Origin of the sequence: Balneola sp. (genome assembly GCA_002694685.1) — a bacterium.
Classification (GTDB): Bacteria; Bacteroidota; Rhodothermia; order Balneolales; family Balneolaceae; genus Gracilimonas.
In genome coordinates this window covers 173015-230685 of the sequence record NZMW01000004.1, presented here as the reverse complement: position 1 = coordinate 230685, position 57671 = coordinate 173015, and the positions used below count along the sequence as shown (strand labels likewise).

The window sequence follows — 57671 nt, the reverse complement described above, 5'->3', positions numbered from 1 at the left end:
AAAATTGTTGTCTCAACATCAATGTCTAAACTTCGACCTCCGCCAAGCAACAATTGGTTATCCCCAACACCACGAAAATAATAGTAACCCCGATCATAATGATAGGTGCCCTTCCATTTGAAATCGGGAATTGGCTTAGTAACAAATACGAAACCACGTCCGGGCTTTATTTCTACCTCATCCAATAATTCAGCCGTAAATGAATTGGTAGCAACTGCAAGCTGATCGCCCTTAAACTCAATCTGATTTTCAAGCCTAACAATGCCTTCTTCAGCATGAATTGACTCTACTTTTGATTGCCACCTGAACTCAATTCCCAACTTCAGATTTTGTTCATATAAAGTTTTCATCATTTTGCCGGGGTGAAGACATCCTTCTCCTTTAATACTGATTGCTGAGAAATCATTTACTTCTGTAGCCTGATAAACATCCTCTAAACCTGATGCTTCTTTAAGCCAGCGGTTACACATGTCCAGATGATCTAAAGCTTTTTCATAAACCTCTGAATCAGTAAAAACCTCATACGCTCCCGGTTCCTGATAACCTATAGAGCTGTCTCCCAATGTTTCCCGAAGCAGCTTCAATCCGGTCCACCTTCTGCGAATGCGATCGACAATATTCGATTCCTCTTCAATTTCCATATCAGAGATATGCTCAGTTACAGATCCGAAACAAGCGAAGCCAGCATTTCGGGTACTGGCACCAATCGGGAAAAACCCGCGATCCAAGACAAGCACTTTTTTCTGAGGGTGAGTTTTTTTGTAGAAATGAGCAATCGACTGGCCCGTAAGTCCGGCCCCAACTACAATCAGGTTATACTTCTGATAATATAATTCAGCTTCCCAAAAAGATCGCTCAGTATTTATCATTTGTGATCAAAAACCAATGAAACCATTAAAGGAGTAGCCACTTCAAAAAACCGGTCATCCACATTGTATTTAGGATGATGCCAGGGGTATTTCGAATCGGAATCTTCACTCCCACTTCCTACAAAAAAGAAAGCGCCTGCAAAATGTTGCTGGTAGAATGAGAAATCCTCTCCTGCCATAATTGGTCTTCTCATTTCTATAGCCGAGTCCTCCCCAAATAGCTTCTTCATAGAACCAAGTACGGTTTCCGCTTCAGTCTCCGTATTAATTACTGCCGGATATCCTTTGTTGAAATTGAACGTGTAGCTCCCACCGGCTGACTCGGTAATTCCTTTGGCTAAGGCTTCCAGTCGCTCCTCAACCAACTCAGCAGTTTCAGGGGTTAATGTTCTGGCAGTTCCCCACAGCTTCACTTTTTCCGGGATGATGTTATACGCCGTACCTCCTTCAATTCGGCCAACAGTAACAACTACCGGTTCGGTAGGATCCACACTTCTGCTGGCTACTGTTTGAATAGCATTTATATATTGAGCAGATAACACAACCGGGTCAACGGCCTCATGAGCTCTTGCTGCATGTCCTCCTTTGCCTATAATCTCGACTTCAAATTCATCAGGTGCGGCCATTAAAGGCCCCACTTTTGTGGCAATAGTACCCGGTTTATGCATTGGTGAAGTGTGCAGCCCATAAATTGCCTGAACTCCTTGTTCTTGCAAAAATCCGGTCTCGCTAAGTAATCGCCCCCCACCTGGCAGTTTTTCCTCACCAGGCTGAAAGACTAACAACACCTTACCTTCAATTTCACCCTGAAGCTCTTTAAGTATTTTTGCAGCCGTCAAAAGGTTTGAGGTATGCGCATCATGTCCGCAACAATGAGCAACACCGTCGTTTTTTGACATGAAGGCTTGCTTAGCTTCACCCTCCTCTGTAATTGGAAGAGCATCAATGTCGGCACGAAGTGCAATAACACGATCAGACTTTTTCCCACCTTCCAAAATCCCAACACAACCGGTTTCAAGAGGGCTTTCATAGGGTATTCCGAGTTTGTCGAGTTCAGACTTGATAAACTTGGTGGTTTCAAATTCTTTGTAACTGACTTCAGGATGCTGATGTAAATATCTGCGTGTTTCCACAGCTTCCTGAAAGTGTTGTTTAGCAAGTTCTTTAATTTTGGAATGCATACTTTTTCTTTGAATTAAGTCTTTGCCTGATGATAAGGATATTATAGGATTCAACGTAACCTTTCGCATAGGAAACCGTAGTCGTTTTGCACAGAGAAAAAGAAGGACATATGAAGACTACATCTTGGGAAATTATTTTGGCTGGTTTCTTTTTTGTTGGGATCGCCATTTATCTGGTAGAAAACCACTCCAATAACCAGCAACACACTGAAGCAAAAGCCATTACTATTGATTTAGATAAGAGTTTCAGTACAGATCAATTGAAAGGCCTCGAACTCGAGCACCTAAAGGAACTTGAAAACCTAGAAAATCTATCTGAGCTTGAAGATCTGGAAAAGCTAAAGAGTCTTAAAAGCTTATCGACATTTTTACCAGCAGAAATACAGGCAGATTTTGAAGCTGAAATCAATGAAGTCATTGAAGACCTCAAGAAAGAGCATATTAAAGTGAATTTCAGTGCCGACAAAGAATCTGCAATGGTTAGCAAAGGTGATAAAGATTCACCCGGCAAATGGACTGCTGCCTCTCCCGGTGTGTACACATTTTATCAAGAACTTAGTGCCTCTGCATTTAACGAGGCAGATATAGAACTACCTTTTGGTTCCATAGAAATTATTGGGAGCTCTAACAATGAAGCTACTTTTACTATTCAAGCTTCCGGGCAAGTTTCAACAAAAGCTGATCTCGAATCTAAAATCAGAACCGTTGCAAAAGTTCAAGATGGAGTCGGTGTATTTTCCGTAACACCTGTCGAAAATTCATCAAAAGATCAGAACATACATTTGCAAGCAACCCTATCCATTCCATCCAAAATGATGCTTACTTCTCTTACCAAAGCAGGTCATATAACTTCAAGTAATATGAATGGAGAGCAGACTTATCATACCTTAGGAGGCCATATAAAGCTGAATAACGTAAAAGGCCGGGTACAAGCAAAAACCAATGGCGGACATATAACCGCTGCAGGAGCTGAAGGTGATTTCGAATTGAATTCCCTTGGCGGTCATATCCTGGTCAAAGATTCTAAAGGAGTGATAGCGATGAAAACCTCCGGTGGTAATTTACAAGCTATTGATGTCTCAGGTTCTGTACAGGCCTCAACAAATGGGGGAAACATTGAACTGAAATTTCTGGATATTCAACACTCTTCAAATGCAACAACTGGTGCCGGTACTATTTCTATTTGGGTGCCAACTAATACAAATTCAACTTTCAATCTATCAGGAAGCACTGTAGAAGTTGGTAATGAGCTTAATTTCGTTGGAAACAAATCTTCGGGAAATGCAAAAGGGAGCATTGGAAGTCCTGAAAATAGCGCTTCAGTACATGCAAAAACTAATTATGGTAAAGTTGTTCTAAAGAGTAAGAACTGATTTATTAATCGCTACTTTTCTAAGAGTTTCAATACCACCAAGGATGCTTTATCTTTGTGTATGTCTACTTCAATTCATAAAACAAAAGACGGCTCTTCAACCCTTTATTCAGATACATTTGAACAGTTTTACCATAACCCAAATGGTGCCGCTACTGAAAGCCTATATGTATTTTTTGAAAAATCGGGCTTAATCAATTACTTAAAAACAGCAGACTCTTTAACTATACTGGAAATCGGTTTTGGCACCGGATTAAACTTTCTTCTGTTACTGGATATTCTGAAACAGCACAACATTCAAATCCCGGTTGAGTTCTGGACCATTGAGGCCTTTCCCGTTGACGCTGAAACAGCTGAGGAATTTGATTTCAGAGACCATTTAGTTCATCCTGACTTAAATGATTTACTGCCTTCTTTTTTTTCGGATTTGAATCCGGGACTAAACACCATCAAGCCTTCAGAAGAGCTAAATGTTACTCTGAATATCTATTTCGGGAAGTTTGAAGATTTTACTGTGGAAACACTTCGAGCTGATTTTATTTTTCATGACCCTTTCTCACCGGAAGTCAATGAGGAATTATGGACAGATAAAACATTTAAAAAGCTTGCTCAACTCTCAAGTCCGGGATCAGTGTTAGCTACCTATTGTGCCGCTTCTAAAGCAAGAGGAGCTATGTGCGCAGCTGACTGGAAAGTGGCTCGTACTCGAGGTGCTTTAGGTAAACGGGAAATGACTATTGCTTCCCTTTCTGAAGAAAAGTTAACAGATTTTAAAAGGGTAAATGAAAGCCGATTAGCTAAAAGATATATGACCGGTGATTTTGACTAAAGAATTAGCTCAATAAAACTTCAGAAACCTCTTTTGCTGCAGCCTCTAATCCACTCGGGTGCTGAAGCATGCTGGCTCCCAACAGAAAAACCGTATCGTTGCCATATTCACTTATCCAGTGAGGCAGTGTCTCCCTTTTCATACCGCCACCGGGCATAGGAAGGACTGGTTTAAATGGTGAATTACTATTTCTTGCAGCCTTATTTAATTCTTTACATTCCTCTGGAGTGAATGAAAACCGCCCGCCGGTATTTGGGTAAATCGTAAAATCAGCTCCAAATGCCCGATATAGTTCTCCGTACAAAAAAGCAGGTGTGAATCCATGTTCCGGATCCGTTACAAAAGTTCCTGAAAAAGATGGATGCGCGATAATTGCTAAATCAAGCTTATGCTGAGCAAGTTCATGCATACTTTCATATCCACATAAATCTGGGAGAACCATCACTCCGTCAGCCCCCAGATCAGCAGCAAGTTCGTAATTCTCAATCAGTTTTGATCCGCTTGCGGTGATATTCGGGAAGTAGCGGGTCAGCACTCCGGACTCCTTCATTGCTAATTGTAATGCCTGAGCAACTTTTGAAACCCGTTCTTGAAACGGAGCATATTCTTGATTAGCTAGCCCGTGATCATCTTTAATCATATCAATACCGCCTAAAGCAAATTGGCGAGCCTGACTAGCCATTTCATCTGCGGAGAGCCCCATTGGCTTTAAGACCCCACATGCCATCGGTCGTTCTTTGATCCCAAATTCTTCTCTTATACCTTCTATCCCAAACATTGGGCCTTGAAATAAGTCAGTAAGATTTTCCCAATCGACAGAAGTGACCTTAATTCCCCTTTTCAGTGAAATGTTGCCAAATAGTATATTAAGAAACTGGGTTTGATCGGCTCCAGCATTTTCAATCGGCCAACTGATAGAGGCTTGATAACTATTTTTGCCTAATGGTTTAACATCCAGAACCTGCCCGGCTACTTTATCAAGAATTGCTTGAGATACGACCTCTTCGGGTAATTCAACACCCTGTTCAAGGCATATCCAGCGAAGCTTTTCATCAATGTTTTCGCCATCGTAACAGGTAATCCTATAAAATACGGTGAATCGATTCACGAGCTTCTATGAAAAGTGATTGGTAAGTCTTTTCAACCCTCAGTTTTAGAATGAGTAACAAACTCGGTGATTAGTTCTTTAATTTCAGGAACTCCTTCCCGGGTATCTGAGGAATAGGGAAGTATAGGAATTTCAATATTCATTTCCTTTAGAACTCGCCGGACTTTAGCCTTTGACTGATTTACTTTATTTCTGGAAATCTTATCTGATTTTGACAACACCACCGAAAATGGCTTCTCATTCATTGCCATCCAATAGAAAAAATCTTCGTCAAGCTGACTTGGATCATGGCGACAATCAACCACGTGCAAAATTAAGCTTAGTGATTCCCGGTCCAGTAAATATTCCCGGATATTCTTACCCCAGCGTTCGCGTTCCTTTTTAGGGACTTTGGCATATCCATAGCCTGGCAAATCGACCAAGAAAAACTCACTGCCTACTTGGTAATAGTTCATCTGCTGGGTTTTACCAGGTACATTCGATGTTCGTGCAATGTTTTTCTTATTCAGAAGGGCATTAATCAGCGAAGATTTCCCCACATTTGAACGACCTGCAAAACAGACTTCCGGCAGCGTAGCAGGTGGACATTCTTCGAGCTGAGTGGCACTTGTAATAAATTTTGGCTGAGCGTTAAACATCAAACAAGCTCATTTGCTTCTTTCTCGACACCAAAATTCACCGGAACCGGATAATCGCCGGTAAAGCAAGCGGTGCAATAATCATGGCCCGATGGGTTTGCTTCTTTAACAGCGCTGACGAGTCCTTCAGCTGATAAATACCTAAGGCTATCAACCCCAATTTCTTTTGCCATTCTATCAATGTCTCGATCAAATTTATTAGCGATTAGTTCTTCCGGACTAGGGAAATCCATACCGTAGTAGCATGGACTAATTATAGGCGGTGAGCTAACAATGAAATGAATCTCTGCAGGATTACACTCGCGAATCATATCTACTAGATAGCGGGATGTGGTTCCCCTCACAATGGAATCATCAACAATAATGACAACCCGATCTTCTATAACTCCCCGAACAGGATTAAACTTTGTTCGAACTTTCTGTTCGCGGGACTTTTGCCCCGGAGAGATAAAAGTTCTTCCTACATAATGGTTACGAATCAAGCCAATATCGTATTTACAACGCTGACCTAATTTCTGGCTTTCACTGGCATATCCAAGAGCTGCTGTATTACTGGAATCAGGGACAGAAATAACCACCGGCTTCTTGCCAGTCTTATTGTTCTTTACAATATCATCTATTGGATGCTCTTTGGCGAGTTGCTTACCAAGGTTACGCCTGATTTTGTCCACCATTTCCCCAAAAATCTTACTATCCGGACGAGAAAAGTACACATATTCAAAAATACATTGACTGGTTCCCGTTCCTTCCTTAGGCGGTATAGAGTAGGACTTGGGCTCATTATTCTCATCTGCTTCTCTATCAATAACCACTACTTCACCGGGCTGTACATCCCGAATATATTCAGCATTGTTAATGTCGAAAGCACAGGTTTCACTTGAAACGCAGTATGCGCCGTCAACTTTTCCAAGTGCCAAAGGTCTAAAACCATTGGGGTCCCGAACAGCTATCAATTTGTCATCGGTAAGAATAACCAGACAATATGCCCCTTCAATTTGGTTCAGGGCATCCATAATTTGCTCCATCTGATCTTCTTTATCGCTGTGTGAAATCAGATGAAGGATCAGTTCGGTATCGGATGTACTTTGGAAAAGAACCCCTTCCTTCCTAAACCGGTCACGTATTTGTTTAGCATTCGACAAATTTCCGTTATGCCCGATAGCCAGATTTCCGTTTCTGTAATGGACCCTGAAAGGCTGAATGTTTGCCGGGTTTTTGGAAGAACCGGAGGTTGAATAGCGGTTATGCCCGATGGCATTATTACCCTTCAATATCTTTTTGAAGATTTTAGATTTGCTAAACACATTCAATACCAACCCAAAATCTTTATAAGCGGGCATGGCGTAACGCTCTTTATCATCGTCAAAATAAGATGTTACAATACCTGCTGACTCTTGTCCCCTATGCTGAAGTGCATGCAATCCATAGTAGGTATGAATGGCTGCATCGGGATGATTATAGATACCGTAAATTCCACAATACTCGCGAGGTTTGTCGCTCATATCTAAAGCTCCACAAAATGAGTGATTAATGAACAATTAAAGATAACAAATGATTAGGGCTTTCGGGAATTAGAACTACGAGAAGTTATCTACAGGTTATAAACAGTTTTTCTAAAGTATTCTGAAAAATATTTATGATTTTGGCAGTTCAATATAAAAGGTTGAACCCTCCCCGTCTTCACTCTCAAACCAAATAGTACCGCCCATCCGCTCAACAAACTCCTTACTAAGGCTAAGACCGAAGCCACTTCCTTTCTCATTATTTGTACCATGGCGAGTCCACGACTTGCTGTCAAAGATTTTGTCCGCCGCTTCTTTTGGGATACCAATTCCCGTGTCTTTAATAATTATCTGCGTGGTGTGAGCATTTGGTTTAACTATAACCTCGATTTCGTCACCCTGATTGGTAAACTTGATACTGTTTGAAATCAGATTTCGAACCACCAACTGAAGGGCATTAGTGTCAGCCATTATTATTTCATCTTTTGGAATATCCTGCTTAACAGCTACCCCTTTTCTTTTGGCAATGAATAATTGGCTTGATACAATTTCATCTATGATTTCATGAACATTGACCGGTTTTACATCCATTTTTACACCAGAAAGTTGCTCTTTCGCCCAGTGCAGTAGGTCATCCATGACGTTTACATTTTTCTGAACTGATAATTCTAACTCCGGTATCAAATCTTTAATATCCTCGTTCGAAATCACATTATTTTTTATAAGGTGAAGAACCCCCTGCATAGATGTTAGTGGGGACCGTAAATCGTGTGCTACAATCGCAAAGAGCTTATCTTTTGTTTTATTTACTTCCTCAAGCTCACGCTTTTGTTGCTGAAGCTGAACATTGATTTCCTCTCTTTCTCTTGCAGTTTTTCGCATTATAAATAATAAAATCACCACTAAGATAACGACCACAGTTGCAGCGATGATTAAAAAGAGTTGAAACTGAAGCTGTTGCTCTTGTTGAATCTGCTTTTCTTCTAACAGCCTGTTGAATTCACTTTGCCGGTTCAGTTCCATTCTGCTTTCCAACTCGGCTAACTCTTTCTCCTTTACAATATCAGTAAGACTGTCCGAATAAGTTTTGTATTCGTTAAGAGCTTCATAAGCTTTTTTAAAACGATTCGCCTGAGCAAAAGATTTATGTAAAGCATCTCGAGATGCCTGAGCCTGTTGCATGTTCCCAATTTCCTGAGCTGCATCTACGGCTTTTTCCAGATGAAAAATGGCGTCTTCGCTACGCTCTAGATCAAAATACATGTTGCCCAAAATATGATGATTAAAATAGATCCCTTCTAGAATTCCCATTGCATTTGTCATTCTGAGCGACTCCAGTAACAGCTCCTCTGCTTCTGTATATCTTTTCATGAGGGCCAGCGTAGCGCCCCGGTTATGCAAAATTATTGCAGGAGGAACATTTGGCCTAAGCTCGGTAAATAACTCACCAGCTATTTCATATAAACTTAAAGCCTCATCATAACGATTCATGTTACTCAGAGTATTAGCCATATTTAAACTGGCTCGATATATGTCGATTTGGGAGTTTTTAGCTTTAGCATACTCTAAAGCCTTCTCCAAATAAAAGAGCGATTTTTCAAAGTCTTCAGAACTATTATATGCCTGGCCAATATTGTTATAAGCAATCGTTAAAAACATAGTGTCTTTAGCAGCTTCAGCATATTGAATGGCTGCCAGATAATTTTTAAAGGCTTTTACCCTTTCTCCTTTATTCTGATAAATGGTAGCTATGTTCTGCAGAATTCCGGCATGCAATCTTTCTCTTTCTTCGACTGGAAGCAGTTCAATAAATTGTAAAGCTTTTTCAAAATTTTCTATTGCCTTGTCTGGTTCTAAATTTCCATAATAAGACGAAGCTAAGGTATTGTAGAAATGGGCCTTAAATGTACTTTCGGGGAATTCTTCAATCGCACGCTTCATTAACTCAATAGCCTTTTCATACTGAGCTTTATTATCAAAAACATCAGCCAGATTAAGAGCAGCTTGTTCTTTCCCCCAGTCATAATCAATTGAATACGAAAGGCTGTCAGCTTTTCTTAACAACCGTTCTGCCTTACCTAACTCTCCGACTATATTTGCCTGTTTTCCCTCTTCTATTAAAGACCGAACTTCAACGGTATCACTTTCTATCTGAGCTTGAGGAGCAGAATAGGCAAAAATATTTGACACAGTACAAACTGAAATAATTATAACTAACTGTGCAAATTTCATGCTTAATTTTGCTGCTTTAAGATTTAAACCGCGCGTCTGTTTTCATAAAAACCATAATAATAAAAAAGCTTCCTGAAATTCAGGAAGCTTTCTAAATTTTATAAACTATAATATATATCAGGAGAGACTTGCATCGAGTTGTATATCAACTCCTGCCAGTGCTTTTGATACGGGGCAACCTTTCTTAGCGGCTTCCGCAATTTCCTGGAATTTATCTTCATCAATGTTGGGTACATCACCTTTCGCAGTCAACTTTATCGTTGTAATAGCTCCGGCTTCAGGGTCAAGAGTTACATCAGCTTGTACGTCCATAGAGTTTGGTGTGAATCCAGCTGAGTCAAGCTCATTAGAAAAAGCCATTGCATAACATCCCGCATGGGCAGCACCAATAAGTTCTTCTGGATTTGTACCTTTTCCGTTTTCGAACCGGGAAGCAAAAGTGTAAGACCCTTCAAAGGCTCCACTTCCAAATTTCATTGTTCCCATTCCGGATTTTAAATCTCCGCTCCAAACTGCTTCTGCTTTCTTAGTAGGCATAATTTCTTTTATTTTGAGTTTTAAGTCTATGTCTTTAACAGCTTAAGGCTGAATTACATTCCTGCTATAGTATAGGCAAATAAGATATCTCAGCTGCCTTTATTTCCAATAACTTAAATTTATTATCCCCAAGATTTTTTCAGCCTACTCAGTTGCTAAAATACTGGGAAACTAAAAAAGGGCAGCTAAGTTTAACTTAACTGCCCTTTTGAGCGGGAAACGAGATTTCCCGAAAGTCGGGACGACCTTCTCGTTGGCAACGAGATGCTCTGCCACCGAGCTATTCCTGCTTATATTCATTCTCTTCAGTATTAATTAAGGCCTCAATAAAACTTCTACTTTTCTGACGTTTGATATGGTTCTCTCATTTTAGCGCCTCACTTTTAATTTCAAAACCTTTGATATATACAATCTGCCAGGGAATTCCTGATTTTGTGGAGCGTGACCAACCTGCATTGTGTCGTTCAATACGCTTTACAACCCCAACTGATGTTGACCCCGTATAGTACTGATCCTTAGTTTTACTATAAATTATGTATGTGAAATGCATGATTATCCAAAATAAAAAAGGGTAGTTAAGATTCCTTAACTACCCTTTTGAGCGGGAAACGAGATTCGAACTCGCGACCTTCTCGTTGGCAACGAGATGCTCTACCACTGAGCTATTCCCGCTTAATCAATAAATTCCCTTTTTGAAAGGGCATCAAATATACGAGTGTTCGCAACTACAATTCAAGCTTTTTTTAAATTCATCTTTTTAATTTTTCTTTTACTTCAGGATTCCTGACTTCTGATGCTATGTAATCATCGTCAGGTAAGGTCGGCTTATCCCGATATCGATCTACAATGCATATAAAACCCAGATTCTCTTCCTTATCGGCATGAAATTGATGAAGTGTTTCCGGAGAGATAAATACTACATCGTGTATATTTAGCTCATAAATCTCATCCCCTAAAACCATTGAACCGGAGCCTCTTATAATCACCACTGTGTGTGGATGCCGATGATACTCGAGTGAAGTATAACCTCCTGCATTGACTTCAAAGTATCGGGTTTGAAAATTGAGTTCCTGCTCGTGCTCACCTTCTCCCAAAATTGAATATCTATGTACCCCTTGATAACAAGAGGTATCAGACTTATAGTCTTTCCTTTCTACTCCCTGCCATTCAAAATTTTCACACTTAATAACTTTAGACATGGTGGTTACATTAAATTGATATTTCTTTAACGGACTTCAATAAACGCCCCAAAAACTTATTGCCATATACTTTTTGAACATGCTGCATGTCAGCAATTATCACTAACAGCTCTTTGCTTCTTGAGAAAGCTACATTCAACAGACGCGGTACGCTGAGTCCATTTTTAGTTTCATCAAAGGGACGAACCGAATAGTGTCTCATACTTCCATTTTGCCACTCGCCACTCATAACGGTATCAAAAATAATGACAGATTTTTCACGTCCTTGAAAAGTATGAATAGTCCCTACTTCAATATCTTTAAACCCTAGCTCCCAGAGATGATTCCTGACTTTATACACGCTATTTCTAAATGGAACAATTATTCCAATATTCTCTGGTGCATGATTTCGAGTAAGTCTTTTTAGACTTTCTTCTATCAATTTATGGTGAACTTCATTTATGGGTTTGAATCCCCGTTCGCCAGACTCCTGCTCCAAATACGGGCCATACTTCGCTGTGTCTACCAGTGCTACAGATCCGGCAGACTCGAGACCATTAACCTGATCAGATTTACTTGCTTCAGATTTTAGCCTTCCTTCATAAAAAACCGCGCTGATCACTCTGGCTAAGTCATCTTTCAGACGATATTGAACATCAAAAAAGCAGGTAAACTCAGGGTTCTCATCATGCCAGTTGAATAGTGCTTCTGTAGTATCTGATTTTGAAACGTAGGTGAAGATATCCTGTTCCAAAAACTCACGGGCTTCCTTATCGTTTGTGATTGCAATGGGAGGAAGCTGCATCGGGTCACCGGCGATAATTAAATGCTCTTTACTTTTTGCGGCCATCAACAATAAATAGGGAATTCCAGCCATTGAACCTTCATCAACTACAACAGCATCATAACTGATATTATAGAACAGCTCTGAAGTACAAACTTTAGCCATGGTGGTGGCTACAAGCTGCTTCTTCTTCAGCTCATAGCGCTCGTTCAAATTCATCAGGCGATCAATTTTATCTTCGAGCTGCTCTACTCCGCCATGCTCGTCAACCTTATTGCCTACAAGCTGACATTCCAGGTCCAGCGCTTCAGGGACTTCCTCCCCATTGCGCATCATATCATCAACCTTCTCCTGAAGAGACTCATATTTACTTAGCATATTGCTTAGCTCAACAGCATCAGCTTTGCGGCTATCTATTCTTGTCTTAACCTGATGTTCGAACAGGATATCCTCTAATCTAGGATCATCCAGGGCGGCTTCCCCAAAACGGGTTGTATTTTGAAGGCTAAAACCGGGATCTATTTCATATAAAGCATCTATAGCACTCAATAAACCAACATCCACAGCCCGATTCGTGTTTGATACAAAAAGCACACGTTTACCTTCTTTCAAAAGGTTGGCAATAATAAATCCAAGTGTGGCAGTTTTACCTGTTCCCGGAGGACCCCACACATACAGGATATTATTTTTAAGGGATTTTTCTATCGCTTCTTTTTGTGAAGGATTTCGAAGATCATCAAAAACTGGGTCTATCGAATCTGTATTTGCCTTGAAGTTCTTTTCTGGTTTAAGCAAGGCTTTTAGCTGGGGTACTTTTCCCGACTTTTCCTGAAGAGTGAATAAATGCTCCTGCATTTTTTTGAGCACATAATCATTCTCCCACTCCAGATACACTTCATCAATTTTAGAGCCCTTGTTTTCGGGAAATTCTAAGCGAACTTTTTTGTCCTTAAACTCAACAGCTTGAACTTTAAAATCTTTGCCGTCCATCTTCGCACGGATTTCCTCAGCAAACTTAAGTCCCTGGTTGTGCGAGTCGAAAGTGTAGATATATTCGCCTGATATTTTTTCGAGTTCACCATTCATCAACACATCCGTTGACGGAGTTTCCCGAACGGCTTCAATCTCTTGTGCAATAGCTTCAAGCGCCTGTGTAATGACTTTTTTTATCAAGTAATGTTTAGTTTAAAATGTTGATTTTTAAGCTTAGCACGCTTTAAAAAGCAACATTTCGAAGTTCAAAATTCAATGTTTCTTGTTTGATATTCTACTGATCCCAAAGTTCTGCCCGAATCATTTCAGAACTTTTCTCAGAAAGTAAATATTCCAGTCTGAGTCGGCTTCTCTCGGGTACTTTTTGTTCTACCAACCGGGCGCTTTCAGGAGTGTATAAGATAAGATCTGAGTCCCGAACAAAAAGCGGTAATGATTTTCCATACGTTGTCCCTGCCACAAAAGAACCTTCAAAATTAATAGAACGCTTTAGTTCATTTATAAGCTTCGGAATCGTTTCTTCATTTCCGGCTACTAAACCTATAGTCGCAATTGCTGCTCTTTCCACCATTGAGAGTAAAATATCCGGATCGTAATCATACACAATCGGAATGATTAGCAAACTTTCCCGAAGGCTTCGAAAATTGCTCATCAGGTGGATTGGGACAAAAAGGGCATCGTACTTAGCGGCACTTTCATATTCATCAGCTTCAATAACCTGACTTTTTACCCCAACTTGTTTTTTGATGGCATCCGCAAGCATTTGTCCCAATTCACGGTTCTCGCCAACACTGGCGCAAGTTTGTATCCGGTCGGGCCATTCCATAAAACCCAATTGTTCCTGAAAAAGGAGTTCAATTTCAGACTCATCCAAACCGTAACCAATAAGCTCTTCAACCAGTGCCTGAACTTTCTCACCTCCGACCTCTAATCGGGCAGATTTATCCAAAAGCGGAGTCTGGGTTTTTACCGTGAAGCCTCTCCCTTGTTCACCTAAGATTAACCCTTCATCCTCTAAAATATGATACGCTTTTCGGACCGTATGAAAACTAGCTTCCAGCTGCTGACCCAGTTCACGGGTTGATGGCAACATCTCACCCACCTGAAACTGCTTAGTCGCAATCATCAGTCGAATACGATCAGAGATATGTTTTGCCGAGGTTTTCAAACTGTAGAATTACACCATTTATTTTGATCAGGCATAATCCTCCATAATTTCCATATAGGCTTTAACTGTTTTTTCGAGACCCCAATAAATCGATTTACTTACAAGGGCGTGTCCAATACTAATTTCATTTAAATGAGGAACAGTTTCTAACAAATCAGGCAGGTTTTCAAGGTTCAATCCATGTCCTGCGTTTACTTTCATGCCTAAATCATTGGCAAGGCTTGCAGCTTTTCTCAATCGGGTAAGTTCATGTTGCTGCTTTCTTGAATCAGCATTTGCAAAGGTACCGGTATGAAGTTCAATAGCATCGGCGCCAAGTTCATGTGCCAACTCTATGTCTTCAGTATTGGGATCTAAAAATAAGCTGATCTCAATATTGGTCTTTCTCAAGGCAGGGAACACACGAGTTCTATAGTCATCCATCACTGTAGACATTTTCAGTCCACCTTCTGTAGTTAACTCTTCCCTTCCTTCAGGTACTAATGTGCATAAGTGTGGGTCAACCTCTGTGCAGATTTCAAGCATCTCATCTGAAGCCGCCATTTCAAAATCCAGTGTTCCACGTACTGACTCCTTTAACCTGTAAACATCTTCATCCCTGATATGCCGCCGATCTCCGCGAAGGTGAAATACAATTCCGGCCGCTCCTACTCTTTCACAAACCTCAGCAGCTTCAATCGGGTCTGGGTAACCTTCACCTCTTGCATTTCTTAGCGTTGCTATATGATCGATGTTGACAAGTAAATTCATAGGATTTCAGTGATTTTTTAAAATCTTATCTCAGTGTTTAAAAGTAAGCATATCCCATTATATTTACAGGTGAGAATAAAAATCGTTTGGCTATGAAAAAGGGTGCTATTTTAATTTTGATATTATTCATTACTGCAAGCTGCGGTGTCGCTAAAAGAGGCACTGTTCCGTGGGATAAATCTGCTCCTGAATCCAAAACTGCATTAACTGAGGATGATGAGAAGAATGAAGAGAAGGAAATAGGTTCTTTTGTCGAAAACTCTCAGCCTCCTGCCATTCAGGAAATGCAACAATTTTTACAGCTTGCCTATCAGGATTGGAAAGGAACCCCGTACTTATTAGGCGGTTCCGGTTATAGTGGTATTGATTGTTCGGCTTTTATGCAGGTAGTTTTCGAAGATTATTTTTCCATTCAAATTCCTCGAACAACCAGGGAACAGCTCCTAATTGGAAGAGAAGTTGAAAAAGCTCAAATACAAACAGGTGACTTGGTCTTTTTCAAAACCGGCAGAACAACATTCCATGTGGGGGTAATGATTAACCGAGGTGAGTTTTTACATGCATCCACAAGCAATGGGGTCAAAATTTCAGAGCTCTCTTTTCCGTATTGGAGTGAGAATTATCTCTCCACTAAACGGATCTTTTAACCCTTACGATTTATCTACTTGTTGAAATATGCTGCATCATATTTTTGTAAGCATCTGAAAGATCAACTGTTCTTCTCTTCATCATGGCATGCATTGCTTCGACAGCTTTATCAAACTGATATTCTCCATACTCCTCAGCTCCAACCCACGAAAATGATGGAATATATTTCGGCGGAAATCCAGACATAAAGATATTGGAACTGACCCCACAAATAGTTCCAGTATTCAACATGGTATTAATAGCGGTTTTGGAGTGATCACCCATAATAGTTCCAAGGAACTGGGCTCCTGTCTCTATTTCCTTTTTAGTTTCCCAATCAAAAATGCGTACTGAACTGTAGTTATTCTTCAGGTTTGAGGTATTTGTGTCGGCCCCAAGATTTACCCATTGTCCGAAAATGGAATTCCCAACAAATCCATCATGCCCTTTATTAGAATACGAATGGAAAATACAGTTCGATATTTCACCTCCAACTTTACAAACCGGACCAATAGTTGTCCCTCCATATACCCGGGCGGCCATTTTTATAGTAGCATCTTCACCAACAACAACCGGTCCTTTAACTATGCTACCTGCTTCAATAGTTGCTCCATCCATAATAACAACCGGGCCATCTTTAGCTATTACTATAGCGCCAGGCTCAATACTCACACCCTTTCCAAGAAACGTATTCTCAGGATTGTAAATATTATTTTGAATATCACCATCTTTCTCAGACTCGGTTTTTAAACCAGTTAAAGGAATGTCTTTTTCGATTTCGAAGGCATTTAAGGTCAGCAGGTCCCATAAATTTTCTAGAATAATGGCTTCGCTTATATCAACGGGCTCCAAATCAGATCCAGTGAAAGTTCTTTTTTTAAATAGGAGAATAGATTTTTCTCCATCTATTCTGGCAGCCAGGCACTGGCCTTTGTAGTCTATTTTTTGCCCAGCATTGAGTCCCTCTATTTTGGCTACCATTTTTTCAGAAGGCAGCAACCGGGGATTAATCCATAGAACATCTTCCTTCTCATTCATTTCACCTGATGAAAAGACACCCTCCAAATACACAGGTAATAGCCTGCAGATAAATGTAGCCCCTAATACTCGTCGCCATTTATCTCTTATGCTATAGATCCCCACTCTTAAATCGTCCATTGGGCGAGTCAATGTAAGAGGCTGAAAACTGGAAGCTTTCTCATCATTAAAGAAGCAGATATTCATATTGAAGTGAAGCTTTATATGTAAATTGTAATCGTTATTCTATTTAAACTACATTATATTTAAGGATTATCAGTGCAAAAAGAAATTTATAAAATACCTTTAGGATAGTATGTGTGGAATTGTAGGTTATGTAGGCGATAAACAGGCCAGTCAAATTATCATCAATGGTCTCAAAAGACTAGAATATCGGGGATATGATTCTGCAGGATTAGCCATAGTAAATGGTAAGCTCAGCATAAAAAAGAAGAAAGGAAAAGTGGCCGCACTAGAGGCAATGATTTCTTCATCTGAAAAAGGCACCATTGGAATTGGGCATACAAGGTGGGCAACACATGGAGAACCTAACGATGTAAACTCTCATCCCCATACAAGCCAGAATGAGAAGCTTGCCTTAGTCCATAATGGTATTATTGAAAATTATAATACCCTAAAAAAGAAACTTACTGAGCAGGGTTATTCTTTTTATTCTGAAACCGATACTGAAGTCCTTACTAAACTCATTGAGAGTTTCTTAGAAAAAGACCCTTCAAACCTAAAAAAGGCAATTCAATTGGCTTTGCATCAGGTTAATGGGACTTACGGTATTGCAGTGGTACATTCTGATTTTCCAGACCAAATTATTGTAGCCCGGAAAGGCTCACCCCTTCTCCTTGGTGTTGGTGAAGGCGAAATGCTAATTGCATCAGACGCCTCCGCAGTTGCCGAGTATACAGATAAGGTTGTGTACTTAGATGATGGAGAACTTGCCGTAATTACTAAAAATGATTACACCGTTGAATCTTCAGATCAAATTGAGTTATCGAAAGAAATCCACGAGCTTGCACTGAGTCTTGATGAGATTGAGAAAGGCGGATATGATCATTTTATGCTTAAAGAAATTTTTGAGCAACCAAAAGCAATATCTGATTGCCTTAGAGGGCGCCTAAATGTCGAAGACGGAACTATCACCTTGGGAGGTATTGAAGGCGTCATGGATCAGCTGGTTAATGCCAAAAGGATAATAATTGCGGCATGTGGAACAAGCTGGCACTCAGGTTTAGTCGGTGAATATCTATTCGAATATCTTGCAAAAGTACCTGTTGAAGTTGAATACGCATCTGAATTCCGTTATAAAGAGCCGTTAATTGGCGAAGGAGATGTGATGATTGTTATCTCTCAAAGTGGTGAAACAGCTGATACCCTGGCTGCACTCAGAGAAGCAAAATCACGTGGCGCACTAGTCTTAGGTGTTGTCAACGTAGTTGGTTCTACCATTGCCCGTGAAACTGATGCGGGAGTTTATATTCATGCCGGTCCAGAAATCGGCGTGGCTTCAACAAAAGCATTTACAGCTCAGGTAACTGTGCTTACACTCATGGCTATACGTCTTGCTCAGCAAAAGAATACCATTGACGATAAGGAAGCGAAGAAACTTATTACAGAGCTTGCTCAAATTCCTTCCAAAATAGAAAGTATTCTAGAGGAAACAGATCAGATAAAGCACATATCAAACTTGTTTTCATATGCTCCAAACTTTCTTTACCTGGGAAGATCTTACAGTTTTCCAGTAGCACTTGAAGGTGCCCTAAAACTTAAGGAGATCTCCTATATTCATGCCGAGGGATACCCTGCTGCGGAAATGAAGCATGGACCTATTGCACTTATCGATGAGATGATGCCCGTTGTGGTTATTGCAGCTACCCAGCATACTAATGATAAAATGATTAGTAATATTGAGGAAGTAAGAGCACGAAAAGGAAGAATCATTGCCATTACCACTCCAAATAATGATGAGGTCGGAGAATTGGCTGAATTTAGCTCCATTGTTCCCGAAACCTTAGATGTGTTTTCACCATTACTGACTGTGATACCACTTCAATTGTTATCCTACTATGTGGCTGTTAACAGAGGCTGTAATGTAGACCAGCCCCGTAACCTTGCAAAAAGCGTTACTGTTGAATAAAACATACTGTGGATAACATCCTTTACAAAAAAATTTACCAATAAAAATATGGCTATTTTAGTCATTCACGCACATTTTCTGCAAAGAAGATTTTTTAAAAATGTGGATAACTTGATTTTTATCTAATAATTCCTTTCACTCAGATTCCTCTTGGTTAGTAAAAACAGATTAATGAGAAACTGGAAGGCATTCATTTTTAAAATTGTACTATTGGTGTTGGTTGGTATCGTAATTTTTACGGGCTGATTTAGTCAGACATCTACATCACTTTTCAACTCGGCTCTTTTGGGCGTGACGTTTTTGTGTTTTGGCTCCTGTATTATTTCTAATGTTAACTTCCATCAAATGCCTGTTTTTTCTAATTAATCATAGCTAAATTCTCTTCAACAAATTACGGACAAAGTTGGGTTATGGGTACAATAGATCTTAGTTACTTAGAGAATATCACCGGCGGGGAAAGTGACATAATGATAGAAATGCTTGACTTGATGCTTAACGAAACACCTAAGCATCTTGCCAACCTAAATAAGGCTCTTGAAAAAAAAGACTGGAGGGGACTTGGGGCAGAAGCTCATAAACTCAAACCTATGTTTCTTTACATTGGGCTTACAGAACTAAACGAGGTTACTCAAAAACTGGAATTCTTCGGAAAGAAAGAGCAGAATCTTGAAGAAATACCGAAATTGATTAGAGATCTAGAAGTTGGATTTAGTGAAGTCATCAATGAACTCAAAGAGAGAAAACAAAAGTTAAGTTAGGTCAGGGTCATTTGAATATGATCGATCCCATCTACAACGTAAACTTCTCCTTCTTCAGTAAAACCCAGTTCATTATAATACTTTGTTAAGGCAGCCTGAGCTTCAATCCGTATTGGTTCTCCCTCACTTAACTGTATTCCCTTTTTGATTAGAACAGGGCCTAAACCAATTCCTCTGAACTCCGGATCTACAACTATTCTTCCTAAACTGATTTCGTCATCAAGCTTAGATCCTTTCGGAAACAACCTTAGATAAGCAGCGAGTTTATTCCCTTCATAGAAAAGCAGATGATTGGCCTTTTCGTCAAAGCCGTCGATATCTTCATAAAAGCAGTTCTGCTCAATTATAAAAACATTCTGTCGAAGCCTGAGTACATCTTCCAGCTCTGAAGAACTCAGCTCAGAAAAAGGCTTATAAATTATTTCCATAAAATTCTTTTAAAAGAAATGTAACCATTTTTATTTCTTAATCGTACATAAAGACCACTTCCAACTAAATTCTACCATTATGATCTGGGCCTGGTTACTAAATAGCGTTTCCGTTTACGCAACTTCTTCACTACTGAAAGGTGTAGAAATCAAAAATTTTTGGAGCGCTGTGTTTGTTGCTGCACTTCTTGCAATCGTTAATGTTTTTGTGAAACCTATCCTGGTAATTTTAAGTCTACCCATAACGATTCTGACTTTTGGACTATTTGTTTGGGTAATTAACGCCGGCTTGATCATGTTGGTTGACGCTATGGTTGAGGGATTCAAAGTTAAAAGCTTTGGGTGGGCACTGGCTTTTGGGCTGGTGATGTCAGTAATAAGTTGGGTGCTTTTTAACATTTTTGGATGATTCTCTACAATCTTCCACCCAATAAAAAAGGCTGCATAAAGCAGCCTTTTCTGTTTAACTGAATAAATTTATCACTAAATATTGTCGCAAACTGCTTGCGTAAATGTTGAAGTCGTTCCCTCACCACCTATATCAGGGGTGCAGTAAACTTTTTTCTCAACAAGAGTTTTATAAATAGCCTTTCGAATATTTTCAGCTACCTGTTTTTGGTCGATATGCTCTAACATCATTAGTGAAGAGAAAAGCAGTCCCATTGGGTTTGCAATATTCTTACCAACAATATCTGGGGCAGAACCATGAACAGCTTCAAACATTGCAGCATCATCACCAATATTAGCGGCTCCAGTAACGCCTAAACCACCGACTAATCCTGATGCCAGATCAGATAAAATATCTCCAAAAAGATTCGTCGTCACAACAACATCAAATTGTTGGGGACGCATTACCATTTGCATCGCCATGTTGTCAACAATCAAATCCTGAAATTCAATGTCCTTATATTCTTTAGCGACTCGTTTACCGACTTCAAGAAATAGACCGGTAGTAAGTTTCAGAATATTTGCTTTATGAACTAGTGTCACCTTTTTTCGGTCGTTATGTACTGCATATTCAAATGCAGCTCGTACAATCTTTTCACTGGCTTCTTCAGTGACAACAGCAATTGCTTCAGCATGTCTTTTATTGTCTGCTTCTTCAACCCACTCTTCCTTTCCAATATAAAGTCCCTGAGTATTTTCACGAAACAGCACCATATCTACTCCACGAAATGGACTATCAATGCTGGGGAGTGTTCGGGCCGGACGGATGTTGCTATATAGGTTAAACTTTTGTCTCAGCGCAACATTTACAGACTTGAAACCAGAACCGACAGGTGTTGTCAAAGGTCCTTTCAGAGCAATGCGGTGCTCATCTATAGCTTCAATTGTATCTTCTGGAAGTGGATTACCGTTTTCTTCATGGGCCTTTAACCCGGCAGACTTTTCAATCCAGTCTATTTTTGCACCGGCTTCATCTAGTATAGTAGTGACAGAATTGGTGATCTCTGCCCCGATTCCATCACCGGGGATTAAAACAACATTTTTCATTAACAGTGGGATTTATTCTTCAAAATTCTAGTCTCTTAATATATTGAAATTAACGCCCAATTGTGAGTAATGGTTCGTGTCGAATTCCTATCCTTCGTAGGTAAGTCGGTAAATTTTATTCCCATGATCATCTGAGATTAAAACGGAACCATCCTTAAGCTGTAATAATGCTACGGGTCGTCCCCTCACATCTTCTTCTCCTTGCAACCAGCCAGTCACAAAAGGTTCGTATGAAATTGGGTTACCATTATCATCAAACTTAACCATGGTAATCCGATATCCAATTTTTTCGCTGCGGTTCCAACTCCCGTGTTCGGCTATAAGCGCCTGGTTTTTATATGATTCAGGAAACATCTTTCCTGTGTAAAACATCACTCCCAATCCTGCTACATGAGGCCCTAATTCACGAACCGGGGTTTTAAATTCCTTATCCATGGCTTTTCCAGCTTCACCAAATTCGGGATCCCAAACGTCGTTAGCATGTAAAAAAGGAAAACCAAAATGCTGCCCCTCCTCAGTGAGTTCATTCAATTCTCCGGGAGGTAAATCATCTCCCATCCAGTCTCTGTTGTTATCAGTAAACCAGACATTCCCTGTTTCCGGGTGCCAGGTAAAGCCGACAGTATTTCGAATACCATGCGCAATGATTTCCCTATTTGATCCGTCAGCATTTATTCTGGTGAGCGAGGCAAAAATTGGGTTCTCATCCTCTCTATTGCACACATTACAGGGAGCACCTACGGGAACATACAGCTTATCATCCGGGCCAAAGGCAATATACTTCCAACCATGATGCCCTTCGGTAGGATAATCATCCGTAACTAAAACTGGCTCGGGCGGACTTTGAAGGTTTTCATCAATATTATCAAAACGCCAGATCTTACTCACCTCTGCAACGTATAGGCTTCCATCTTTATAAGCCACTCCATTCGGTAATCTTAAGTCTGAAGCAATGGTGAAAATGGTGTCCGCTTTAAAGTCATTATCCCTATCTACTACTGCATGTACGCGCCCATCTCTACGGGTTCCCACATACAGTATGCCATCCTTACCCATGGCCATTTGCCGGGCATTTGGGACGTTTTCAGCATACACTTCTACTGAGAATCCAGCAGGCGCTTCTAAATATCCTAACGAAATTGCTGTTCCGGATTTATCGCCCTTGGGTTTTTCCGAAGTACATGATGTGAATAAAACCAGACAGCTTAATACTATTGCTAATCTCATAATTTTGAATTGTTTGAATTTTCCTAAAGGAATCATAACTGCTTTATAAACACAACTAGTTTTTGGTAGTGAAGATACTTTTTACAAAGCACATTCGGAATGAAAGCTCCCTCTTTCAGCTTTTACTCTACAAAAAGGTACTATGAAACGATCTCTAACCTGGTTTAGAAATGATCTCAGGATTCACGATAACGAGGCATTAGCTAAAGCTTCCCAAGCTGATGAGATCTTGCCAATCTATATTTTTGATCCCCGACATTTTAGAACTACTTCTTTTGGGTTCCCAAAAACTGATTCATTCAGAGCAAACTTTTTATTGGAGTCTATTCAGAATCTTAAGAACAATCTAAAGTCTGCAGGACTTGATCTAATTATTAGAATGGGGAAACCCGAAAACATTATTCCTGAATTAGTAAAAACCTACGACATTGACTTAGCTTTTACTCATAAAGAAATAACCCGGGAAGAAACTGATGTAGAAGATGCCATCAAAAAGAAGATTAATGGTAAATTGAATTTTGTATGGGGAAGCACACTTTTTCACATTAACGATATTCCATTTTCAAAAGATGAGATCCCTGATGTTTTTACTCAATACCGGAAGAAGACAGAAAAGCAGTCTGAAGTTCGTCAAGAATTGAGTTTCAGAAAAGGAGTCTCACCTATACCTGATGTAGAGAGCAAAAAAATTCCCAGCTTATCTGATTTAGGAATTGCAGAGAAAAAGATCGATGATCGCTCAGTCCTTCATTTCAAAGGAGGTGAAGATGAAGCTTTAAAACGTCTTCAAGATTATATCTGGGATGGTGATCACCTCAAGAATTATAAGTTTACACGCAATGGGTTGCTAGGAGCCGACTATTCCTCCAAATTCTCTCCATGGCTCGCAAATGGCACACTTTCACCCCGAAGAATTTATTGGGAAGTAAAAAAATTCGAGGATGAAAGGAAGAAAAACGTATCAACATATTGGATGATTTTTGAACTTATCTGGCGAGACTATTTTCGATTCTCAGCCTGGAAGCATGGCGACAAAATCTTCTGGCCTTCCGGAATTCAAGGTAAAAAAAGGGCTTGGCGACACGATGAAGAAGAATTTAAAAAATGGGCTGAAGGTAACACTGGAATTCCTTTTATTGATGCTAACATGTGTGAGTTAAACGCCACAGGCTACATGAGTAATAGAGGCCGGCAAAATGTTGCCAGTTTTTTAGCTCAGAACCTGAATATTGATTGGCGCATGGGCGCCGAGTATTTTGAATCGCTACTGCTCGACTATGACCCTTGCAGTAACTATGGTAACTGGGCTTACAATACTACCGTGGGGCACGATCCCCGAAACCGGTATTTTAATATTGTCGGCCAGGCCCAGAAGTATGACACAAAAGGCGAATATGTTCGTCATTGGATACCGGAATTGAAACATGTGCCTCAGGAATTTATTCATGAGCCGCACAAAATGAATCCCGAACAACAAGCGTTATACTCCGTAGAGATTGGAAATACTTATCCAGAGCCGATGATAAACCTTGAGGAAAGTTATGAAGAAATCAAAGCAAGAGATTAAAAATCGTATCCTTTCAATGTCCAAAAAGAGAGGCACTGATAGGCCCATTTCAACCACTGAGGTTACTAAGGACTTATTTTCAAATGTCTGGAAAGAACATGTTGATGAAGTGAGGACGATGGCCGGGAAGCTACAGAGTGAAAAACTTTTCAGTGTTACTCATAAAAGAAAATCCGGTCCTATAGGTCAAAGTAAAAACCCTGTTCGGTTATCCCTTTTTGGAAGTGATGAGTAAAATGCGAAAAAAGTCAGACTTGCCAGAGAAAATCTGTCCGGTTTGTAATCGCCCATTCAAGTGGCGGAAAAAGTGGGAAGACGATTGGGAAAATGTGAAGTATTGCAGCGAGCGATGCCGCAGAAACAAATGACTTTCTTAAAGCCGATCCCAAACCCATTCAGGAACAGCCTTAGCAACCCAAGCTAGTAACTGCCATCTTTTAGTCACATATACATAATTTTTCTTCTTCTCCATGCCACGCACCATTTGCCGAACAGCTTTTTCGACCGGTGCTACCCAAAACATACCTTTTGCGCGTTCTGTCATTTCTGTCCAGACATATCCGGGTCGTACTTCAGTTATCGTGATATCCGAATCCACGCGCTTGGCTTTTTGCCGGAAGCCGGTCATATAATTCGAAATAAAATGCTTTGATGCGGTATAAGAAGTAGCTCTGTGGTGTGCCAATAAAGAAGCCATGGAAGACATCCCCACAATGTGTCCGCTTTTTTGTTTCATGAAATATTGAAAAGCAAAATGACATCCATGTGCAAAAGCCAGAGCATTAACCTCAATGAGTTTTTTGTCAGATTCCCAAACGGGCAGCATTTTTATACGGCCAATTCCCGCATTCAGGATCATCATATCCATGCCTCCCATTTCCTCAATAAGCTCTTTGTATACTTCTTCTGCTTTATCGTGATCAGTAACATCTAATGTTTTGATGTAAGCTAACTCTCCGACCTGTTCCTTAATTTCCTGAAGACGTTCTGTACGGCGGCCCATTAAGCCAACTTTATGTCCCTTGGATGATAATTGCAGAGCTAGCTCTTTACCGATTCCTGATGTTGCTCCGGTGATGAGAATATTCATTCTATAAGACTTAGATCTTTAGAAAGGTAATTTGTTAGCGGCGTTTTTGTTAGCACGTCATAAGTATAAAGAAAATCGATAAACTGTGATAATACTCGATATCGCGATTTTAAAATAACTTCATCTAGTTTTAATATACCCTCTTTTAAATCTAAAATGGTTATGGGATCAAACCCCTCACTGTTAGCAAGGTTGTCTGTCATTGCCAAGAGATTTAACTTTTCTTTTTTCTCCTGAATTAATTCATGATGGGCAATCAGGTTCTTGAGATGCTCGAACTCTCTGATTTTATTTACTGAATCTTGAAATTGCTCTGCATCATATTCACTCCTAAGCTCCAGTTCATCCATCTTCCGTTCAGCAATCTGAGGCTTATTATCTTTAAAAATGGGCAACGTCACACCAACTGAAAATCCATAGTTTGATTTCCGATCGGTGAAGGGATAGTATTCTAACTGGGCAAATCCAATATCGAAATCAGCTTTTTCAACTCGGGTGTCCTGACGGGCTACATCAATCTGCTGAGCTATTAAATCCAACTCTGTTGATAATTCAGATACTGATGCAATGTCTTCTGAAATCTGATTAATCTCAGCAACTTCAATTATGCTGAAATTTTCCCAGTTCAAGCTTTCAATCTCAAGTACAAGTTGTATTTCTGTCTTCGCTTGATTCAATTCTACTACCGCCTCATCCAACTTCTCAATACTTTCAACTTGTTCAAGTTTTGCCTCTGAGTAATCCTTTGCATCAAACAAGTCGCTATCAATATTATCTTCCATGATGGACGCTTTACGGCTAATCAATTGCATCCTCTCATCAATTTGGTCAGCCAGATCACGGTTGTAGAAATATTCCAGTGCTACTTCATATCTCAAAAAAATATTGTCTTTGTATTCCAACTTTTTTTGAAGTTGCAGCTCCTTCTTAGTGGCATTAAAAAAGGCATTATTTCTGCGAATTCTCCAAGGATTTCCCGGCCGAACGCGCAGCGCATACTGTATATCTTCATACGTTTGCTCGTCATTACCCATACGGACTTCTACTTCTTCCAGGACAGGAAACCTGTAATTGCGAGGCTTTAAAAATGCAATTCTAGAGTCATAGTGGGCAAGATTTCGATCTTCAAAAGCGGTGAGAAGAAAATCAGAAACAGAATCTTGAGCTTTTACCTCTTTAGGCAAAAGCTGAAATGCTAAACAGCTAAGTAGTACCAGGCCAATTGTTGACGATAGTTTCATTTAACAATAATTTTTTCGCCAACCGGAAGCTCATTTTCTTCCGGTATTTCTATAAATACTTCAAGTCCAAAAGTTTGGATAGTAGTTGATTGTTGAAGAACATTAGGTAAAAGTACAACCGAGCCAAAACCTATTATAGAACCTGTTGTTTCAATTTCGGAGTGCTCTAAAGACCTGACAATTACTCTTTGACCAAGTCTTTTATCTCGTTCTTTCTTCCCTACCAAATAACCAACTACGGAAGACGGATGAACAGGGTTGATTGAAATTAGTGAAGTGAATTCCTGAACCTGTTCATTGGGTTTCACATATACGTTCTCAATTACTCCTTTAAACGTTGCATACTTATTCAGCTGCTTATCTTCTTCAATCTTCCACTCTAGTTCTTGCTGGGCAAGGTCTATTTGTGCTTGCAGCTGAGACTGATCGAAACTGTGATCCTGGTTCAAATCCGTAATTTGAATATCAACGGCCTCTAGTTCCAGCATCCCTTTTTGTCGGATAGAATTAATTTCAAGCTGAAGTGTACTCAGGCTATCCTGTTGAAGAACACGATTACGGTTCTGGATAATTGAATCAGTAAGTGAGCGATTCAAACTAATTCGCCTTTCAATAATCTTTACTTCATTATCAATTTCACTTTGAATAATCCGTTTCTTGGATTCTAGTAGCTGAAGTTCTGACTCCAGCAGTTTCTGTTGCTCTTGTTTCTGAGATTTATAAATTGCTATCTGCTGCTTAAGGCGCTGAATTTCAAGATTTAATGAAGGGCTTTCCAGCTCCACAAGAAGGTCTCCCGGTTCTACGGTTTGCCCAGGTACTACATAGGTATTTTGAACTATAGCCGGCTTTTCAATTTTTATGTTATACACTTTTGAGTATGTAACACCAAGAAACGAACTGCTTCCTTTAAAGTATCTGTTGTTAATTGCCAGAAGCCCAACGAAGAGAACGGCTATAATTACATAAAACGAGTTAATCCTTTTAAGCATGCTATCTCCGTTAGTTGTTCTCTAAAAACTCTTTAAAAGAAATCCGCACCCTAAGTGTGTGTTCAACAGCCTTCATTTCGTTCATGAATCTGGTATTGGTGTCATCATCTTTGAACTCTACCTGATATTCATAATCATAACGACCACTATCGCGAGCTGTAATTTCTACATCATCATATTCAGTACAATACTTATCCATTATTGCAATTACCTGATCCAGGCCTTTCCCGTCCTGAAGTCTGAATGTTAATGTTCCCCTTACCCCGTCTTTTGTGCTGAAAGGACTCAAGTGTAGAACAAGCGCCATCGTACAGAACAAAATGGTTCCCACAAAAGCTATAGTATATCCGAAAACTCCAATTGCCAAACCTACACTGAGAGAAGCGAAGATGAATAGAATATTTCTAACGTCCTGAATCTTGGTTCTGAAGCGAATCATTGCAAGCGCACCAAAAGCACCTAAACCACGAGCAAGGCTATCTCCGATGGCCATCATAACTAAGGCAGCAACAATGGAACCTAAAGCCAAGCCCTGAAAAAAGTTTTTTGGATATTGGTGCCCCGAAAAGGTGACTCGATGGGTAATTGCGATCAAGGAAGAAAGTACAAACGCCCAGATTAGGGAATAAAATACATTCAGCAGGGTTGGGTAATCGTAGACCGGCTGATCTGGAAATAATTCAAACATGATATAATTGTGTTGCTCTCAATACGAGGAGGCTGATCTGTGTTTTTTAACACAGCAATTATACCGTTCTTATTGACGTGAAAAAAATGAAATAAAATTAACCTTGCTGAAATACAGGCTTTTGACTCTTCACGTATTCAAAAGCTCCAAACATCACACCGGAATAAAACAGATCACCTAAAACAGTGTAGTGGAAGAATGGAATTCCAGCGGCGTAGCTCATGAATAAACCTTCAAGACCCTGTGGATATATGGGACTTCCAAGCCAAACGCCAAAATTGGTAATCAAAAAGAAAATAACGGAGGCGCTAAGACTACCGGCTATTATTCGTGAAGTGTTGACTTTTTTCATAATGAGAAGCCCTGCCACAACAATAAGTGCAATTGCCCCATACATCCAGTAGAAACCGGGAGTGAAAAGAGTAAATCCACCATAGAAACCTAAATAGAGAATGTTATTGACCAGTAGGTCACTAATGAACATTGCAACTAAAGGAACCAGAAAAGAGAACTTTTTGTCAGAAAAATAGGCTGCTCCAAAGATTGCCATTGCTCCCATTGGTGCAAAATTATAAGGATGAGGAATCATTCTTGAGAGTGCGGCAACTAGGATAAATCCGGATAAAACTAAAAATCTTTTCTTATTCATTGATCTCTTCAGGCTTAGTGTGAATCCCTAAAATAAAAAAAGCATCGCCTCAAATGAAACGATGCTTTACAATTATTCAAGATTTCTGAAATTATTCAGAACATCTTAATATCATTTACTTCTCAGCATTCAACTCAAGGTTGAGATCTACGGTTACTTCGTCACCAATAACAGCGTCAGAAGCCCAGTCACCTGTACCTACAGTATAATCTGTTCGGTCAACTTTTGTAGAAGCAGTGATACCTGCTACTATAGTATTTTCTTTCATTGGGTTGTCTTTCATTCCCAATAAAGTAAATGGCAGTGCAATTTCTTTTGATACATCTTTGATAGTGAGTGTACCGTTTGCTACAAATTGGTTCTCGCCTGTCTTTTCAATATTGCTGCTTTTGAACGTAATGTGCGGATACTTTTCAGCGTTAAAAAAGTCTGCTGTTCTTAAGTGACCATCACGGCGTTCGTTCTTGGTGTCAATGCTATTAACCATGATTGTAACATCAATCATGCTTTCTTCGAGATTATTAGGGTCGAAGTTTACTGTAGCTTCGTAATTGTTAAATTGACCATTTACAGGAGTAAAAAAGTGTGTTACTTGGAAATTGACTGCACTGTGTGCTTTGTCAATAGTCCAGTCCATAACTGCGTAACTAGTTAAAGCAATTGATGACAATGCAAATATTCCTACTGCTAATGTTGTCGTTATTTTATTTAATATTTTCATTACTAAAAGAGAGTTTTATGTTTTTTGAATTTTGTGTTGTCCTCATAACACACACAATTCTTAAATAATTTCCTTTAATGTTAAATTAATATTACTTCTTTCTGTGTCGTTTTACCCTGAATTCCCCCCTTTGATGTTACAAACTGTAAAAAGACTATTATTAATGAACAAAATACCGCCTCATTAGTTTGCATTAATACAGAAAAGCACGTTAGTTATTCTTTATTAATTAAATACTTAACAAAATACTTGATATGAAAAATTTTATGCGATCTACTTTGGTAATTATGATGGGTGTTATTTTAAGCACCGGTACCATTTTCGCACAGCAACAACAGATGCCTCCACAACCACAACCATTGAGTCCTGATGAAGTAACGGACGCACAACTTGAAATGGTTTTGAATGTTTCCCAGTCAGTTCAGGGCATGCAACAAGAAGCAGATACAAAGATGAGAGAAGTTATTGCTGAACAGGATATGGAGTATAGTCGCTTTCAGCAGATAATGATGGCACAGCAAAATCCACAAATGGCCGGACAGCTTAATTTAACAGAAGAAGAAAAAACAACTATACAAGAAGTTCAGCCGGAACTTCAAAAAATAACTCAAGAAATTCAGCAGGGTTATATGACGGCTATTCAAGATGAAGGATTAACTCCTCAAAAATTTCAGCAAATAGCACAAGCTATTCAAGCGCATCCTGAAGTTGCAGAACGTTTTGAAGCTATTAAAAGCGAGCAGACTGAAATGGACTCTGGTGACGGAAACGGTTAAATAGCGACCTTTTCATTTATGATTTCAGCCCGATGGTCATATCATCGGGCTTTTTATTTGCTCACATACTTTGAGCCTTTCAGAGTAAATCTCCAGGGAAGTTGTGCATCTTCCTCTGCATAATCGATTCCAATCCGTTCGGAAGCTTGTATCTCATCACCCCCTACCTCAGTTCCCTGATCTTCAATCCAAATGGTATCCCCCAACAAATCAATTCCATAATGATCCCGGTTTATACCGAGTGCCTGAGATATGATTCCCGGTCCATTCCCCACTGAAGGATCTAGCTTTTCCTTATTTCTTCTCTTCAGCATTGCATCGATTCCATCAACTGGCTCAATTGCTCGAATCAGTATAGCATCTGCCAGACCTTCTTGATTGGTTACAATATTGAATAGGTTATGAATTCCATAACATAGATATACATAAGCATGGCCCGGCTTCCCATACATTACTTCAGTTCGCTTAGTTCTTTTGTTAAGGTGGGCGTGGCAGGCTTTGTCATTTCTTCCGTCATAGGCTTCGGTTTCCACAATTCTGCCAGAAGTAAAAACATCATCTACGTTAGTGCACAGGACTTTCCCTATGAGTTCTCTGCTAATTTGAACTACATCATCACGGCTATAAAAAGAGCGGGGCAGCTTTTTGGACATCAGGAAATTGCTGTGTACGGATTCTCCTCTATGGCCGGTCTGTTCCCGAGATATACGTCTTTGTAAGCCCGGCCCATAATTGCACTAATAACAAACAAAAGAGCCGTATAGAAGGTCCATATCCCCAAAAGAATCACAACGGTATATCCTTGGTAGAAGTAGCGGTAAGTAGAAAATGCGTATTCCAGATAAGTACTAAGTCCGTATTTGGCAATTTCAAACATAATGGTGTAACAGATTGTCGCCATAAGTGCTACACGGGGTTTAATCTTACGTTCACTTACAAAACGAAATACCACATACAGCACCAGAAAAGCGATTAAAATTGGAAGTACGATATTCAGGAAATCATAAATCCAGGGTAATTCAATCACTATATCAGTGAACGGAACATCAATCCGGCTCAAATTAAAAAGGGAAATAGTTGAAATAGCCAGGCTAAAGAAAAGAAATACGGTTCCTATTAAACTGAAACCAAAGAAGTTATACACTACATCCATGATCGGGTGCTTGCGTTCTTTAATGTCGAACGTATCAAAGAGTACATGTTTTAGCGAGTGGAGCAGCCCTTGAGTAAAGAACATCAACACAATAATACCTATGATCCCAAAAATCTGCCGTGCTCCCACTAATGGTCGAAGCAAAGTCTCAATGGTTACTGCTCCCTGAAATACATCGTTGTTCTGAGTTTCGTAGGTAAAGCTAGGGAAGAATTCTCGCCCATAACGTACAATTTCATTAAAAGCTTCATCCACTGAGAGCGCATAACCGATGATGGAAATCAGGATAAGAACAAAGGGAATAGCGCAGATAAATAAATTGAAGGTTATCGCCGAGGCATTAAAGAAGATGTCTTTTTTGCCTGCCAGCTTAAAAACCCGCTTCCAAAATTCTTTGTGTTTCTCCACAAGCTGTGTATTGTTTGGTGAAGGGTAAAATTCGCAGGATGTTCAGTTAATTCCAAACAAACATTTCACGCATAGTTTTTCAGCCAATTCATTGGTAAGTTCCAAGCCTTAATTCAGCAATCTATCAGCATAAAAACAGGTATTTCGAGCGCATGAGTGCTAAGAAAAATCAAACTCCGCTAATGCGGCAGTATTTCAAAATTAAAGACGAAAATCCCGGTACAATTCTACTATTTCGGGTTGGGGATTTTTATGAGACTTTTGCCGATGATGCCCAGCTGGTAAGTAAAGAATTGGGAATTACGCTCACCAAACGAAATAATGGTGGCGATCAAACTCCGCTCGCCGGCTTCCCCTACCATGCTTTAGACAACTATTTACCCAAGTTGGTAAAGAAAGGACATAAGGTTGCTGTTTGTGATCAGACCGAAGATCCTGAAGATGCTAAAAAGGCCGGCCGCAAAATTGTTGATCGTGAGGTTACCGAAATCACAACTCCCGGCGTTACCATGTCGGAAAAACTGCTCGATCATAAACGGAATAACTATATCGCTTCATTGCATTGGGATGGCTCTACTGTTGGGGTTGCATTTTCTGATATTTCAACGGGTGAATTTGCGCTTAGTCATGTGGCAGAAAAAAACCTGGACAGCCTGCTCGCCGCCATTCAGCCTTCTGAAATTCTGGTTCAGCAAAAAAGGAAAAACAAGCTGGATGAAAAGCTGACTCACCATAATATCAGCTACATCGAAGATTGGGTTTATGATGGTGATTACGGTTACAACTTGCTCACCGACCATTTTGAAACGCATTCACTAAAGGGTTTTGGAGTTGAGAAGCTGAATGTCGCTCACGTAGCAGCCGGTTCTCTGATGCATTATATGCAGGAAACCCAAAAAGCTTACTTACGCCATCTGCGCCGATTATATGCGTATGAAAGCTCTGAATTCATGAGCCTGGATGGGGCTACAAAACGCAATCTTGAGCTTACCGCCAGTATTCAGGAAGGCGGAACGGATGGCACCTTAATTTCTATTCTTGATGACACTTGTACGGCTATGGGCGGACGCTTACTTCGCCGATGGATTATGCGCCCCCTCAAAAGACTTAAGCCCATACAACAGCGCTTAGATGCTGTAGAAAAAATTTATAAGAACACAGATGTCCGCCAAACACTAAGGGAAGAACTGGAGCAAGTTGGTGATATGGAGCGCCTTATCTCCCGCATTGCGATGGGACGAACAAACGCCCGGGATATCGTTCAGCTTAAGTTATCACTGGCTCAAATTCCCCGACTAAAAAGCCAGTTTTCAAATATTGATGACCCCTTGCTCGAAGATATTTCAAGCCGGCTTAAATTACTGATTGAAGTTCAGGAGCGTATCAATAAAGCTTTGAAAGACGACCCTCCGGCCAGCGTGCGAGATGGTGGAATGATCGAAGATGCTTTTAATGACGAGCTGGATGAACTCCGAGATATCGCCAAGAACGGAAAAAAATACATTGCCGAAATCAAGGATGGCTTAGCTAAAGAGCATAGTATTCCTTCCCTTAAAATTGGGTATAACAAAGTGTTTGGGTACTATATTGAAGTGACCAACACGCATAAAGACAAAGTCCCCGAGACATTCATCCGGAAGCAAACACTGGTTAATTCTGAGCGATATATTACTCCCGAATTGAAGGAAGTTGAGGAGAAAGTTCTTTCGGCAGAAGAACGAAGCAAAACGCTGGAGTATGAACTTTTTGAGGAGCTTCGATTATATGTAGCAGAATTTGCCGATGATGTCCAGCAGGTCTCTCACGCCATCGCTGAGCTGGACTGTATTCAGGGGTTTGCCGAAATCGCCTTCCGAAATAACTATGCTAAGCCCGAAGTAGGCGATCATGAAGAAATTGATATTGAAAAAGGACGTCACCCTGTAGTTGAAAAGTCTTTACCGATGGGTGAGCCATTCATTCCCAACGACATCAAACTGGATAATACAGAGCAGCAAATTCTGATTATAACCGGGCCCAACATGGCGGGTAAAAGTATCATACTTCGCCAAACCGGACTGATTGTATTACTGGCTCAAGTTGGGAGTTTTGTTCCTGCAAAGTCAGCAAATATTGGTTTGGTTGACAAGATCTTTACCCGCGTTGGCGCTTCTGATAATCTTGCAGCAGGAGAAAGTACGTTTCTTGTTGAAATGAACGAGGCCGCCAACATTCTTAATAACGCGACTCCCCGTTCCTTGATTTTACTCGATGAAGTGGGACGTGGAACTTCAACTTTTGATGGATTAAGCATTGCCTGGTCACTTGCAGAATACCTACACAACCATGCTCCGGTAGCAGCTAAAACACTTTTTGCCACTCATTACCATGAACTGAATGAGCTGGAACAAATGTATGAGCGCACCATAAATTTCAACGTACAGGTTAAAGAACATGATGGAAAAGTGGTGTTCTTAAGGAAATTGATTCGGGGTGGAGCAGACCACAGCTACGGAATTCAAGTCGCTGACATGGCCGGGCTTCCTCAAGTGGTCATTGAAAGAGCTAAAGAAATTCTGAAAAACCTCGAAAGCCATAGCCTCGATATTACCAACAAAAATGGATCTATTGAGAAAGAAGCTTCCTCCAAAAAAGAAGCCGCAAAGAATTTATCAGAGAAAGTAGATAGGCAGGAAGAAACGAGTCAGATGACGATGTTTCAAACGCATGTGGATCCAAGGATCGAGACCGTACTGAATAAGCTGGAAGCAACAGATCCAAACCGCATGACTCCTATCGAAGCATTGATGCTGATAACCGAACTGAAAAGACTCGTTGATTGAAAAAGTGCATGTGTGTTAAAGTGTCTACGTTTTTTAAACAAACCCGACGCTTTAACACACATACACTTCCACACTGAAACACAAAAAAACCATGGAAAATAAGCCTCATAAGTCTGGATATGTAGCCATCATCGGAAAGCCGAATGCTGGGAAATCTACGCTGATGAATAATATTCTGGGGAGTAAAATTTCTATTACTACTCATAAAGCTCAGACTACGCGCCATCAGATTGTTGGGATTTTTTCGGATGAGGATACCCAAATTGTTTTCTTGGATACACCCGGAGTTATCAGTCCGAAATATGAGCTCCAAAAAGCCATGATGAAGACAGTAGAACGAGCCCGTTCTGATGCCGATCTCATACTCTTCATCCATGACCCAATGGATACACACCCGCCGGATGATGTGGTAAATCTGATTAAATCCATCAATAAACCCATCTATTTAGTGGTGAATAAAATGGATGCTGCCAATCAGGAAAAAGCGGAAAAATCAGTGGCAGATCTTGAAGCAAAAATGAAAATCCGGTCCGTTCACTATATTTCTGCAACTATGGGAACAGGAGTTGAAGAACTGATGGAAGAGGTAAAAAAAGGCCTGTTGCCCGGACCGCCCTTCTATCCAAAAGAAGACCTAAGCGAGCACCCCGTTCGATTCTTTGTGTCAGAGTTAATAAGAGAGCAAATATTTCTGCAATTTCACCAGGAAATCCCCTACTCCTGTACGGTTGAAGTTATTTCATATGATGAAGATGTGGACATCGATCGCATTCATGCCGACATCATTGTAAACCAGAAATCCCAAAAAGGAATGCTGATTGGAAAAGGCGGATCAGCCATCAAAGAACTCGGTATTGAAGCCCGAAAATCTGTTGAAGGATTTATTGGGAAGCAGGTCTACCTGGAACTCCATGTGAAAGTCCGTGAAAAATGGAGAGAAAAAGAAGGCTGGGTTCGGAATTTGGGATATTGATTAACAGCAGGCACCCATCGCTGAATCTTCTGAAGAACTGGGTGAAGAGGAAGGCTCACAATCGAAGGCTCCAAAATGTGTGTTCCGGTTTCCTGTTACTTTGAAATGCTTCCCGTATCGGGTTTCTTCAACCATTGCAGCTGTATTGCCACAAACCAGCATAGGCTTCCCAGTTTCAAAAAGATGATGATCATCTAACATAAATGCGTGAGGCGATTCTGGTATAGTGCCCTGATATGTTGCTACCTGACCGTAGTCTTCGCAGATATCTTCAACGGCATCCAGTTTAAAAGCTCTAATGGTCAGTGATTCAAAGTTGACCATTCCTACTTTTTGCTCAATTTCGGCGTTCTCGATATCAATTTTATGTCCGGTAACAACTCGATAATCAAGACATCCAACATCTCTAAGCATGCGGCGGAAGTCTTCGATATATAATGCTCCTGACAGGCATTCTCCAAATAGAACGGGATCATCCACTAGGTGCTGAGGCACTCTTCGGTCAGAAAAAACATCTGAAAAATATAATTCCCCACCCGGTTTCAGTACACGAAATATCTCCTCATAAACCCTCCTTTTATCCGGCGATAGATTGATCACACAATTCGAAATCACTACATCAACAGAGTTGTCTTCGATTCCAATTGCTTTCAGATCTTCGATATACCCGTTCTTGAATTCTACATTGGGTTTTTCGAAACCAAACTTTTTCATTTGCTTATCGAGGTTTCGGTTTGCTACATCCAGTTGCTCTTCGGTCATATCAACCCCAATCACATGACCGTCAGGACCTACTAATTTCGAAGCCAAATAAACATCCCTCCCGCTCCCACAGCCAAGATCTAAAACCACTTTCCCTTCCAGCTCAGATGGAATGGGTGATCCGCAACCATAGAATTTCGCCAATACTTCATCTTCTATATCAGCTAGTATTTTTTTGTGATAATCAGGAATATTCTCCGTAGTACAGCAGGCCGTTGTTTTTAAATCATTCGTACTCTTAAGGACCTTACCGTAATATTCTTGTACGCTATTCGTCATGCTTAATTGTTAATTAGTTATTACTATCATTTACGAAGCAACCAAAGATGTTGGATGTAATGATGCCCAACATTCTTACCATTTGAAAGGCTATTTCCAAAAAACAAAAAATAATTTGCGCCTTCCAAAATCTACCCTTAACATTAGTGCAATGAAATTAATCCGACAAAATATCAACAGCTCTTGTGTAATTATGTGTTGCATGTGTATGTGCGTGGCACAGACCTAAGGGCTTGATACAATAAATTTTTAGACAGCCCTTTTGAATGTAACTCACAAGGGCTTTTTTGTTGGATAATATTTCAATCGTTCTTTTACATTAGTTGCATTCTCATTACGAAAGGTGGAGGGATCAGGTCCTTTGAAGCCTTGGCAACCGTCCCGCATATAACTTGTTATGTGCAGGGAAAAGGTGCTACATCCTGTCTCTAATCTGTAAAGGTTTAGGGAAAAGATGAGTTCGAACAGATTTTGGTTTTTGACATAAAGCCTCTTTCGGATTCATCTCTGAAAGAGGCTTTTTTTATGATTTGAAAAAAGTCTTGAGGAGGAGAATCAACAATTTTAAGACTCAAAAACAAACAACACTTACTCAAAAATCAGTTAATCATGAGCAACGAAAAAGAAAAACGCGACTTCAAATTTGAAACCCTGCAGCTACATGCGGGACAAGAACCCGATCCAACAACCGGATCCAGAGCGGTTCCCATTTATCAAACTACTTCTTTCAACTTTGATAATTCGGAGCACGCTGCTAATCTTTTTGCACTTCGTGAATTTGGGAATATTTATACCCGGATCATGAACCCAACCAACGATGTATTTGAAAACCGGCTTGCTGCTTTAGAAGGCGGAACCGCTGCATTAGCAACCTCATCAGGACAAGCTGCACAGTTTTTAGCCATCACCAATTTAGCCGAAGCCGGTGATAACATCGTCTCCACGCAGTTCCTTTATGGTGGAACCTATAATCAGTTTAAAGTGACATTACCCCGATTGGGAATAAAAGTGAACTTTGCTGAAGACGATTCCATTGAAGCTTTTGAAAAGCATATTGATGACAAAACAAAAGCCATCTATGTAGAATCCATTGGAAATCCGCGCGGAAACGTAGCTGATTTCGAAGGGCTTTCTGCTTTAGCTAAAAAGCATGACATCCCTCTCGTAGTTGATAATACCTTTGGCGCCGGCGGAGCTTTGGTCCAGCCATTAAAACATGGCGCTAATGTGGTAACCGCATCAGCCACTAAATGGATTGGCGGACACGGAACTTCCATCGGTGGCGTGATCGTAGATGGTGGAAACTTCAACTGGGGCAACGGTAAATTTCCAGGCTTCAGTGAACCTTCCCCTTCTTATCACGGATTAAAGTTTTGGGAAGTTTTTGGTGAAGACGGTCCGTTTGGAAACATCGCTTTTGCGATCCGTGCAAGGGTAGAAGGACTTCGGGATGTAGGCTCGTCTCAATCCCCTTTCAACAGTTTTCTGCTGCTTCAAGGCTTAGAAACTCTTTCCTTAAGAGTTGAACGACACAGCGAAAACGCACTTAAGCTCGCTAAATTCCTGAAAGGACATGAAGCTATTGAGTGGATCAATTACACCGGACTTCCTGAGCACGACTACCACGAGCGTGCGAAGAAGTATCTGAAGAAAGATCATTTCGGATCAGTCTTTACGTTTGGTGTAAAAGGCGGATATGATGCCGCCCGAGAATTCATTGAAGGTGTGGAGCTTTCAAGTCACCTAGCTAATGTAGGCGATGCAAAAACCCTGGTTATACATCCAGCATCTACAACCCATCAACAGCTAACGGATAAGGAACAACAAGCTAGTGGTGTTAAAGGCGACCTGATCCGTGTATCGGTAGGAATTGAGCATATCGATGACATTATCGAAGACTTCGAGAAGGCCTTTGCCAAAATTAAAGTAACAGCATAATCGTCCAATACCACTCATTGAGAACGGGCTGGATAAGCTCGTTCTCTTTTTCAAAAAAAACCAACATATAGATGACAAAACCTTTAATCCATAGCTTCGAGTCTTCCTTTACTACCGAGTCAGGTGTGGAAATAACAGATCCGGTAATCTCCTACCGAAGCTGGGGAAAACTAAATACCGAAAAGGATAATGTGGTATTCATTTGCCATGCACTTACAGGCAACACCGATGCCGACGTTTGGTTTGGCGGTTTGATTGGGACAGATAAAACCATCAATCCAGATAAACACTTTATCATCTGTACCAATATTCTTGGTAGCTGTTATGGTTCTACCGGGCCTGAATCCATCAACCCGGAAACAGGCAAGGCTTGGCAAGCTGATTTCCCCGATATCACCATCCGTGATATTGTGAGGTTTAATCAAAAGTTGCTGGATGAACTGGGTATCACAGGAATCAAACTGGTAGTTGGAGGATCTTTGGGTGGAATGACTGCCCTGGAGTTTGCCCTTATAGATGACCGGGTGAAAGCAGCGGCTCTTTTTGCCATGGGAAAAGCACATTCCCCTTGGGCCATTGGTATTAGCCAAGCTCAGCGAATGGCCATTTATGCAGACAAGAACTGGAATGGCGGATTTTATTCAAAAAAGAATCCACCTGAGAAAGGGTTAGCCGCAGCCCGGGCTATGGCAATGATCACCTACAGAACACCGGAAAATTATACCAAAAAATTCAGCCGTGAAGTTCATCCCGAAAAAGAAATATATCAGGTTGAATCCTATCTGAATTACCAGGGGCAGAAATTAGTTGGACGATTTGATGCCAACTCTTATGTCACCTTAACTAAAGCTATGGATTCCCATGATGTTTCCCGTAATCGTGGTTCCTTTGAAAGCGTTTTGGCAAAATTAGATAAACCGGTTTTAGTTGTTGGGTTTGAAAGCGACAAGCTTTATCCCATCGGCGAACAACAAGAGCTGGCTGAGCTTATTCCGAACAGCCACTTTGCACAGTTAGATTCTCCTTACGGACACGACGCCTTCCTGATCGAATTCGATCAGCTCAACACTCAATTGCAATCATTTTTTCACTCACTCACCGAAGTAAAATCATGACACTCACATTAAAAAAATCATCTTCTGATTCACAAAAAAACCTCTCCATTAAAAAGAAAAAAATTCGGCTTTTTATTGCCGGAATCGGAGCTGTAGGTGGAACGCTTACCAAACTCATTCAGGAACTCAATCATGATCTCTATGACTTAAGAATTATTGGAGTTTGTAACAGCTCATTCACTAAATGGAACCCTGATGTCGATGCTTTTCTGGAAGACCGGAAACTAAGCCAGGGCGAACCAACTGATTGGAATGTCATTCCTGATCAACTCATCAATCAAAGTGATGGAAATCTGGTTTTTGTTGATGCCACAGGAAGCGAAGTTGTTGCCCATCAATATCAGCATTTATTGACTCATGGAGTTCATATTGCAACACCCAGCAAGCGGGCAAATACGTTTGGGCAGGATTATTTCAATCACCTGATTAAAGCCAATGACTCAGGTCGTGCTCAGTATCGATACGAAACAGCGGTAGGTGCAGGGCTTCCAGTAATAAGCACCATTAAAACATTACTGAACAGCGGTGATGAGGTTACCGAGATATCAGGTGTAGCTTCAGGAACTATGACTTTCCTATTTACCCAGCTTCAAAATGGAGTTCCTTTCAGTGAAGCTGTCCGAAAAGCAAAACAAGACGGATATTCAGAACCTGATCCTCGGGAGGATTTATCCGGAGAAGACGTAGCCCGTAAATTTCTTATCCTGGCCCGAACTTGTGGTTATACTTTTGAGAGAAATCAAATCCGCGTTGATACTTTAGTACCTGAAAAGTTGATCTCGCTTTCTACTGAAGAATTTTTAGATCATCTCCCCGAATTTGATGGCCATTGGAAAAGCCGTAATGCTCAGGCCATGGTTAACAATAAGAAGCTCCGCTATGTCGGTAAGTTCACCCCTGATGGAATACAAGTAGGTGTGCAGGACGTGAAAGGAGAGTCACCGCTCGGTGGATTGAAGGGTACCGATAATTTGATTCAGATTTATACCAAGAGATATTCAACTTCTCCTATTGTAATTCAAGGACCAGGAGCCGGTCGCGACGTTACTGCCGCCGGAGTTTTAGGAGATATTATTGATATAGGAAGTTTTATAGAGTGATAAATCTATTTTTGATTTCGAATCTGATCTGAGTTATTGTAATCTAAATTTCAGATCATGATTTTTATGAAAACACTTTTAGTTTTTCTAGCTCTTACGTTAGCTACAAATACTTCTTATTCCCAAGACCGCCAACGCGCCAGAGACCTTGGTATCAAACCGGGAATCCTAACACCTGGACCTATCAATGCTATCACTGATGCAGATGGGGTAAGTGTGGGGCATGCAACGGTTATAGAAGGCGAAAATATCCGAACCGGTGTAACAATGATTTTCCCTCATCAGGGCGATGTATTTAAAAGCCGGGTACCTGCGGCAGTATATGTAGGTAATGGATATGGAAAAGCATTGGGGTTTACACAGATCAGAGAGTTGGGTGAAATTGAAACACCTATTGGTCTAACCAATACATTGAGTATTCATACCGTAGCCAATGGAATTACTGATTATATCTTAAATCAGGCCGGTAATGAAAATGTGCGATCAGTAAATCCGGTAGTTGGAGAAACCAATGATGGCTGGTTGAATGATATCCGAGGTCGGCACATTACTATGGAGCATGTTTCCGAAGCTATCCAAAATGCTAAAACAGGATCTGTTGAAGAAGGTTCTGTTGGTGCCGGATCTGGAACTTCAGCGCTGGGTTTTAAAGGTGGAATTGGGACTTCTTCTCGGCAGCTCCCTGAAAAGCTGGGAGGGTACACTGTTGGCGTTTTGGTTCAGTCTAATTTTGGAGGAGTGCTAACTATAAACGGAGCGCCGGTTGGGGAAGAACTTGAGAATCACTACCTAGCAAGTGCAGTACCTTATGATGTGGACGGCTCTATCATGATTATTGTGGCTACTGATGCTCCCCTCCTTTCAAGAAATTTAGAACGACTCGCCAAAAGAGCTTTACTTGGAATTGCCCGTGTTGGTGGTTTTGCCTCTAATGGAAGTGGCGATTATGTGATCGCGTTTTCAACGAGTGAAGATGTTAGAATCGAAACCGGAAATTCTGGATCAACTCAAACTTATACCGAACTCGAAAACTCAGCCACCACCCCGCTTTTTCTTGCAGCAGTAGAAGCTACTGAAGAAGCCATTTTAAATTCCCTATTTATGGCAACCACAATAACCGGAGATCGCGGACATACTCAGGAAGCTCTTCCAATTCCTGAAGTTTTAGAAATTATGAAGAAATATAATCTGCTTGAGAACTAATACTATATTTCCTGACCGAGCAAAAGACTGCTAAAGCTGGACCCTAAATCTGTTTGAAATTCGATCAATTTGGCGTGTTTTTCTAGCACCTCTAAAAAGTCTACCACTCTCTCCCACCAGGCTATTTTTTCAGTAATTTCTCCGCACTGACTTTTGAGCTAATCATAAAAAAGCCATTCTGCGCTACATATATGCAAGATATGTTAAGCTAATCAAAAACTTGCCCCAGCTGTCAAAAAACGCACCTACGCTATTTTTAAACTTTCTCAGGGAAACCTCTTGACACAAAGTGGTTCTTTAGGGTACATTGTGGGGTGAAGTGGGAGATAGTGGGGACTTCTCTTTTTCACCTTATATATAAGCAATCTAAAATCACGCAGGGATATCGTGCCAAGTTTTAAAGGACAATACGAGCATAGTATAGATGCCAAAGGCCGCGTGGCCTTCCCTGCCAAGTTACGCAAATCTTTGAGTCCTTCCGCACAAGAACGCTTTACTATTGTACGCGGTCAGGAATCCTGCCTTTATTTATACCCCGAAGATGAGTGGTCTCATGTTGAAGAAAAACTATCCCGCATAAATAACTTCACCAAAAAAGGCCGACTCGCTAAAAGAAATTTTCTGCGCTATGCGGAAGACGTGTCCCTTGACAAGCAAAACCGTATTGCCCTGCCTTCCGACCTCACAGAATATGCTGCCATCAACGGCAAAGCGGTATTCCTTGGAATGGGTGAATATATAGAGGTGTGGGACCCGGCTAAATTAGAGGAAGCTGATGCTGCCCTCGACGACGGAGCCTTTGAAGAAATTTTTGAACAAGTGATGGGAGATAATCCTGAAACCGATGTTGCTTGAGATGACTACATATCACCAACATATCCCGGTTTTATTAAATGAATCCGTTGAGGGCCTCATCACGGACAAGGATGGCATCTATGTAGATGGCACTCTTGGAGGTGGTGGACATTCCAAAGAAATTTTAAAACACCTCGGCGAAGATGGAAGGCTTTATGGTATCGACCAAGACGATGAAGCACTTGAAGCTGCTTCAGCAAATATTGGTAATGACCCTCGCTTTATCCCCATAAAAGGAAATTTCGGCTATCTGGCCACTCTTCTACCTCCCCAAACCCACGGTCAGATAGCCGGAATCCTATTAGATTTAGGTGTTTCAACTCATCAGATTAAGGAAGCGGAACGGGGATTTAGTTTTCAGGAAGATGGTCCGCTCGACATGAGGATGGGAAATCTTTCCGGAGTTTCTGCGTATCAGGTGGTAAATGAATATGAGTACGAAAAGCTGCGTGATGTGATCTTTCACTACGGCGAAGAAAAACAAAGTCGCCCGATTGCCCGCGCAATTATTGAAAACCGCCCTATCGAAACAACTGGTGAATTACAGAAAGTTGTTTCCGAAGTCGTGAACAAGCGATATGAGATAAAATCTCTTGCACGAGTATTTCAGGGAATTCGCATTGAAGTAAATCGCGAACTGGATATGTTGGAACGAGTGATGGAAGAATCGCTCGAAGTTTTGAAGCCCGGCGGACGTATTGTTGCTATTTCGTACCACTCCCTCGAAGACCGCATTGTTAAACGTTTTTTTAAAGCCGGTAACTTTGAAGGCAAAATTGAGAAAGACTTTTACGGAAACCCGATATCCCCAATAACGCCTGTTACTAAACAGGTTATTACCCCCAAAGAAGAAGAGGTTTCCGTAAATCCAGCATCCCGGAGCGCTAAACTCCGGATTGCTGAAAAAGTAGAAGGGGGCGGATCATGATCGTGCAATCCCCACTTAAAAAGCATGACATTCGCCCAAACCTTCGCAAAGTATCTTTGCCCGACAATAAATCTTCCTCCCCAAAAAACAAACGTCAGGCAAAGCATACGGGTAAGGCAAGCACTAAAATTGGCCTCCCCAAGGTCAAACCCTGGAAGGTGATTGTAGGAAGTATCATCATCGGGGCATTAGGTTTGCTCTATCTTACCCACGTATTTGCTACTCAGCAACTTCTCGAAGAAGTACAGACGCTGGAAGCAGAATACAATCGCGCCCGGGCTCAATACGATGAGCTTAAACTTCGCCATGACCGAATGATTGGTCCTGCGGAGATTTACCGTAAAGCCGAAGAACAAGGCTTTGTAAACGGCGGTCCGGCAGATAAAGTCATCATCATAAAGGAGTAATCAGATGGATGAACGCACTGCCATATTAAGCCGAATGTTTATCGTTCTTGGGTTGATACTTCTCATCCCTTGCGCACTGGGTTTCCAGTTAATCCGGATCAATTACTTTGAAGGAGAAGAACTTCGCGCGCTTTGGAGCAAACAAGCGGTCGATCAAATTCCTATTCCTGCCCAGCGTGGAAATATATATGATGCCAATGGCACTCTATTAGCTACTAACGCTGTAGATTATAAGCTCGCTTTTGATCCTAAAGTAACGGTAGATGGGAAAGTTGGTGTCCCTAAAGAACAAGTTGCTTTACTGACTACCAAATTAGCTGCTTTAACAAATAAGCCGGTTTCATTTTATCGATCCAAAATCAATTCCGCTCCTTCTCGATCTCGATACATCGTATTGGAAACAAATCTTTCTGTTGTTGCCAAAGATGAAATCAGAGCTCTTGACTTAGACGGAGTTATCCTTGAAGAGAATTACCGCCGGAAATATACATTTGGGTCTTTAGGAGCCCATGCACTCGGTTTTGTAAATCATGAGACCAATGGCCGAATTGGACTTGAAGCCTATTATAATGATGAGCTAAAGGGTGAAGATGGCGTTCGTCAGGTTCGTCGTGATCCTTTTAACAGAATTTTTGAATATGTCGGTGCTCCTAAAAAACTTCCGCGCAACGGCTACTCACTCCACACCACTATAGATGCCTACTTACAGGCTATTTTGGAAGATGAACTTAAAGCCGGTGTTGATAAACATCTGGCTAATTACGGAACGGGCATCATCATGGATCCCCGAACAGGAGCTATTAAAGCTTTGGCGAATTACCCTACTTATGATCCTAATTACCCGGGAAGCGTTGAAGAAGAAAATCGTCGTAATTTTGCTATTTCTGATATGATTGAACCCGGCTCCACCTTTAAGCTGGTAACTGCAATCGCCGCAGTAGAACAAGGTGTTGTTGATTTTGACGAGATCATCGAAACCCCTGAAAATGGCGAAGTTGTAATTCATGATTTAGTCCTAAGAGATCACGACCCGCTCGGAAATCTGACTTTCCAGGAAGTAATTCAAAAATCTTCGAACGTCGCTACAGCCGAACTGGCTATGAGAATGGACAAAGAAGTGTTCTATCAGTATGCACGCAATATGGGTTTTGGATCGAGCACAAACATTGATCTTACAGGTGAAGTTGAAGGCCGGCTTGCTAAACCCTATGAATGGAGTTTGGTAACGCTGCCCTGGATGTCACACGGTTATGAAATTCAAACCACTCCCCTGCAGATTGCTCAGGCTTATGCGGCATTTGCAAACGATGGCCGGATGATGCGTCCTTATTTGGTTGAGCGCATTGAGGACAAAAATGGAGAAGTAGTTTCAAAGCATGAGCCTGTTGAAATTCGGCGAATTGCCAAAACATCCACTTTGGAGAAATTATATCCTGTATTTGAAAGTGTAGTTACTGATTCTGGAACCGGTGATCTTGCGCAGGTTAATGGGCTCCGAATTGCCGGTAAAACCGGTACGGCTAAAAAAGTAGTTAAGGGGCGCTATACCAATAATTATCGAGGTTCTTTTGTTGGATTTTTTCCTGTAGACGACCCACAATATGTATGCTTTATTCTTCTTGATGAACCTAAGACAAGCGGTTACGGCGGATATACAGCAGCTCCAATTTTCCGAAACATTGCCAAGCGTATTGCAGGGTTAGACAATAATATTCAGCAGAATATGAAAGGAAGTGCAGATGAAGAACCTCTCTTTGCTCAAGTTCCCTTCCTGAAAGGACTTACTCAAAAACAGGCAAAAAATCTCCTCACCAGTTTAAATCTTTCTTATGAAATAGACGGTAAATCAGGATACATCACAGAACAAACTCCTGAAGCCGGAACAGAAATACTCATTGGGCAAGAAATTTCTCTCACTTTGTCGGAAACTTATGCTGCTTCTGATAGTGCAAAAGTAAAAGACGGCTACTCCGAAATCCCAGACCTGATTGGCATGAATATGCGTCAGGCCACAAATTTACTTACCGAACGCGGTCTTGAAACTGAAATCATTGGTTCAGGAACCGTATTTGCGCAGTATCCCAAAAAGGGACAACTGCTTCGAAAGGGATATACCGTAACCGTTCGCGGCAAAGCGAGATCATTGGAATTACTCACTCAAACAGACAAGCGATAATTGACGATAGATAAACTCATAGAAATTTGTAATCCGCTTCACGTCACTAATAAAGAATTTGATGGAGAGATAACTACGTTTGCCATCGACTCTCGTGATGTGAAAGAGGGAACTGTTTTTATCGCAATTCGCGGCACTCAGGTTGATGGGCATATGTTTTTGGAAGATGCTATCGGTCGTGGTGCTAAAGTCATCATTTGTGAAGAATCGTATTACACGGAAGACGATGTCTGCATTATAGAAGTCGAAGACACACAGAAGCTGGCTGGACCTCTTGCTCAGGCTTTCGCTGATTATCCTGCTAAGGATTTAAAAGTGATTGGTATAACCGGTACCAATGGTAAAACAACAACAGCTACTCTTGTTTATCAGGTTTTGAGTGCCTGTGGAGAAAAAGCATCACTACTCGGAACGGTAAGTAAACGAATTTTAGACGACGTTTTCGACAGCAAGCTCACTACTTCTGACCCTATTGAATTGGCCAGAGATATGAAAACTATGGTTGAAGCTGGATCAGAGTATTTAGTGATGGAAGTTTCATCTCATGCCTTAGATCAAGATCGGGTTGCCGGTTTCGATTTTGAAGTAGCTGCTTTCACGAACTTAAGCCAGGATCATCTCGATTATCATGAAACGCTGGATGAATACTCCAAGGCTAAAAAGATATTATTCGATAACCTCCCTGAATCATCAACTGCAGTTGTAAATACAGATGATGCTCAAGGTAATTTCATGATGAAAGACTGCAAAGCAAAGAGATCACTTCTAAGCTTTGGCAATGAATCTTCACATATACTGAAGAATTCTCCCGAAGGAATCACCATTGTTATTGATGGAGAAAAAATTGAAAGTCCTTTAGTAGGAGCCTTTAATGCCTATAATGTAGGTGAAGCCTTTCTGATCTGTAAAGCACTCGGGTTAGCTTCCAAAGATATTGCTACAGCGTTAGGCGAAGCAAAAGGAGCCGCAGGCCGAATGGAGCCTGTTGTTGTTGAAGGAGCGAATCTGCCGGTCGTAATCGTTGATTATGCCCACACACCAGACGCTCTTCAAAATGTTTGCTCTACCCTTTCTTCGGTTAAGGATGAACATCAAAAGCTAACGGTGATTTTTGGAGCCGGTGGCGATCGTGATTCCGGCAAACGACCGAAAATGGCTCAAGCCGCTGCGGCCTTTGCTGACAAAATCATTGTAACCAGTGATAATCCCAGATCTGAAAATCCAGATTTAATTATCGCTGATATTCTAGATGGCTTTGATGATTTAGGAAATGTAAAAAGCATCACTGACCGCAAGGAAGCCATTCAAAAAGCAATTGAAGACGCTTCTGCGGATGAAATTATACTGATTGCCGGAAAAGGTCATGAAGATTATCAGGAAGTAGATGGTGAGCGTCATCACTTTGATGATCGCGAGATTGCACAAGAATTTCTCACGGCCAAAGCTAAGGGAGGGAATTAGTGTTACACGAACTCTTCACATGGCTTGATACCACCTATAATGTTCCTGGAACCGGAGCAGTGGCTTTTATTTCTACCCGTACCGCTCTTGCAGCTGTTACTTCCCTATTGATTAGCCTTTTTGTGGGTAAAAAAATCATTCACTGGCTAAGTAAGCTACAATTGCGTGAAGTAATCCGTGATGACATTGGATTAGACAGCCATCTTGCCAAAGGCGAAACTCCAACCATGGGTGGTGTCATTATTATTTTGGCTATTGTAATTCCAGCACTCCTATGGATGAAAATGGAAAGCGTCTACAGCTGGCTCATTGTATTTGTGGTGCTCTCCCTGGGTATTGTTGGTTTTATTGATGATTACATAAAAGTAGTCAAGAAAGATAAAAGTGGACTCGCCGGTTGGTTTAAGATTGCCGGACAAGTAATAGTCGGCCTCGTTGTTGGAGCCGTACTGTACTTCCACCCTGATTTTGAGACCTTTAATTCACTTTCTACCGTCCCCTTTCTGAAGAATGTAAACATTGATTACGCCTACTTCGGAGATACCTTGGGCTGGATGATTTACCTCGGCGTCGCTGTTTTTGTAATAACCGCAGTAAGTAATGCTACGAATCTTACGGACGGTCTTGATGGGCTTGCCGCCGGAACATCTGCCATTTGTGGAATTGTATTTGCGATTTTTGCTTACGTATCCGGCCGGGTTGATTCCTCTGGATACCTAGACATTATCTATCTCCCCGGAACCGGAGAACTCACCATTTTTGCTGCCTCACTAATTGGGGCTTGTATTGGGTTCTTGTGGTATAACACCAACCCGGCTTCCGTTTTTATGGGCGATACTGGCTCGCTTGCACTTGGGGGAGCTTTTGGTGCCCTGGGCCTGATGCTTCATAAGGAATTATTACTGCCTTTTATTTGCGGCGTGTTCTTTTTCGAAACGCTGTCCGTGATTGTTCAAACAACCTATTTCAAGTACACCAAACGAAAATATGGAGAAGGCCGTCGGGTATTCCTGATGACCCCTATCCATCATCATTATGAAAAGAAAGGGTGGCCTGAACAGAAGATTGTTGTTCGGTTTTGGATTATCACGGTTTTACTGGGAATTCTAAGTCTGTTGACGCTAAAAATCCGATGAGAGAAGTTAAGAACACACATATCGTTGTGATCGGCGCTGCCAAAAGTGGCATTGCTGCTGCTCTCCTCCTTCAGAAAAAAGGAGCGGATATTTTTGTATCTGATTACGGACAGATTTCTGAAGATGGAAAAAAGAAATTGGATCAAGCCAACATTCCTTATGAGGAAAATGGACACACCGAAAAAGCGAAGTCAGCTGATTTTGTAGTTGTGAGCCCTGGCGTACCAACAGAATCACCAATCATCCAGCATTACTTTAATGACGGAAAGGAAGTGTTTTCTGAAATTGAAGCTGCCGGCTGGTTTACTGACCAGGATATTATTGCAGTTACAGGGAGTAACGGTAAAACAACTGTCGCAAACTGGCTTGATCATGTTTGGAGTACGGCTAAACGAGATCATTCCCTTGCCGGAAATATTGGTGTAGCCTTTTCTGATACAATTGAGAACAATAAGGGTGATTTCCTGCTTGAAGTCAGCAGTTTTCAGCTTGATCATATCAAAGATTTTAAACCGTCCGTGAGTATGATTTTGAATATCACTCCGGACCACCTGAACCGCTATCAATATAGTATTGAGGCATATGCCGCGGCTAAATTCAGGATAACAGAAAATCAGACAGCGGATGATCGGTTCATCTTTAATTATGACGACCCGATCATTCAAAAGCATGTTGAACAGCTAAAGCAAAAGCAATCTGCTCCCCAACTTTGGGCTTTTTCAAATACGAATGAAGTCCCTGAAGGAGCGTTTGTTCGCGACAATCATATCATCTTCAAATTCAACGACAAAGAAGAACCACTTATGCCAGTAGAAGAAATAGGATTACGAGGCCGGCACAATTTAAGTAATGGCCTTGCCACAGCATTGGCAGCCCGAGCTGCAGAAATTAAAAATGAAGCCATCCGCGAAAGCCTGAAAAGCTTTACCGGTGTTGAACACAGGCTTGAAATGGCTCGGGAAGTAGATGGCGTGAAATACATCAACGACAGCAAGGCGACCAACGTGAATGCCGTATGGTTTGCACTGGATAGTTTCCATGTCCCTGTTACCCTGATTTTAGGGGGCCGCGACAAAGGAAATGATTACAGCGAGCTGGAATCCCAAATTCGCGAAAAGGTTCATACCGTAATCGCTATTGGTGAATCTAAAGATCGCGTTGAAGAACAACTCGGAAATGTGGCTCCCAACTTTGTACGTGTTGAAACCATGGGCGGAGCTGTACGAGCTGCTCAAAAGGGTGCCAAACGAGGAGAAGTCGTGCTATTAAGTCCGGCTTGTGCTTCTTTCGATATGTTTGACAGTTACGAACACCGCGGGAAAATTTTCAAAGACGAAGTAAACAAATTGTGATAACAATCAGAGTAACATAGTGACAGCGTTACAAAGTGGGTTTTGATCCTACCCACTTTGTAACGCTCTCACTTAGATACTTTGCAACTATAAATATGATATACACCAGTCCACATAGCAATATTAACAACATCATCGGCACTACAGCTGAGGATATCGATACGCGCAACCAAGGCAGCGATCGGTTTCTGCTGATGTCGGTAGTTATCCTGATGACTTTCGGGATGCTCGCGGTGTATTCGTCTATCGCTTTCTTTGCGGAAACAAAATCTACGACGGCCGGGCAGTTAATTATTGGTCACTTGGTGAAATTAGGGATCGCCTTTTTTGTGATGCTAATTGCTTCCAAGATGAATTATCACACCATTGCTAAGTTTAGCCGAATTGGTATGGTTGTCAGTTTATTCCTCCTGCTGGCTGTGCTGGCTTTTGGAACAGAACAGTTTGGCGCTAAACGCTGGCTGAATGTAGGTGGCTTTTCCTTTCAGCCTTCCATGGTTGCTACCGTCTCCCTAATGCTTCACGTGTGTGTGCTTTTGAGTGAAAAGCAGGAGTATATCAAAGACTTTAAAAAGACATTTATGCCCATCATGTTCTGGGTGATCTTAACATGCGGACTTATTGGTATCGAGGATTTCAGTAGTGCAGCTATCCTATTGGGAATCTGCCTTGTTGTGATGTTTATTGGACGTGTAAGTGTGATTCAATTGGGTTCACTAGTTGCGATAGGAATATTAGGTGGCGTTCTGCTGCTTGGTCAGTCAACGAATAGACAGGATCGTATTGAGCAGTATTTGAGCCAGATTAAAGAAATTCCCAGCGACCATATCATCCAGGGTAGCGGATATCAGGCGCAACAGGCTCACATTGCTATTGCTAAAGGTGAACTGATGGGTGTGGGTATTGGTAAGAGCTCACAGCGCGACTTCCTCCCTGCCCCTTATAACGATTTTATCTTTGCGATTATAGCCGAAGAATATGGACTGATTGGAGCAATGTCGCTCATCCTTATTTTTACTTTAATCCTATTCAGGGGCATCGTATTTATTGCCCGAAATGCGGAAGACCACCTGGGATCTTTGCTGGCCGTGGCTTGTACGCTGACGATCGTTTTTTATGGATTTGTAAATGCCGGAGTTGCCAGTGGCATCCTTCCGGTAACGGGGCTTCCCATGCCTTTTGTGAGTTATGGTGGCACAAGTATGCTTTTTGCCGGTTTGATGGCGGGTATCCTTCTCAATATCTCGAAACATAATCGGGACCGGAGGGCCATATTTTATGGATAAGAACCCTCGCATTTTATTAGCTGCCGGAGGCACGGGCGGACATGTATATCCGGCCATCGCTATTGCCGATGCTTTGAAGAAAGAACAGCAAAGTACGGATATCCTTTTTGTAGGAACACGTGACCACATGGAATGGCAAGCTGTCCCCAAAGCCGGATATGATATTCGAAATGTTTGGATTAGCGGATTTCATCGACGGTTCACCCTAAAAAATTTAATGTTTCCGGTGAAACTGGCTACCAGTTTAGTTCAGAGTTTAAGAATTCTTTCCGGATATAAACCGGACGTTGTGGTTTCCTGTGGCGGATACGTAGCAGGCCCCGTTGGATGGGTTGCCGGCAAAAAAGGTATTCCAATTGTAATTCAAGAGCAGAACAGTTTCCCTGGTGTTACCAACCGACTGCTTGCAAAATTTGCCGTTAAGATATTTACAGCTTTCAAAGAGGCGGATCAGTATCTCCCTGAAGGAAAAACGGAAGTCACCGGAAACCCAACCCGTGCTACTTTGACCGGAGCTGATAAATCAAAAGCATTGAAGTCTTTTGGTTTTGATGATAGCAAACCGGTGTTGCTCGTTATGGGCGGAAGTGGTGGAGCAAAAACCATCAATGAGGCTATGAAAGCCAATATTGAGAAGCTCCATGATGACGCCGGTTTACAGATTATTTGGCAATGTGGAGCCCGCTATTATGATGAGCTCTCCACTGAAATCAACGAAAATAAATTAGATAACCTGCGGCTCACAGCCTTTCTCGACAACATGGCAGGCGCATATGCAGCAGCAGATTTGGTAATTAGTCGTGCCGGAGCCAGTTCGTGCTCGGAGTTAATGCTTACGGGAAAACCTAGTGTATTGGTCCCGTCTCCCAACGTTGCCGGAGATCACCAAACACAAAACGCTAAAGCAATGGTGGATGCAGGTGCATCTAAACTGTTGGAGGATAATGCTATGAAAGAAACCATGACCGAATTGGTAGAACAGCTGATCTTTGATCAGGAAAACCTGCAGCGTATGAATCAAGCAGCATTGAATTTAGCGAAACCGGATGCTGCAAAATTGATTGCCAAAGAAATTTTAGAAATCGCAAAATCGAAGTTATAGAACAGTAGTGGAAAAACGCATCGAGACACAACCCGTTTTTGGCCGAACTAAACATATTCACATGGTGGGTATTGGTGGAATTGGTATGAGCGGGATTGCCGAAATCTTATTACAGCGCGGATATAAAATATCCGGCTCTGACGGTGCCGTTACCGAAACTACGAAACGCCTTCAGGAACTTGGAGCAACCGTCTTTAAAGGACACAAAGCTGAAAATATTGAAGGCGCCGATGTTGTGGTCTATACCAGTGCTGTAAAAGCAGATGAAAATGTAGAGACTATAGCCGCCATCGAAGAACGCATTCCCACCATTAAACGAGCCGAAATGCTCGCTGAACTCATGAAGATGAAGTTCGGAATTGGTGTAGCCGGAACGCATGGAAAAACGACTACAACCACTATGGTGGGGCATGTTACCCAAGACGGAAATTATGATCCAACTATAATTGTAGGCGGGAAAGTCCATAGTTTCGACAAAACCAATGCTGTAGTTGGTAAAGGCGATTTAATTGTTGTGGAGGCGGACGAATTCGACCGAACCTTCCTTCGACTCTCTCCTTCTATTGCTATCATAACGAATATTGAAGCAGAGCATCTCGACATCTATGATGACTTGGAGGATGTAAAGCGTGCTTTTATCGATTATGCTAACAAAGTGCCTTTTTATGGAGCTGTGATTGTCTGCCTGGATGACTCAAACGTACGAAGTATCCTTCCGGAATTAGAGAAGCGGGTTATTACTTATGGTCTGACCCCACAAGCCCAACTCCGTGCTACTGATATTAGGTCAGATGCTTTTACCAGCACTTTTTCGGTGGTATGGGAAGGCGAGAAACTTGGGGTGATTACTTTGAAATCACCGGGTGAGCATAACGTTAAAAATGCCCTTGCATCCATAGCAACAGGACTTGAACTCGACATCGATTTCAAACTCATTAAAAAAGGACTGGAGCGATATGAAGGAGTTTTCCGCCGCTTCCAGCTTAAATATGAGAATGGGTGTATGGTTATTGATGATTATGCTCATCACCCCACCGAAGTACAGGCGACGCTACAGGCTGCCCGCAAAGGATGGCCGGACCGTCGAATTGTAGCGGTCTTTCAACCTCATTTATACTCGCGTACTCAGGATTTATATAAGGAATTTGGGCTCTCTTTCTTTGATGCCGAAATGCTGATTGTTACGGATGTATATCCTTCCCGGGAAAAACCTATTGAAGGGGTTACCGGAAAATTAATTACGGATACGGCCGAGCAGTACGGTCACAATAATGTGATTTATGTGGAAGACAAGGTAGAAGTAACCAAAACACTGAAAGAAATTGCAGAACCCGGAGACATCATCATTACGATGGGTGCCGGTGATATTTATCGCTTTGGCGAAGAGTTTGTAGAAGCATTGGAATCAGGAAAATTCAAACCGAAAACAAAATAGTTGAGTAAGCAAGATTCAAATAAAAGCTTAATGCCCTGGATTACCACCGTTTTGATGGTGACTGGAATTGCTGTACTTGCTGCCCTCTACTGGAACAAGAATGTAACGGTTCAGGATGTTCAGGTTAATGATCTGTATTTCACTGAATACGAGCAGGTAAAACTGGCTGCTGACATTCCTTTAGGTGTGAAACCCGATAGCCTGGATTTGAATGCAGTTGTTGATCGTGTTGTAAAATTAGACTACGTGCGATCTGTTAAACCATATATCGAGCCCAGTGGTGATTTGAGATTGACGGTGGCTGAACGGCAACCTATTGCGTTGCTGGTAAATGGTGCAAACCGCATATACGTGGATGCTGAAGGAGTACGATTACCCATTTTGGAAGGCAAGACTCAGGATGTTCCTCTTTTGTATGGGTACAGTGCTGTTTCTGACGACACCATTAAAACAGAAGAATTTACACAAGTACGAGACTTTTTGATGCGAGCCAAAATAGATGGCTTTGGTTGGAATACCATCAGTGAGGTGGTATTTGATGAAACCGATGGCGTGGTGGCTTTGAGCCATGAAAATGGAGTGAAGTTACTTTTTGGGAGAAATGATTTTCAAACCAAACTGGAGAACTGGAAAGCTTTTTACACGGATGTAATCCGGACGAAAGGGATCCAATCGATGCGACAAATCGATCTTCGGTTTACAAACCAGGTGGTGACCCGTGAAATTTAACTTCGACCATTTATCCTATAGCGACATCCAGGGATATTCTATGCTTAAAAAATCATCCTCAAGCCGTTCCGACGCAGAGCGTTCGGAACGAGGGATTCGGGCAGGAAAGTTACTCGATACTTTGCTTGGAGAGCCAAAGGGAGGTTTACGCAAAAAAGATAGTGTCTCTGATTTTTATTCAGCTATTGGAGGTAAGGGCGTATCACAATACGCCCCCACGACTATTGACTCGGCTTCGTCATCAACCCAGAAAATAAATTTAGCAATCAACAAAAACACAGCGGATCGTCATGGAAGAACATGAAAACATCATGGTAGGTCTCGATATCGGGACCACCAAAATTTGCGCAATCGTAGCCTCAATTGATGAGCAGGAACGTATTCACATCCTCGGGGTAGGCAAAGCTCAAAGCGATGGCCTGAACCGTGGAGTTGTGGTTAATATTGACAAAACCGTAAATGCCATTAAAGATGCTATTGCACAAGCCGAATTGGCTTCAGGCATTCAGGTGAACTCTGTAAATGTGGGTATTGCCGGCGATCATATCCGCAGCATGCGCAGTAAGGGTGTAATCACCATCAACAATAAAGACAACGAAATTACCGCTAAGGATGTAGAGCGACTGCTTGAAGATTGCCAGCGTATCATGCTTCCGACCGACCAACAGATTCTGCACGTGATACCACAGGAGTTTGTAGTAGATGGGCAGGATGGAATCAGCGACCCGGTAGGAATGAGTGGTATGCGCATGGAAGCGGAAGTACACATTATTACAGGACTGGTATCAGCGGCAAAAAACATTTATCGCTGTGTAGAAAGGGCCGGATACCAGGTTGCAGACATCATTTTAGAACCATTGGCTTCCTCCTACTCTGTTTTAGACGAAGAGGAGAAAGAAGCCGGTGTAGTATTGGTGGATATCGGAGGTGGAACTACTGATGTAGCCATCTTCCAGGATAATACTATCCGCCATACCGCAGTGATTGCCATTGCCGGACAAAAAGTAACTGACGATATCCGACTTGGACTGAGCGTGCTTGACGATCAGGCCGAAACCCTGAAGCGTAAGCACGGCGAAAGTTATGCTGATCTTATCGAAGAGGATGAAGTCATTACCGTACCCGGCATTGCAGGGAGACCCCCCAAAGAAATCACAAAGAGTATTCTCGCCAAGATTGTTCAGGCTCGGATGGAAGAGATCCTGGAAATCGTGGGAATTGAAATTAAGCGCAGCGGATATGCTGATTCAATGAGTGCAGGCGTCGTCATTACCGGCGGCGGGTCACTTGTGAAGAATGTATGTCCCCTTGCGAATGAAATACTAGGACTGGATGCCAAAGTGGGAATTCCGCTGGGCATTACAGGAGGATTGAAGGAAGAAGTGAACAGCCCTATTTACGCTACCGGCGTAGGTTTGGTGATGCACGCCCTTCGGTCAGGTACAGCCAACAACCAAACGATGATGCCATCATCATCGCAAGGCACCAATGTGGAACAAGTGATGCAGAAAATCACCGACCGCATGAAAAGTTGGTTCAAAGAGCTTTAGAAGTAAAAAATCAGCAATCAAGAACGCTATGGAAACAGAAGTAAATAAAGATTGTCATTGCGAGGAACCAACTTTGGATAAAATTAGGCTTCAAAGTCTTTCGACGACGCAATCTCCCTTTAAAAAAATCCCAAGTGGATCAAGGAGATTGCTTCGGTATTCGCAAAGCTCATTTCTCGCAATGACGAACCGTTTCTATCAGCAATCATCTACAATAACAATCCAGTAAAAATACAACAACTCAAATAGGAGTTAACAATGGCTAACAATTCACGTTTCTTTTTCGACGAACAGAGCCAGGAAAACGCTAAGATCAAAGTGATCGGCGTTGGCGGCGGTGGCGGAAACGCTATAAACAATATGATTAACATGGGCCTCGAAAGTGTGGAGTATATCGCTCTTAACACAGACGCACAGGCACTTAAAAACAGCATGGCAGATATCAAGATCCAGGTAGGTTCTGCACTTACTAATGGACTTGGAGCCGGGGCACGACCTGAAATTGGTCGTGAAGCGGTGGAAGAAAACCGCCATGAAATTGAAGAATCCATCGAGAATGCCGATATGATTTTTGTGACGGCAGGCATGGGTGGCGGAACCGGAACCGGAGGAGCTCCTGTGGTAGCCGGAATCGCCAAACGCCGGGGTATCTTGACGGTGGGTATCATCACTACTCCTTTCGAATGTGAAGGGAAAGTGAGAAAAAAATATGCTCTTGAAGGCATCACTGAACTCAAGAAAAATTGCGATACCGTTATCGTGATTCCCAACGAGCGATTACTCGATATCGCCGACGAAAACACTTCCCTGATGGAAGCTTTCGCGATGGCAAATGAAGTACTTTATAATGCAACGCGCGGTATCAGTGATCTTATTCTGATGCCTGGTCTTATTAACCTTGACTTTGCTGACGTTCGCACTACCATGAGCGACGGT

At 41.4% G+C, this 57671-nt stretch carries 55 protein-coding genes, 2 tRNA genes and 1 riboswitch (2 of these 58 running past the window's edge); of the genes, 30 read left to right on the top strand and 27 right to left on the bottom strand.

Annotation, left to right across the window (positions count from 1 at the left end; genetic code table 11):
- A protein-coding gene (locus tag CL667_06545; protein MAL17351.1) for an FAD-dependent oxidoreductase crosses the window boundary here: on the bottom strand, positions 1–869 show its 5' portion. 250 nt of this gene lie to the left of the window's left edge; only the first 869 of its 1119 coding nucleotides appear in the window; its start codon is at positions 867–869; its stop codon lies off the left edge, out of view.
- A complete protein-coding gene (locus CL667_06540; GenBank protein MAL17350.1) occupies positions 866–2050 on the bottom strand; it encodes a hypothetical protein in 1185 nt (394 codons plus the stop codon). The genes CL667_06545 and CL667_06540 overlap by 4 nt, the downstream gene beginning before the upstream one ends.
- A 110-nt stretch (positions 2051–2160) precedes the next feature.
- Between CL667_06540 and CL667_06535 the strand changes: the two genes are divergently transcribed.
- Together CL667_06535 and CL667_06530 are read left to right on the top strand one after the other, a co-directional pair.
- Entirely contained in the window at positions 2161–3423 is a 1263-nt protein-coding gene (locus CL667_06535; protein MAL17349.1) for a hypothetical protein, read from the top strand.
- Positions 3424–3483: 60 nt separating this feature from the next.
- Positions 3484–4251 carry a hypothetical protein gene (locus tag CL667_06530; protein ID MAL17348.1) on the top strand — a complete coding sequence of 256 codons (768 nt, stop codon included), beginning with the start codon at positions 3484–3486 and terminating at the stop codon, positions 4249–4251.
- Positions 4252–4255: 4 nt separating this feature from the next.
- Here CL667_06530 and CL667_06525 read toward each other — a convergent pair whose 3' ends face one another.
- The 12 genes from CL667_06525 to CL667_06470 all read right to left on the bottom strand — a co-directional run bounded on the left by CL667_06525 (position 4256) and on the right by CL667_06470 (position 15141).
- The gene (locus CL667_06525; GenBank protein ID MAL17347.1) at positions 4256–5359 is read right to left on the bottom strand and encodes a ribulose 1,5-bisphosphate carboxylase; all 1104 of its coding nucleotides are present in this window, start codon (positions 5357–5359) and stop codon (positions 4256–4258) included.
- Positions 5360–5391: 32 nt separating this feature from the next.
- Complete coding sequence (locus tag CL667_06520) at positions 5392–5997, bottom strand: YihA family ribosome biogenesis GTP-binding protein (GenBank protein ID MAL17346.1); 606 nt, start codon at positions 5995–5997, stop codon at positions 5392–5394.
- Positions 5997–7499, bottom strand: a complete 1503-nt coding sequence (locus tag CL667_06515; protein MAL17345.1) for an amidophosphoribosyltransferase — start codon at positions 7497–7499, stop codon at positions 5997–5999. Before CL667_06515 ends, CL667_06520 begins: the two co-directional genes overlap by 1 nt.
- A 132-nt stretch (positions 7500–7631) precedes the next feature.
- Positions 7632–9731, bottom strand: coding sequence for a hypothetical protein (locus tag CL667_06510; protein MAL17344.1), 2100 nt, complete (start codon positions 9729–9731; stop codon positions 7632–7634).
- A gap of 117 nt (positions 9732–9848) precedes the next feature.
- Positions 9849–10268 (bottom strand): peroxiredoxin, encoded by a 420-nt coding sequence (locus CL667_06505; protein ID MAL17343.1) that lies wholly within the window; start codon positions 10266–10268, stop codon positions 9849–9851.
- A 208-nt stretch (positions 10269–10476) separates the two neighbouring features.
- A tRNA-Gly gene (locus CL667_06500) sits at positions 10477–10558 on the bottom strand.
- Between the two features lie 74 nt (positions 10559–10632).
- Positions 10633–10818, bottom strand: coding sequence for an excinuclease ABC subunit C (locus CL667_06495; protein ID MAL17342.1), 186 nt, complete (start codon positions 10816–10818; stop codon positions 10633–10635).
- Positions 10819–10865: 47 nt separating this feature from the next.
- Positions 10866–10940 (bottom strand) — tRNA-Gly (locus CL667_06490).
- A gap of 77 nt (positions 10941–11017) precedes the next feature.
- Complete coding sequence (locus CL667_06485; GenBank protein MAL17341.1) at positions 11018–11467, bottom strand: cupin; 450 nt, start codon at positions 11465–11467, stop codon at positions 11018–11020.
- A gap of 10 nt (positions 11468–11477) precedes the next feature.
- Positions 11478–13403 carry a hypothetical protein gene (locus CL667_06480; protein ID MAL17340.1) on the bottom strand — a complete coding sequence of 642 codons (1926 nt, stop codon included), beginning with the start codon at positions 13401–13403 and terminating at the stop codon, positions 11478–11480.
- A 94-nt stretch (positions 13404–13497) separates the two neighbouring features.
- Positions 13498–14391 (bottom strand): GntR family transcriptional regulator, encoded by an 894-nt coding sequence (locus tag CL667_06475; GenBank protein MAL17339.1) that lies wholly within the window; start codon positions 14389–14391, stop codon positions 13498–13500.
- A 27-nt stretch (positions 14392–14418) separates the two neighbouring features.
- Positions 14419–15141 carry a pyridoxine 5'-phosphate synthase gene (locus tag CL667_06470; protein MAL17338.1) on the bottom strand — a complete coding sequence of 241 codons (723 nt, stop codon included), beginning with the start codon at positions 15139–15141 and terminating at the stop codon, positions 14419–14421.
- Between the two features lie 92 nt (positions 15142–15233).
- On the opposite strand from CL667_06470, the gene CL667_06465 reads away from it, so the two are divergent.
- Positions 15234–15788, top strand: coding sequence for a hypothetical protein (locus tag CL667_06465; GenBank protein ID MAL17337.1), 555 nt, complete (start codon positions 15234–15236; stop codon positions 15786–15788).
- A gap of 10 nt (positions 15789–15798) precedes the next feature.
- On the opposite strand, the gene CL667_06460 is transcribed toward CL667_06465, so the two are convergent.
- Positions 15799–16992, bottom strand: a complete 1194-nt coding sequence (locus tag CL667_06460) for a glucose-1-phosphate thymidylyltransferase (protein MAL17336.1) — start codon at positions 16990–16992, stop codon at positions 15799–15801.
- A 109-nt stretch (positions 16993–17101) separates the two neighbouring features.
- Between CL667_06460 and glmS the strand changes: the two genes are divergently transcribed.
- Both glmS and CL667_06450 read left to right on the top strand, forming a co-directional pair.
- On the top strand, positions 17102–18934 hold the full coding sequence (glmS, locus tag CL667_06455) for a glutamine--fructose-6-phosphate transaminase (isomerizing) (GenBank protein MAL17335.1): 1833 nt from the start codon (positions 17102–17104) through the stop codon (positions 18932–18934).
- A 410-nt stretch (positions 18935–19344) separates the two neighbouring features.
- The gene (locus CL667_06450) at positions 19345–19692 is read left to right on the top strand and encodes a hypothetical protein (GenBank protein MAL17334.1); all 348 of its coding nucleotides are present in this window, start codon (positions 19345–19347) and stop codon (positions 19690–19692) included.
- Here CL667_06450 and CL667_06445 read toward each other — a convergent pair.
- Positions 19689–20120, bottom strand: coding sequence for a GNAT family N-acetyltransferase (locus tag CL667_06445; GenBank protein MAL17333.1), 432 nt, complete (start codon positions 20118–20120; stop codon positions 19689–19691). The genes CL667_06450 and CL667_06445 overlap by 4 nt on opposite strands.
- Before the next feature lie 79 nt (positions 20121–20199).
- Here CL667_06445 and CL667_06440 point away from each other — a divergent pair, with 79 nt between their 5' ends.
- Entirely contained in the window at positions 20200–20529 is a 330-nt protein-coding gene (locus CL667_06440; GenBank protein MAL17332.1) for a hypothetical protein, read from the top strand.
- A 74-nt stretch (positions 20530–20603) separates the two neighbouring features.
- On the opposite strand, the gene CL667_06435 is transcribed toward CL667_06440, so the two are convergent.
- Both CL667_06435 and CL667_06430 read right to left on the bottom strand, forming a co-directional pair.
- Entirely contained in the window at positions 20604–21614 is a 1011-nt protein-coding gene (locus CL667_06435) for an isocitrate dehydrogenase (protein ID MAL17331.1), read from the bottom strand.
- 87 nt (positions 21615–21701) lie between these two features.
- Positions 21702–22841: a sorbosone dehydrogenase gene (locus CL667_06430; GenBank protein MAL17330.1), complete on the bottom strand. Its 1140-nt coding sequence runs from the start codon at positions 22839–22841 to the stop codon at positions 21702–21704.
- 142 nt (positions 22842–22983) lie between these two features.
- Here CL667_06430 and CL667_06425 point away from each other — a divergent pair, with 142 nt between their 5' ends.
- The 3 genes from CL667_06425 to CL667_06415 are packed head-to-tail and all read left to right on the top strand — an operon-like array spanning position 22984 to position 24776.
- A complete protein-coding gene (locus CL667_06425) occupies positions 22984–24408 on the top strand; it encodes a cryptochrome DASH (protein ID MAL17329.1) in 1425 nt (474 codons plus the stop codon).
- A 16-nt stretch (positions 24409–24424) separates the two neighbouring features.
- Positions 24425–24643, top strand: a complete 219-nt coding sequence (locus CL667_06420) for a hypothetical protein (protein MAL17328.1) — start codon at positions 24425–24427, stop codon at positions 24641–24643.
- Positions 24636–24776, top strand: coding sequence for a hypothetical protein (locus tag CL667_06415; GenBank protein ID MAL17327.1), 141 nt, complete (start codon positions 24636–24638; stop codon positions 24774–24776). Before CL667_06420 ends, CL667_06415 begins: the two co-directional genes overlap by 8 nt.
- Before the next feature lie 5 nt (positions 24777–24781).
- Here the strand turns inward: CL667_06415 and CL667_06410 are convergent, their stop codons facing one another.
- The 6 genes from CL667_06410 to CL667_06385 all read right to left on the bottom strand — a co-directional run bounded on the left by CL667_06410 (position 24782) and on the right by CL667_06385 (position 29789).
- A complete protein-coding gene (locus CL667_06410; protein MAL17326.1) occupies positions 24782–25498 on the bottom strand; it encodes an SDR family oxidoreductase in 717 nt (238 codons plus the stop codon).
- A complete protein-coding gene (locus CL667_06405) occupies positions 25495–26739 on the bottom strand; it encodes a hypothetical protein (protein MAL17325.1) in 1245 nt (414 codons plus the stop codon). The genes CL667_06410 and CL667_06405 overlap by 4 nt, the downstream gene beginning before the upstream one ends.
- Entirely contained in the window at positions 26736–27731 is a 996-nt protein-coding gene (locus tag CL667_06400; protein MAL17324.1) for a hypothetical protein, read from the bottom strand. Before CL667_06400 ends, CL667_06405 begins: the two co-directional genes overlap by 4 nt.
- Positions 27732–27741: 10 nt before the next feature.
- Complete coding sequence (locus CL667_06395; protein ID MAL17323.1) at positions 27742–28419, bottom strand: DUF4956 domain-containing protein; 678 nt, start codon at positions 28417–28419, stop codon at positions 27742–27744.
- A gap of 97 nt (positions 28420–28516) precedes the next feature.
- Positions 28517–29068 (bottom strand): hypothetical protein, encoded by a 552-nt coding sequence (locus CL667_06390; protein ID MAL17322.1) that lies wholly within the window; start codon positions 29066–29068, stop codon positions 28517–28519.
- Positions 29069–29183: 115 nt separating this feature from the next.
- Positions 29184–29789, bottom strand: a complete 606-nt coding sequence (locus tag CL667_06385; GenBank protein ID MAL17321.1) for a polyisoprenoid-binding protein — start codon at positions 29787–29789, stop codon at positions 29184–29186.
- A 254-nt stretch (positions 29790–30043) separates the two neighbouring features.
- On the opposite strand from CL667_06385, the gene CL667_06380 reads away from it, so the two are divergent.
- Positions 30044–30565, top strand: a complete 522-nt coding sequence (locus CL667_06380) for a hypothetical protein (protein ID MAL17320.1) — start codon at positions 30044–30046, stop codon at positions 30563–30565.
- Positions 30566–30618: 53 nt separating this feature from the next.
- Here CL667_06380 and CL667_06375 read toward each other — a convergent pair whose 3' ends face one another.
- Together CL667_06375 and CL667_06370 are read right to left on the bottom strand one after the other, a co-directional pair.
- Positions 30619–31218, bottom strand: a complete 600-nt coding sequence (locus tag CL667_06375) for a 3-methyladenine DNA glycosylase (GenBank protein ID MAL17319.1) — start codon at positions 31216–31218, stop codon at positions 30619–30621.
- The gene (locus CL667_06370) at positions 31218–32126 is read right to left on the bottom strand and encodes a hypothetical protein (protein MAL17318.1); all 909 of its coding nucleotides are present in this window, start codon (positions 32124–32126) and stop codon (positions 31218–31220) included. Before CL667_06370 ends, CL667_06375 begins: the two co-directional genes overlap by 1 nt.
- 152 nt (positions 32127–32278) lie before the next feature.
- On the opposite strand from CL667_06370, the gene CL667_06365 reads away from it, so the two are divergent.
- Positions 32279–34948: a DNA mismatch repair protein MutS gene (locus tag CL667_06365; protein ID MAL17317.1), complete on the top strand. Its 2670-nt coding sequence runs from the start codon at positions 32279–32281 to the stop codon at positions 34946–34948.
- Between the two features lie 91 nt (positions 34949–35039).
- On the top strand, positions 35040–35921 hold the full coding sequence (locus tag CL667_06360) for a GTPase Era (GenBank protein ID MAL17316.1): 882 nt from the start codon (positions 35040–35042) through the stop codon (positions 35919–35921).
- On the opposite strand, the gene CL667_06355 is transcribed toward CL667_06360, so the two are convergent.
- Complete coding sequence (locus CL667_06355; protein MAL17315.1) at positions 35922–36962, bottom strand: methyltransferase type 11; 1041 nt, start codon at positions 36960–36962, stop codon at positions 35922–35924. It lies immediately after the preceding gene.
- A gap of 328 nt (positions 36963–37290) precedes the next feature.
- Positions 37291–37423: riboswitch (SAM riboswitch) on the top strand.
- A 148-nt stretch (positions 37424–37571) separates the two neighbouring features.
- Between CL667_06355 and CL667_06350 the strand changes: the two genes are divergently transcribed.
- The 18 genes from CL667_06350 to CL667_06265 all read left to right on the top strand — a co-directional run.
- A complete protein-coding gene (locus CL667_06350; protein MAL17314.1) occupies positions 37572–38900 on the top strand; it encodes an O-acetylhomoserine aminocarboxypropyltransferase in 1329 nt (442 codons plus the stop codon).
- A gap of 71 nt (positions 38901–38971) precedes the next feature.
- Positions 38972–40015 (top strand): homoserine O-acetyltransferase, encoded by a 1044-nt coding sequence (gene metX, locus CL667_06345; GenBank protein MAL17313.1) that lies wholly within the window; start codon positions 38972–38974, stop codon positions 40013–40015.
- Complete coding sequence (locus tag CL667_06340) at positions 40012–41115, top strand: hypothetical protein (protein MAL17312.1); 1104 nt, start codon at positions 40012–40014, stop codon at positions 41113–41115. Before metX ends, CL667_06340 begins: the two co-directional genes overlap by 4 nt.
- 66 nt (positions 41116–41181) lie before the next feature.
- The gene (locus CL667_06335; GenBank protein MAL17311.1) at positions 41182–42318 is read left to right on the top strand and encodes an aminopeptidase; all 1137 of its coding nucleotides are present in this window, start codon (positions 41182–41184) and stop codon (positions 42316–42318) included.
- A 387-nt stretch (positions 42319–42705) separates the two neighbouring features.
- On the top strand, positions 42706–43173 hold the full coding sequence (mraZ, locus tag CL667_06330) for a division/cell wall cluster transcriptional repressor MraZ (protein MAL17310.1): 468 nt from the start codon (positions 42706–42708) through the stop codon (positions 43171–43173).
- Complete coding sequence (locus tag CL667_06325) at positions 43148–44101, top strand: hypothetical protein (GenBank protein ID MAL17309.1); 954 nt, start codon at positions 43148–43150, stop codon at positions 44099–44101. The genes mraZ and CL667_06325 overlap by 26 nt, the downstream gene beginning before the upstream one ends.
- Positions 44098–44508, top strand: a complete 411-nt coding sequence (locus tag CL667_06320; GenBank protein MAL17308.1) for a hypothetical protein — start codon at positions 44098–44100, stop codon at positions 44506–44508. The genes CL667_06325 and CL667_06320 overlap by 4 nt, the downstream gene beginning before the upstream one ends.
- Before the next feature lie 4 nt (positions 44509–44512).
- Complete coding sequence (locus tag CL667_06315) at positions 44513–46684, top strand: hypothetical protein (protein MAL17307.1); 2172 nt, start codon at positions 44513–44515, stop codon at positions 46682–46684.
- Positions 46685–48145, top strand: coding sequence for a UDP-N-acetylmuramoyl-L-alanyl-D-glutamate--2,6-diaminopimelate ligase (locus tag CL667_06310; protein MAL17306.1), 1461 nt, complete (start codon positions 46685–46687; stop codon positions 48143–48145).
- Positions 48145–49281: a phospho-N-acetylmuramoyl-pentapeptide-transferase gene (locus tag CL667_06305; protein ID MAL17305.1), complete on the top strand. Its 1137-nt coding sequence runs from the start codon at positions 48145–48147 to the stop codon at positions 49279–49281. The genes CL667_06310 and CL667_06305 overlap by 1 nt, the downstream gene beginning before the upstream one ends.
- On the top strand, positions 49278–50633 hold the full coding sequence (murD, locus tag CL667_06300) for a UDP-N-acetylmuramoyl-L-alanine--D-glutamate ligase (GenBank protein MAL17304.1): 1356 nt from the start codon (positions 49278–49280) through the stop codon (positions 50631–50633). The genes CL667_06305 and murD overlap by 4 nt, the downstream gene beginning before the upstream one ends.
- A gap of 95 nt (positions 50634–50728) precedes the next feature.
- The gene (locus tag CL667_06295) at positions 50729–51919 is read left to right on the top strand and encodes a hypothetical protein (protein MAL17303.1); all 1191 of its coding nucleotides are present in this window, start codon (positions 50729–50731) and stop codon (positions 51917–51919) included.
- Entirely contained in the window at positions 51912–53021 is a 1110-nt protein-coding gene (gene murG / locus CL667_06290) for an undecaprenyldiphospho-muramoylpentapeptide beta-N-acetylglucosaminyltransferase (GenBank protein MAL17302.1), read from the top strand. The genes CL667_06295 and murG overlap by 8 nt, the downstream gene beginning before the upstream one ends.
- A gap of 7 nt (positions 53022–53028) precedes the next feature.
- Positions 53029–54456, top strand: a complete 1428-nt coding sequence (locus CL667_06285; protein MAL17301.1) for a UDP-N-acetylmuramate--L-alanine ligase — start codon at positions 53029–53031, stop codon at positions 54454–54456.
- Entirely contained in the window at positions 54457–55185 is a 729-nt protein-coding gene (locus CL667_06280) for a hypothetical protein (protein ID MAL17300.1), read from the top strand.
- Positions 55175–55489 carry a hypothetical protein gene (locus CL667_06275; protein MAL17299.1) on the top strand — a complete coding sequence of 105 codons (315 nt, stop codon included), beginning with the start codon at positions 55175–55177 and terminating at the stop codon, positions 55487–55489. The genes CL667_06280 and CL667_06275 overlap by 11 nt, the downstream gene beginning before the upstream one ends.
- On the top strand, positions 55476–56735 hold the full coding sequence (gene ftsA, locus CL667_06270; GenBank protein MAL17298.1) for a cell division protein FtsA: 1260 nt from the start codon (positions 55476–55478) through the stop codon (positions 56733–56735). The genes CL667_06275 and ftsA overlap by 14 nt, the downstream gene beginning before the upstream one ends.
- A 258-nt stretch (positions 56736–56993) precedes the next feature.
- Positions 56994–57671, top strand: partial view of a cell division protein FtsZ gene (locus CL667_06265; protein MAL17297.1) — the 5' portion only. The gene runs 648 nt beyond the window's last position; the window shows 678 of its 1326 coding nt (coding positions 1–678); it begins with the start codon at positions 56994–56996; its stop codon lies off the right edge, out of view.

What these genes read in the sequence shown, in the direction of transcription:
- CL667_06540 (MAL17350.1), bottom strand. Translation starts at nt 2,050, where the DNA reads ATGCATTCCAAAATTAAAGAACTTGCTAAACAACACTTTCAGGAAGCT.
- CL667_06535 (MAL17349.1), top strand. Translation starts at nt 2,161, where the DNA reads ATGAAGACTACATCTTGGGAAATTATTTTGGCTGGTTTCTTTTTTGTT.
- CL667_06530 (MAL17348.1), top strand. Translation starts at nt 3,484, where the DNA reads ATGTCTACTTCAATTCATAAAACAAAAGACGGCTCTTCAACCCTTTAT.
- CL667_06520 (MAL17346.1), bottom strand. Translation starts at nt 5,997, where the DNA reads ATGTTTAACGCTCAGCCAAAATTTATTACAAGTGCCACTCAGCTCGAA.
- CL667_06515 (MAL17345.1), bottom strand. Translation starts at nt 7,499, where the DNA reads ATGAGCGACAAACCTCGCGAGTATTGTGGAATTTACGGTATCTATAAT.
- CL667_06510 (MAL17344.1), bottom strand. Translation starts at nt 9,731, where the DNA reads ATGAAATTTGCACAGTTAGTTATAATTATTTCAGTTTGTACTGTGTCA.
- CL667_06505 (MAL17343.1), bottom strand. Translation starts at nt 10,268, where the DNA reads ATGCCTACTAAGAAAGCAGAAGCAGTTTGGAGCGGAGATTTAAAATCC.
- CL667_06495 (MAL17342.1), bottom strand. Translation starts at nt 10,818, where the DNA reads ATGCATTTCACATACATAATTTATAGTAAAACTAAGGATCAGTACTAT.
- CL667_06485 (MAL17341.1), bottom strand. Translation starts at nt 11,467, where the DNA reads ATGTCTAAAGTTATTAAGTGTGAAAATTTTGAATGGCAGGGAGTAGAA.
- CL667_06470 (MAL17338.1), bottom strand. Translation starts at nt 15,141, where the DNA reads ATGAATTTACTTGTCAACATCGATCATATAGCAACGCTAAGAAATGCA.
- CL667_06465 (MAL17337.1), top strand. Translation starts at nt 15,234, where the DNA reads ATGAAAAAGGGTGCTATTTTAATTTTGATATTATTCATTACTGCAAGC.
- CL667_06460 (MAL17336.1), bottom strand. Translation starts at nt 16,992, where the DNA reads ATGAATATCTGCTTCTTTAATGATGAGAAAGCTTCCAGTTTTCAGCCT.
- glmS (MAL17335.1), top strand. Translation starts at nt 17,102, where the DNA reads ATGTGTGGAATTGTAGGTTATGTAGGCGATAAACAGGCCAGTCAAATT.
- CL667_06450 (MAL17334.1), top strand. Translation starts at nt 19,345, where the DNA reads ATGGGTACAATAGATCTTAGTTACTTAGAGAATATCACCGGCGGGGAA.
- CL667_06445 (MAL17333.1), bottom strand. Translation starts at nt 20,120, where the DNA reads ATGGAAATAATTTATAAGCCTTTTTCTGAGCTGAGTTCTTCAGAGCTG.
- CL667_06440 (MAL17332.1), top strand. Translation starts at nt 20,200, where the DNA reads ATGATCTGGGCCTGGTTACTAAATAGCGTTTCCGTTTACGCAACTTCT.
- CL667_06435 (MAL17331.1), bottom strand. Translation starts at nt 21,614, where the DNA reads ATGAAAAATGTTGTTTTAATCCCCGGTGATGGAATCGGGGCAGAGATC.
- CL667_06430 (MAL17330.1), bottom strand. Translation starts at nt 22,841, where the DNA reads ATGAGATTAGCAATAGTATTAAGCTGTCTGGTTTTATTCACATCATGT.
- CL667_06425 (MAL17329.1), top strand. Translation starts at nt 22,984, where the DNA reads ATGAAACGATCTCTAACCTGGTTTAGAAATGATCTCAGGATTCACGAT.
- CL667_06420 (MAL17328.1), top strand. Translation starts at nt 24,425, where the DNA reads ATGTCCAAAAAGAGAGGCACTGATAGGCCCATTTCAACCACTGAGGTT.
- CL667_06415 (MAL17327.1), top strand. Translation starts at nt 24,636, where the DNA reads ATGAGTAAAATGCGAAAAAAGTCAGACTTGCCAGAGAAAATCTGTCCG.
- CL667_06410 (MAL17326.1), bottom strand. Translation starts at nt 25,498, where the DNA reads ATGAATATTCTCATCACCGGAGCAACATCAGGAATCGGTAAAGAGCTA.
- CL667_06405 (MAL17325.1), bottom strand. Translation starts at nt 26,739, where the DNA reads ATGAAACTATCGTCAACAATTGGCCTGGTACTACTTAGCTGTTTAGCA.
- CL667_06400 (MAL17324.1), bottom strand. Translation starts at nt 27,731, where the DNA reads ATGCTTAAAAGGATTAACTCGTTTTATGTAATTATAGCCGTTCTCTTC.
- CL667_06395 (MAL17323.1), bottom strand. Translation starts at nt 28,419, where the DNA reads ATGTTTGAATTATTTCCAGATCAGCCGGTCTACGATTACCCAACCCTG.
- CL667_06390 (MAL17322.1), bottom strand. Translation starts at nt 29,068, where the DNA reads ATGAATAAGAAAAGATTTTTAGTTTTATCCGGATTTATCCTAGTTGCC.
- CL667_06385 (MAL17321.1), bottom strand. Translation starts at nt 29,789, where the DNA reads ATGAAAATATTAAATAAAATAACGACAACATTAGCAGTAGGAATATTT.
- CL667_06380 (MAL17320.1), top strand. Translation starts at nt 30,044, where the DNA reads ATGAAAAATTTTATGCGATCTACTTTGGTAATTATGATGGGTGTTATT.
- CL667_06375 (MAL17319.1), bottom strand. Translation starts at nt 31,218, where the DNA reads ATGTCCAAAAAGCTGCCCCGCTCTTTTTATAGCCGTGATGATGTAGTT.
- CL667_06365 (MAL17317.1), top strand. Translation starts at nt 32,279, where the DNA reads ATGAGTGCTAAGAAAAATCAAACTCCGCTAATGCGGCAGTATTTCAAA.
- CL667_06360 (MAL17316.1), top strand. Translation starts at nt 35,040, where the DNA reads ATGGAAAATAAGCCTCATAAGTCTGGATATGTAGCCATCATCGGAAAG.
- CL667_06355 (MAL17315.1), bottom strand. Translation starts at nt 36,962, where the DNA reads ATGACGAATAGCGTACAAGAATATTACGGTAAGGTCCTTAAGAGTACG.
- CL667_06350 (MAL17314.1), top strand. Translation starts at nt 37,572, where the DNA reads ATGAGCAACGAAAAAGAAAAACGCGACTTCAAATTTGAAACCCTGCAG.
- metX (MAL17313.1), top strand. Translation starts at nt 38,972, where the DNA reads ATGACAAAACCTTTAATCCATAGCTTCGAGTCTTCCTTTACTACCGAG.
- CL667_06340 (MAL17312.1), top strand. Translation starts at nt 40,012, where the DNA reads ATGACACTCACATTAAAAAAATCATCTTCTGATTCACAAAAAAACCTC.
- CL667_06335 (MAL17311.1), top strand. Translation starts at nt 41,182, where the DNA reads ATGAAAACACTTTTAGTTTTTCTAGCTCTTACGTTAGCTACAAATACT.
- CL667_06320 (MAL17308.1), top strand. Translation starts at nt 44,098, where the DNA reads ATGATCGTGCAATCCCCACTTAAAAAGCATGACATTCGCCCAAACCTT.
- CL667_06315 (MAL17307.1), top strand. Translation starts at nt 44,513, where the DNA reads ATGGATGAACGCACTGCCATATTAAGCCGAATGTTTATCGTTCTTGGG.
- murD (MAL17304.1), top strand. Translation starts at nt 49,278, where the DNA reads ATGAGAGAAGTTAAGAACACACATATCGTTGTGATCGGCGCTGCCAAA.
- CL667_06295 (MAL17303.1), top strand. Translation starts at nt 50,729, where the DNA reads ATGATATACACCAGTCCACATAGCAATATTAACAACATCATCGGCACT.
- murG (MAL17302.1), top strand. Translation starts at nt 51,912, where the DNA reads ATGGATAAGAACCCTCGCATTTTATTAGCTGCCGGAGGCACGGGCGGA.
- ftsA (MAL17298.1), top strand. Translation starts at nt 55,476, where the DNA reads ATGGAAGAACATGAAAACATCATGGTAGGTCTCGATATCGGGACCACC.